Annotated in this window: 53 protein-coding genes and 1 pseudogene; 28 read left to right on the top strand and 26 right to left on the bottom strand. The window is 36.2% G+C overall.

Annotated features, from left to right (window positions below; translation table 11 throughout):
* Window positions 1–196: 196 nt before the first annotated feature.
* The 7 genes from IX38_RS17125 to IX38_RS17095 form a co-directional block, all read right to left on the bottom strand.
* The gene (locus IX38_RS17125) at window positions 197–1,828 is read right to left on the bottom strand and encodes a M1 family metallopeptidase (RefSeq protein WP_034707028.1); all 1,632 of its coding nucleotides are present in this window, start codon (window positions 1,826–1,828) and stop codon (window positions 197–199) included.
* Between the two features lie 81 nt (window positions 1,829–1,909).
* Window positions 1,910–2,305: a hypothetical protein gene (locus IX38_RS17120; protein ID WP_034707025.1), complete on the bottom strand. Its 396-nt coding sequence runs from the start codon at window positions 2,303–2,305 to the stop codon at window positions 1,910–1,912.
* Between the two features lie 13 nt (window positions 2,306–2,318).
* On the bottom strand, window positions 2,319–3,071 hold the full coding sequence (locus IX38_RS17115; RefSeq protein ID WP_034707023.1) for a class I SAM-dependent methyltransferase: 753 nt from the start codon (window positions 3,069–3,071) through the stop codon (window positions 2,319–2,321).
* The gene (locus IX38_RS17110; RefSeq protein WP_034707021.1) at window positions 3,035–3,799 is read right to left on the bottom strand and encodes a DUF2071 domain-containing protein; all 765 of its coding nucleotides are present in this window, start codon (window positions 3,797–3,799) and stop codon (window positions 3,035–3,037) included. The genes IX38_RS17115 and IX38_RS17110 overlap by 37 nt, the downstream gene beginning before the upstream one ends.
* Window positions 3,792–4,178: a DoxX-like family protein gene (locus IX38_RS17105; RefSeq protein WP_034707019.1), complete on the bottom strand. Its 387-nt coding sequence runs from the start codon at window positions 4,176–4,178 to the stop codon at window positions 3,792–3,794. The genes IX38_RS17110 and IX38_RS17105 overlap by 8 nt, the downstream gene beginning before the upstream one ends.
* A 150-nt stretch (window positions 4,179–4,328) precedes the next feature.
* On the bottom strand, window positions 4,329–5,153 hold the full coding sequence (tatC, locus tag IX38_RS17100; protein ID WP_034707018.1) for a twin-arginine translocase subunit TatC: 825 nt from the start codon (window positions 5,151–5,153) through the stop codon (window positions 4,329–4,331).
* Window positions 5,154–5,380: 227 nt separating this feature from the next.
* Entirely contained in the window at window positions 5,381–6,340 is a 960-nt protein-coding gene (locus IX38_RS17095) for a KpsF/GutQ family sugar-phosphate isomerase (protein WP_034707014.1), read from the bottom strand.
* Between the two features lie 158 nt (window positions 6,341–6,498).
* Here IX38_RS17095 and recQ point away from each other — a divergent pair, with 158 nt between their 5' ends.
* The 5 genes from recQ to lpdA all read left to right on the top strand — a co-directional run bounded on the left by recQ (window position 6,499) and on the right by lpdA (window position 12,292).
* On the top strand, window positions 6,499–8,703 hold the full coding sequence (recQ, locus tag IX38_RS17090) for a DNA helicase RecQ (RefSeq protein ID WP_034707013.1): 2,205 nt from the start codon (window positions 6,499–6,501) through the stop codon (window positions 8,701–8,703).
* Window positions 8,704–8,726: 23 nt separating this feature from the next.
* A complete protein-coding gene (locus tag IX38_RS17085; RefSeq protein ID WP_034707009.1) occupies window positions 8,727–9,245 on the top strand; it encodes a hypothetical protein in 519 nt (172 codons plus the stop codon).
* A 10-nt stretch (window positions 9,246–9,255) separates the two neighbouring features.
* Window positions 9,256–10,338: a glycosyltransferase gene (locus tag IX38_RS17080; RefSeq protein WP_034707007.1), complete on the top strand. Its 1,083-nt coding sequence runs from the start codon at window positions 9,256–9,258 to the stop codon at window positions 10,336–10,338.
* Window positions 10,339–10,414: 76 nt separating this feature from the next.
* A complete protein-coding gene (locus IX38_RS17075; protein ID WP_034707004.1) occupies window positions 10,415–10,765 on the top strand; it encodes a hypothetical protein in 351 nt (116 codons plus the stop codon).
* A 123-nt stretch (window positions 10,766–10,888) separates the two neighbouring features.
* Window positions 10,889–12,292, top strand: a complete 1,404-nt coding sequence (lpdA, locus tag IX38_RS17070; protein ID WP_034707003.1) for a dihydrolipoyl dehydrogenase — start codon at window positions 10,889–10,891, stop codon at window positions 12,290–12,292.
* Between the two features lie 147 nt (window positions 12,293–12,439).
* Here lpdA and IX38_RS17065 read toward each other — a convergent pair whose 3' ends face one another.
* The gene (locus tag IX38_RS17065) at window positions 12,440–12,892 is read right to left on the bottom strand and encodes a hypothetical protein (protein ID WP_034707042.1); all 453 of its coding nucleotides are present in this window, start codon (window positions 12,890–12,892) and stop codon (window positions 12,440–12,442) included.
* Between the two features lie 140 nt (window positions 12,893–13,032).
* On the opposite strand from IX38_RS17065, the gene IX38_RS17060 reads away from it, so the two are divergent.
* Window positions 13,033–13,857 carry a CvfB family protein gene (locus IX38_RS17060; RefSeq protein ID WP_034707000.1) on the top strand — a complete coding sequence of 275 codons (825 nt, stop codon included), beginning with the start codon at window positions 13,033–13,035 and terminating at the stop codon, window positions 13,855–13,857.
* A gap of 34 nt (window positions 13,858–13,891) precedes the next feature.
* Here IX38_RS17060 and IX38_RS17055 read toward each other — a convergent pair whose 3' ends face one another.
* Genes IX38_RS17055 through IX38_RS22075 form a run of 4 tightly spaced genes read right to left on the bottom strand, consistent with a single transcriptional unit; the run spans window position 13,892 to window position 19,044 of the window.
* Complete coding sequence (locus tag IX38_RS17055) at window positions 13,892–14,230, bottom strand: DUF4280 domain-containing protein (protein WP_034706997.1); 339 nt, start codon at window positions 14,228–14,230, stop codon at window positions 13,892–13,894.
* A 15-nt stretch (window positions 14,231–14,245) separates the two neighbouring features.
* On the bottom strand, window positions 14,246–15,124 hold the full coding sequence (locus IX38_RS17050; protein ID WP_034706994.1) for a hypothetical protein: 879 nt from the start codon (window positions 15,122–15,124) through the stop codon (window positions 14,246–14,248).
* A gap of 2 nt (window positions 15,125–15,126) precedes the next feature.
* The gene (locus IX38_RS17045; RefSeq protein WP_034706991.1) at window positions 15,127–15,696 is read right to left on the bottom strand and encodes a hypothetical protein; all 570 of its coding nucleotides are present in this window, start codon (window positions 15,694–15,696) and stop codon (window positions 15,127–15,129) included.
* A gap of 18 nt (window positions 15,697–15,714) precedes the next feature.
* Window positions 15,715–19,044 (bottom strand): phage baseplate assembly protein V, encoded by a 3,330-nt coding sequence (locus IX38_RS22075; RefSeq protein ID WP_051884841.1) that lies wholly within the window; start codon window positions 19,042–19,044, stop codon window positions 15,715–15,717.
* A gap of 490 nt (window positions 19,045–19,534) precedes the next feature.
* On the opposite strand from IX38_RS22075, the gene IX38_RS17035 reads away from it, so the two are divergent.
* The 4 genes from IX38_RS17035 (at window position 19,535) to IX38_RS17020 (ending at window position 25,837) form a co-directional block, all read left to right on the top strand.
* Complete coding sequence (locus IX38_RS17035) at window positions 19,535–20,128, top strand: TetR/AcrR family transcriptional regulator (protein WP_034706989.1); 594 nt, start codon at window positions 19,535–19,537, stop codon at window positions 20,126–20,128.
* Window positions 20,129–20,217: 89 nt separating this feature from the next.
* Window positions 20,218–21,570, top strand: a complete 1,353-nt coding sequence (locus IX38_RS17030; RefSeq protein ID WP_034706987.1) for a TolC family protein — start codon at window positions 20,218–20,220, stop codon at window positions 21,568–21,570.
* A 9-nt stretch (window positions 21,571–21,579) separates the two neighbouring features.
* On the top strand, window positions 21,580–22,641 hold the full coding sequence (locus IX38_RS17025; protein ID WP_034706983.1) for an efflux RND transporter periplasmic adaptor subunit: 1,062 nt from the start codon (window positions 21,580–21,582) through the stop codon (window positions 22,639–22,641).
* Window positions 22,642–22,648: 7 nt separating this feature from the next.
* Complete coding sequence (locus IX38_RS17020) at window positions 22,649–25,837, top strand: efflux RND transporter permease subunit (protein ID WP_034706979.1); 3,189 nt, start codon at window positions 22,649–22,651, stop codon at window positions 25,835–25,837.
* Window positions 25,838–26,225: 388 nt separating this feature from the next.
* Here IX38_RS17020 and IX38_RS17015 read toward each other — a convergent pair whose 3' ends face one another.
* The 9 genes from IX38_RS17015 to IX38_RS16970 form a co-directional block, all read right to left on the bottom strand.
* On the bottom strand, window positions 26,226–26,672 hold the full coding sequence (locus tag IX38_RS17015; protein ID WP_034706977.1) for a KTSC domain-containing protein: 447 nt from the start codon (window positions 26,670–26,672) through the stop codon (window positions 26,226–26,228).
* A gap of 281 nt (window positions 26,673–26,953) precedes the next feature.
* Window positions 26,954–27,328 carry a hypothetical protein gene (locus IX38_RS17010; protein ID WP_228377987.1) on the bottom strand — a complete coding sequence of 125 codons (375 nt, stop codon included), beginning with the start codon at window positions 27,326–27,328 and terminating at the stop codon, window positions 26,954–26,956.
* Between the two features lie 351 nt (window positions 27,329–27,679).
* The gene (locus tag IX38_RS17005; protein ID WP_051884839.1) at window positions 27,680–28,759 is read right to left on the bottom strand and encodes a serine hydrolase domain-containing protein; all 1,080 of its coding nucleotides are present in this window, start codon (window positions 28,757–28,759) and stop codon (window positions 27,680–27,682) included.
* 587 nt (window positions 28,760–29,346) lie between these two features.
* Window positions 29,347–29,982, bottom strand: a complete 636-nt coding sequence (locus IX38_RS16995) for a DUF2306 domain-containing protein (protein WP_034706970.1) — start codon at window positions 29,980–29,982, stop codon at window positions 29,347–29,349.
* An 82-nt stretch (window positions 29,983–30,064) separates the two neighbouring features.
* Window positions 30,065–30,646: a GDP-mannose pyrophosphatase NudK gene (gene nudK / locus IX38_RS16990; RefSeq protein ID WP_034706969.1), complete on the bottom strand. Its 582-nt coding sequence runs from the start codon at window positions 30,644–30,646 to the stop codon at window positions 30,065–30,067.
* 28 nt (window positions 30,647–30,674) lie between these two features.
* Entirely contained in the window at window positions 30,675–31,592 is a 918-nt protein-coding gene (locus IX38_RS16985; protein ID WP_034706968.1) for a TIGR01777 family oxidoreductase, read from the bottom strand.
* Between the two features lie 29 nt (window positions 31,593–31,621).
* Window positions 31,622–31,966, bottom strand: coding sequence for a hypothetical protein (locus IX38_RS16980; protein WP_034706967.1), 345 nt, complete (start codon window positions 31,964–31,966; stop codon window positions 31,622–31,624).
* A gap of 5 nt (window positions 31,967–31,971) precedes the next feature.
* Entirely contained in the window at window positions 31,972–32,574 is a 603-nt protein-coding gene (locus tag IX38_RS16975) for an HPP family protein (protein WP_034706966.1), read from the bottom strand.
* The gene (locus IX38_RS16970) at window positions 32,574–33,479 is read right to left on the bottom strand and encodes an arginase family protein (RefSeq protein WP_034706963.1); all 906 of its coding nucleotides are present in this window, start codon (window positions 33,477–33,479) and stop codon (window positions 32,574–32,576) included. Before IX38_RS16970 ends, IX38_RS16975 begins: the two co-directional genes overlap by 1 nt.
* Window positions 33,480–34,075: 596 nt before the next feature.
* Between IX38_RS16970 and IX38_RS22450 the strand changes: the two are divergent.
* From IX38_RS22450 to IX38_RS23500, 8 genes and pseudogenes are all read left to right on the top strand, one after another.
* Window positions 34,076–34,507: pseudogene (locus IX38_RS22450) on the top strand (ankyrin repeat domain-containing protein); the annotation flags it as partial.
* 105 nt (window positions 34,508–34,612) lie between these two features.
* Window positions 34,613–35,485 carry an immunity 49 family protein gene (locus tag IX38_RS16960; protein ID WP_034706961.1) on the top strand — a complete coding sequence of 291 codons (873 nt, stop codon included), beginning with the start codon at window positions 34,613–34,615 and terminating at the stop codon, window positions 35,483–35,485.
* Window positions 35,486–35,754: 269 nt separating this feature from the next.
* Window positions 35,755–36,315 carry a hypothetical protein gene (locus IX38_RS16955; protein ID WP_034706960.1) on the top strand — a complete coding sequence of 187 codons (561 nt, stop codon included), beginning with the start codon at window positions 35,755–35,757 and terminating at the stop codon, window positions 36,313–36,315.
* A gap of 119 nt (window positions 36,316–36,434) precedes the next feature.
* Window positions 36,435–37,007: a hypothetical protein gene (locus tag IX38_RS16950; RefSeq protein WP_034706958.1), complete on the top strand. Its 573-nt coding sequence runs from the start codon at window positions 36,435–36,437 to the stop codon at window positions 37,005–37,007.
* 53 nt (window positions 37,008–37,060) lie between these two features.
* Window positions 37,061–37,633 carry a hypothetical protein gene (locus IX38_RS16945; RefSeq protein WP_034706957.1) on the top strand — a complete coding sequence of 191 codons (573 nt, stop codon included), beginning with the start codon at window positions 37,061–37,063 and terminating at the stop codon, window positions 37,631–37,633.
* 82 nt (window positions 37,634–37,715) lie between these two features.
* Window positions 37,716–38,357: a hypothetical protein gene (locus tag IX38_RS16940; protein ID WP_034706956.1), complete on the top strand. Its 642-nt coding sequence runs from the start codon at window positions 37,716–37,718 to the stop codon at window positions 38,355–38,357.
* 424 nt (window positions 38,358–38,781) lie between these two features.
* A complete protein-coding gene (locus IX38_RS16935) occupies window positions 38,782–39,516 on the top strand; it encodes a hypothetical protein (protein WP_034706955.1) in 735 nt (244 codons plus the stop codon).
* Between the two features lie 27 nt (window positions 39,517–39,543).
* Window positions 39,544–39,690, top strand: a complete 147-nt coding sequence (locus IX38_RS23500) for an Imm49 family immunity protein (RefSeq protein ID WP_084680310.1) — start codon at window positions 39,544–39,546, stop codon at window positions 39,688–39,690.
* Window positions 39,691–39,714: 24 nt separating this feature from the next.
* On the opposite strand, the gene IX38_RS16930 is transcribed toward IX38_RS23500, so the two are convergent.
* Window positions 39,715–39,912: a hypothetical protein gene (locus IX38_RS16930; RefSeq protein ID WP_131368698.1), complete on the bottom strand. Its 198-nt coding sequence runs from the start codon at window positions 39,910–39,912 to the stop codon at window positions 39,715–39,717.
* Between the two features lie 186 nt (window positions 39,913–40,098).
* Between IX38_RS16930 and IX38_RS16925 the strand changes: the two genes are divergently transcribed.
* Window positions 40,099–40,815, top strand: a complete 717-nt coding sequence (locus tag IX38_RS16925) for a hypothetical protein (protein ID WP_034706953.1) — start codon at window positions 40,099–40,101, stop codon at window positions 40,813–40,815.
* A 195-nt stretch (window positions 40,816–41,010) separates the two neighbouring features.
* Here the strand turns inward: IX38_RS16925 and IX38_RS16920 are convergent, their stop codons facing one another.
* Entirely contained in the window at window positions 41,011–41,367 is a 357-nt protein-coding gene (locus tag IX38_RS16920; RefSeq protein ID WP_034706952.1) for a hypothetical protein, read from the bottom strand.
* Window positions 41,368–41,722: 355 nt separating this feature from the next.
* Here IX38_RS16920 and IX38_RS16915 point away from each other — a divergent pair, with 355 nt between their 5' ends.
* From IX38_RS16915 to IX38_RS16880, 8 genes are all read left to right on the top strand, one after another.
* The gene (locus tag IX38_RS16915; protein WP_034706951.1) at window positions 41,723–42,055 is read left to right on the top strand and encodes a single-stranded DNA-binding protein; all 333 of its coding nucleotides are present in this window, start codon (window positions 41,723–41,725) and stop codon (window positions 42,053–42,055) included.
* Window positions 42,056–42,069: 14 nt separating this feature from the next.
* Window positions 42,070–42,525, top strand: a complete 456-nt coding sequence (locus IX38_RS16910; protein WP_228377986.1) for an HRDC domain-containing protein — start codon at window positions 42,070–42,072, stop codon at window positions 42,523–42,525.
* A 120-nt stretch (window positions 42,526–42,645) separates the two neighbouring features.
* Window positions 42,646–43,995: a histidine--tRNA ligase gene (hisS, locus tag IX38_RS16905; RefSeq protein ID WP_034707033.1), complete on the top strand. Its 1,350-nt coding sequence runs from the start codon at window positions 42,646–42,648 to the stop codon at window positions 43,993–43,995.
* Between the two features lie 202 nt (window positions 43,996–44,197).
* Window positions 44,198–44,734, top strand: a complete 537-nt coding sequence (locus IX38_RS16900; protein WP_034706950.1) for a PH domain-containing protein — start codon at window positions 44,198–44,200, stop codon at window positions 44,732–44,734.
* Window positions 44,735–44,824: 90 nt separating this feature from the next.
* The gene (locus IX38_RS16895) at window positions 44,825–45,730 is read left to right on the top strand and encodes a PH domain-containing protein (protein WP_084680308.1); all 906 of its coding nucleotides are present in this window, start codon (window positions 44,825–44,827) and stop codon (window positions 45,728–45,730) included.
* 14 nt (window positions 45,731–45,744) lie between these two features.
* Window positions 45,745–46,587 carry a PH domain-containing protein gene (locus IX38_RS16890; protein ID WP_034706947.1) on the top strand — a complete coding sequence of 281 codons (843 nt, stop codon included), beginning with the start codon at window positions 45,745–45,747 and terminating at the stop codon, window positions 46,585–46,587.
* A gap of 17 nt (window positions 46,588–46,604) precedes the next feature.
* Complete coding sequence (locus tag IX38_RS16885) at window positions 46,605–47,249, top strand: GNAT family N-acetyltransferase (protein WP_034706946.1); 645 nt, start codon at window positions 46,605–46,607, stop codon at window positions 47,247–47,249.
* Between the two features lie 105 nt (window positions 47,250–47,354).
* Window positions 47,355–48,146, top strand: coding sequence for a class I SAM-dependent methyltransferase (locus IX38_RS16880; protein WP_034706944.1), 792 nt, complete (start codon window positions 47,355–47,357; stop codon window positions 48,144–48,146).
* Between the two features lie 142 nt (window positions 48,147–48,288).
* Here IX38_RS16880 and IX38_RS16875 read toward each other — a convergent pair whose 3' ends face one another.
* The 3 genes from IX38_RS16875 to IX38_RS16865 form a co-directional block, all read right to left on the bottom strand.
* Window positions 48,289–48,525, bottom strand: coding sequence for a YtxH domain-containing protein (locus IX38_RS16875; protein WP_034706941.1), 237 nt, complete (start codon window positions 48,523–48,525; stop codon window positions 48,289–48,291).
* 98 nt (window positions 48,526–48,623) lie between these two features.
* Window positions 48,624–49,466 carry an isoaspartyl peptidase/L-asparaginase gene (locus IX38_RS16870; protein WP_034706940.1) on the bottom strand — a complete coding sequence of 281 codons (843 nt, stop codon included), beginning with the start codon at window positions 49,464–49,466 and terminating at the stop codon, window positions 48,624–48,626.
* Between the two features lie 97 nt (window positions 49,467–49,563).
* On the bottom strand, window positions 49,564–50,454 hold the full coding sequence (locus IX38_RS16865) for a cyanophycinase (protein WP_373426874.1): 891 nt from the start codon (window positions 50,452–50,454) through the stop codon (window positions 49,564–49,566).
* 198 nt (window positions 50,455–50,652) lie between these two features.
* Here IX38_RS16865 and cphA point away from each other — a divergent pair.
* Window positions 50,653–52,403: cyanophycin synthetase (cphA, locus tag IX38_RS16860; protein ID WP_034706939.1), on the top strand; the 1,751-nt coding region annotated here is incomplete at its 3' end.

Below are 52,403 nucleotides of genomic sequence, written 5' to 3'. Positions count from 1 at the left end.
CGCCTGAAAACATCCATACAATTTAAAACTTTGCGCCTTTGCGATTTTCCAACAAAAAAATTAAACAGCTTTTTCAATGAGTAGAAGGTGATACCATTAATCGAACTGGCTGTAAATTTGCAAAATACACTATGTGAAATAGTCAGGAAGGCAAAAGGCAAATCCGCTGTTTTACGAATTTGCCTTTTTCTTTATTTTACTGAACCTGGTTATAATTGATATAATAGTTCTTATTAAATTCCACTGGTGTGCTCTTTTTAAGTTTGACCGTCTGCCAGTTTTCGGTAGGATTGATGGTCTGGTCACCGTTAATGATTACAGGAAGTTTTAAATCCTTAACCACATCTGTGTACCGGAATTTTAAAGAGTTTCCGTTTTGTGAATACTCAAGGTTAGGGATTTTTACTGTTCTTAAATATTGATTGAAGATACCTGAAAGATCAATTCCTGATTTAGAAGACATATAATCTTCGATCTGTTTTGTGGTAACAGTCTGGTGATAAAAATCTTTGTTCAGCCCTCTTAAAATCTGCCTGAATTTCTCATCATTATTAATGATCTGTCTTATCGTGTGGAGCATATTGGCCCCTTTCGGGTACATATCACCGCTGCCTTCATTTCTGACCCCGTATTTTCCGATAATCGGAACATCATTTTGGATCCTGTTACGGACACCTATGGCATAGATGTCCGCCGATTTTTTATCCATATATTTTTCTACGAAAAGAACTTCGGAATACATGGTGAAACTCTCATGGATCCACATATCCGCCTGGTCTTTTGCCGTAATATTGTTGGCAAACCACTCGTGGCCGCTTTCATGGATAATAATATAGTCCCATTTAAGCCCCACACCGGTTTCAGAAAGATCCATGCCACGATAGCCGTTCTGGTAATTGTTTCCGTAAGCTACATTGCTTTGGTGTTCCATGCCCAGATAAGGAGCATCCACCAGCTTGTAGGAATCTTCATAGAAAGGGTATGGCCCGAACCAGTATTCAAATGCAGAAAGCATCGGCTTTACCTGCTGAAACTGTTTCTTTGCCTTTTCAAGGTTGTAGTCCAGTACCCAGTAATCCAGGTCAAGCTTTCCTTTCTCTCCATCAAAAGTATCTTTAAAATTGACATATTTCCCGATATTCGGAATGATAGAATAAGCATTGATCGGGTTTTTCACTTCCCAGGTATAAGCTGTTTTGCTGCCTTCCGTTTTTTTGCTGGTCAGTCTTCCGTTTCCAACGCCTACAAGATCGTTAGGGGTAATGATCTTCATAACGATACCGTTTTCCGGCTCATCACTCCAGATATCCTTTGTCGGAAGCCATATGGAGGCTCCGATTCCCTCATCGGCAACGCTCATCCAGGGATTTCCTTTTTCATCTTTAGTGAAAACCCAGCCTCCGTCCCAGGGTGCATTTTTTGCAATCAGAGGTTTTCCGGAATAGGTTACATCAATGGTATATTTTTCTCCTTTTCTGAACTTCTTTTTTGCGGTTACGAAAATAAAATCGCCATCCTGCTTATAGCCGGCAACAGGAAAGTTACCTTCAACTTTGTCTGCTTTCATCGGTTTCTGCAAATCGATCTGGAAAACAGGATCAGTAATATCCCGGGTAATCTCAAAGCTGATCTTATTATATCCTTTAATGCTTTTCTGGTCGAAATCCGGCTCTACGGAAAGATCATATTTTCTGACATCCCAAAAATCCCTGAACCGGGTATCAGAACCCTTCAGGGTATCCTGTTTTGTGTAAATTTTATCTTTTTCAAAGAACTGCCCGAAAACCAGCCCCGAAGCAAATAAAAGTGTATATGTCAGCTTTTTCATTTAAAATCAAATTAAATTCTATCAAAAATAGAAAAATTAATACCAAAAAATTCGATTTAAATACAAATAATTTTATCCTGCTTACTGGAAGTATATGATCCAAAACAAAACACTTATGTATATCCAGAATAAGGAAAAAATAATATGGGTAACCGTTTCAAAAGCTTTTCCTTTCCATAATTCCGACGAATATCCGAAAAACTGAATGAACAGCCGGGTGGTCCAGAAGACAGCTAATCCAAGGGCTATTTTTTTACCAAGACCAGGTTCTGTTAACTCATGGGGAGACGTTACACAGAGCAAGCCCATAAGAAATACCGTTAAGGCAATAAAGAGGGTATGAACCCTCATCATTTCCCGGTTTATCAGGCTCAATGACCGAAGCTCTTTTTCCCAGTTAAAATATTTAGGAAAAATAATATGTATAAATGCTAAAGCAATCAGAAGCATTCCGGTTATTTGTAATTGAAGTTCCATATGGATTCAATGATTAAGGAGTATAAATGAAAATTGACATGAAAGGTGTAAATTTCACCTCTTTGCAAGATGTAAAACCTGCATTTTTAAAAGCATTTTTCCATACATCTTTTGAAAAGAAGTGGGTAAAACCCACAGAAAAAGCTAAAAAATTGGGGAAATCTCTAAGGTGCTCCACCATGATTATTTTTCCATCGGGTTTGCATAAACGGCGGCATTCCTTCAGGAACAGGATTTTTTCTTCATGCACCCTTATTTCGTGTACAGCAGAAAGCAGGAAAATAATATCAGCAGATTGATCATTTAATGGGATTGAGTTTGACTGTATCTGTTGGGTGTCAGGATATACAATACTCACTTTCCTGGCTCTTACTATAGCGGGTTCCGTATGTCGTTTCGCGTCATAAAAATCAAAAACTTTTAAATCGGCCTGTGGAAATTTGTCTTTAATAATGTAGCTCGTTTCATCAAATCCGGCATTGATATTTAAAATCTGCTGTATTTTTGATTCATCAATGGAACATTTGTTCAGCCATTGAAAATTATAATATCCCGAAAAATCATAAACATAAGCTGAAACAATTAATGGCATTATAAGTCCATAAAGAAATGCAGCCATGATGAGCCAGTACAGAAGATCTGGCCATTCAAATAGTTGATGACTGATCGTAATTAAAGCTAAGATCCCTATTCCTACGATGTAAAAATGCCGGTTAAAGCTTAAGATATTCAGGACACCCTGAAATTTTCTTCTTGTTGTTTCCATGGTTCAATTTTTCCTTTTTTCCAGTAGTATGGAATATTTTTGATGATAAATGCATTGGCTAAAACAGGATTTTCAAGTTTCAGCGTATCTAAAAATCCGAAATTATAGTCGAGAATCTCTACCGGTGCAGGAATCCAGTTCTGTCTTACTCCTTCAATGATAAGAACTTCCCGGGTTTCTTTATTGTAAGTAAAAGTAAAAGGCAAAGGTCCCGCAAATCTTCTTGCTTCTTTCCAGTCTGCAAAGGGAGAATCTGCAGGTAAAGGAATATTTTGCTCTCTATTGCTGATAATGACTTTAAATTTGGACTTAACAGACTGTATTTCTTTTACGTTTTCTTTTTCAGTCTGATGAATGTCTGTGGTAGAATAATTATAATGAGTGAATAAATTACCCATAAATTCCATTTTCTTTTTATCTGTTTCAGATTTAAGAATATACAGCCCACGCAATTTTTTTCCGTTATTGTTTCTGTACCTTACAAATACCCGGTAGCCGATCAGAAAAAAATCGTTTCCCATAAACTTTGGAAACCCTTTTGGACGTAAGTCTTTTGTCTGAACCATTGCCGCTGCTACAAAAGCCCACCGGTCCCGGAAGGTATCAAGCTCCAGACAGTCCGGGATAAGATGTTGTAATTGTTCTTTGGGAACGGCAAATGTCAAAACAATTGAACTTTCAAAAAAAGCTTCGACGGCAAACGGATGGTTTTTTAAAAAGTTAAGCATGATGATTTAATTTTTTTGGATTCACATGAAACTCATTAAAATAAATAAGTAAAATAAAGAGAAAGGCAAATAATGAATTGAATCTGCCCCAAAGCAATAAATCCGGAGTCAGTATAAATTCAAGCATATTCATGGCCGCAATGATTGTGATTTGTACAATTGCATTGAGTCTGGAATTATTTCCCGTTAAGATCCATAGAGCCATTATCATTTCTGAACATCCAATCAGAATGGTAAGCAGTCTTGAATAATGATCATTTAAAATTCTTGCAACAATTTCTTCATGGCGCGGAACAAAGTTCAATACTTTACAGACAAGGCCGTTGATAATCCAGACCAGGGCAATACAGTAATTTAATATGTTGTGGATATTTTTCATTGAATCAGGAATTGGGTTGATTAATTTCTATTCAAAGATAAAAATATTTTTGAACTTTCAGTAATTATTGAAAATAAAATCTCAAAAAAAACAACTCTTTTGGTATAAAGAGCTGTTTAATAATATTTTATATTTTTAATTTAACCTGTACTATCGAATAGTTGGCAAATTTCCTGAGTTTTTCTGTACTTTTTTATAAGTAAAAGAGCACATGATGATACTGAACTCATAAAGGATAAGCAGTGGAAAAGCCGCCATTATCATACTTAAAACATCTGCAGGTGTAATGATTGCTGCAACGACCATGATCAGAACAATAGCATGACGGCGATATGTTTTCATAAACATAGGTGTAAGGATTCCGATGCTCGTAAGGAAATAGATAAGGATAGGAAACAGGAAAATAACGCCCATCCCTAAAATTACCTGCAAAAACAGCGTAGTATAATCACTTAAGTCATACAGCGGAATGATAATATCGGAGATCTTAAAAATAACCCCGAAATTCACAGCGAACGGAAGAATTAAGAAGTAACCGCATAAAACGCCTGTCATAAACAGGATCCACACTGCATTGATAATAAAAATAGAGTTCTTTCTTTCTTTAGGATGAAGAGCCGGACCTATAAATCTCCATAGCTCCCACACGATATACGGAAAAGCACCTACCATACCTCCGAAAACAGAAACAGCCATCATCACGTTGAACTGCTGGTAAAGCCGTTGTACACGAACCGGAAAGTCTTTCGGAAGGTGAATACTGTCTTCCCCTAAAAGCATTCTTGAAAAATGGTTGACTATCCTGAAAGTTGGAAAATCATTTCTGGTCGGCCCAAAAAAGATATGGTCCATGATCCAGTTGATATTGAATCCTACAGCCACAGCAACAATTACAATAGCGATAATTGAGCGGACAAGGTGGCCTCTTAATTCTCCAATATGTCCCCAAAAGGACATTTCTTTTTTTTCGTCCATATACTAAAGTCTCTCTAAAATAGCCAGCCTGTAAAAGGCAAGCCGTTTAAGTGTGCAAAATTATGAAATAATAACCAGTATTCAGAATTATTGATAGTGATTTTATTTAAGCTTATAAAAGGAAGTAGTCCCATGTTTGGTTTTCAGAAAAAGCAGACGGTATTTTTGCGGATACCGCCTGATGATGTATCGTAATCGCGATCAGTGAAAAATGGTTTTAAATAGAATTAATTGATCCCTTCATCAAGCAATGTATGAAGATCTATAATTCCGGAATAGGTTCCGTTTTCTGTCACAATGAGCTGGCCGATATTATTTTCCTTCAGGATTTTCATAGCCTCTTTTGCCAGGGTATCCCTTTCAATGGTTTTAGGGTTGGCAGACATGATGTCTTTTGCCTGGATTTTAGTGATATCATCACCTTTCATCAGCATTCTTCTCAGATCCCCGTCAGTGATCACGCCAATAATCTTTTCGTCGCGGGTTACCACTGTTATTCCATGGCTTGATGCACTTATTGAAATAATAACGTCTCTTACCGGGGCATTTTCCTCAATCTGAGGTTTCTGAGGGGATAAAAACTGGTCTACTTTTGAAACAAGGTTCTTTCCTAAACTTCCTCCCGGATGGAATTTGGCAAAATCATTCTCTCTGAAATCATTCAACTCCATCAGGGCAACAGCCAGAGCGTCTCCAAGGGCCATCTGGAGGGTTGTGGAACTTGTCGGGGCCAGTTTGTTCGGGCAGGCTTCCACATCTACGTGGGTGTCCAGTACAATTTCGGAAAATTCAGCAAGTTTACTGTTTTTATTTCCCGTCATCCCGATCAGCGCAGAAGAATAATCCTTTAAATAAGGAACAAGATTGGCTATTTCAGGTGAATTTCCGGAATTTGAGATGCATAAAACCACATCCTGCTTCTGGATCACACCCAGATCTCCGTGGATGGCTTCAGAAGCATGAAGGAATTGTGACGGGGTACCTGTAGAATTTAGAGTGGCAACAATTTTATTGCCTACGTGGGCAGATTTCCCGATTCCCACAACGATTAATTTCCCCTTTGCCGAATGAATAATCTCCACTGCTCGGGCAAAATCTTCATCAATTCTGTTCTTTAATTTTTCAAGTTCTGAAATTTCTATCTCTAAAGTACTCTTGGCAATTGAAATAATATCGGTTCTTTCCATTTTTTAATTTTAAAGCATACAAAAAATCCATTAAAAAACGTTATATTTAAAAAAGAATATTTAATATAAGTTTTATTTTTTATAAATTCGTTCGCTTTTATTTTAAGCAGAATTTTTATAACTTTGGGTTGGATGCAAATTTAGCAATAGAAAATTAGATGAACGCAAAAAAAGCCAATTTATCAGGCGAGTTGAAAAAGTATTTCGGGTTTTCTACATTTAAAGGCCAGCAGGAACAAATTATAGAAAACCTACTTAGTGGGAAGGATATATTTGTCTTAATGCCGACAGGAGGTGGTAAATCATTATGCTACCAGCTTCCGGCACTTATTTCAGAAGGTACGGCAATAGTAGTTTCGCCCTTAATAGCGTTAATGAAAAATCAGGTAGATGCGGTAAACGGTCTTTCATCTGATGAAGGCGTAGCGCACGTTTTAAATTCATCATTAAATAAGACACAGACCAAGCAGGTTTTCGACGATATCAAGGGTGGTAAGACCAAGCTTTTGTATGTCGCTCCGGAATCGTTGATCAAAGAGGATTATCTGGATTTCCTTAGAGAAGTTAAGATTTCTTTCGTGGCCATTGATGAAGCACACTGTATTTCAGAATGGGGACACGATTTCAGACCGGAATATAGAAACCTGAAATCAATTATCGACAGGATTGCTGAAGTTCCGGTCATTGCTCTCACCGCTACTGCAACACCAAAAGTTCAGGATGACATTCAGAAAACTTTAGGCATGAGTGATGCGTTGGTTTTTAAAGAAAGCTTCAACCGTCCGAACCTATATTACGAAGTACGTCCGAAAGTGAATGTAGATAAGGAGATCGTAAGATTTATCAATCAGCATAAAGGAAAATCGGGGATTATTTACTGTTTAAGCAGGAGAAAAGTGGAAGAGTTTGCCCAGCTGCTGCAGGTGAACGGGATCAATGCGCTTCCGTACCACGCCGGCCTTGACCAGAAAGTAAGGGTAGCCAATCAGGATAAATTTCTGATGGAGGAAGTAGATGTTATTGTGGCCACCATTGCATTCGGAATGGGAATTGACAAGCCGGATGTGCGTTTTGTGATCCATTATGATTTTCCTAAATCCCTGGAAAGCTATTATCAGGAAACCGGAAGAGCGGGAAGAGACGGCGGTGAAGGCCACTGTATCGCGTTTTATGATCCTAAGGATATTGAGAAACTGGAAAAATTCCTTGCACAGAAAGCCGTTTCCGAAAGAGAAATCGGATTACAGCTTCTGAATGAAGTGGTAGGCTACGCCGAAACTTCAATGAGCAGGAGACAGTATATTCTTTATTATTTCGGAGAAAATTTTGATCCGGTGAAGGGTGATGGAGCCAATATGTGTGACAATTCCTCTAACCCTCCGAAATTAAAAGAGGCAACAGCAGATCTGAAAAAAGTTTTAACCCTGATTAAAGATACTGGTGAAAAATTCAAATCTAAAGATTTGATCTCAGTGATTGTCGGAAAAGAAAATGCCGTTACAAAATCATATAAACTGGAACAGACCTCTCATTTCGGTTTCGGAAAAGAGGGAAATGACAACTACTGGAAAACCATTTTAAGACAGGCTACGGTTCAGGGATTTCTGCAGAAAGATATTGAAACCTACGGCGTTTTGAAAATGTCTGATAAAGCAAGAAACTTCCTGGATAAACAGTCTGAAGAACCGTTCCTGATTGCCGAAGACAGGGAGTTTGACCTTTCCCAGACGAAAGCAGAAAGTGAGCAGGTACAAATGCAGGCCAGTACAGGTCTGGATCAGAATCTCTTTGGTCAGTTAAAAGATCTGAGAAAAAAAGTAGCTAAAAAATATGGAATTCCGCCTTATACGGTTTTCATGGATCCAAGCTTAGAGGATATGACGGTTCAATATCCTGTTTCATTGGATGAGATCGCGAAAATATATGGGGTAGGAGAAGGAAAAGCCAAAAAATACGGTAAAGAATTCGCAGATTTTATTAAAACGTACGTTGAGGAAAACAATATAGAACGTACTCAGGATATGGTACTGAAACAGGTGGCCAACAAATCCAGCCACAAAGTTTTCATTATCCAGAGTACCGACAAAAAGATCGACCTGGAAGATATTGCAAGAGCTAAGAATCTTTCGATGAATGAGCTTTTAAAAGAAATGGAAAGCATCGTTTATCAGGGAACCAAGCTGAATATTGACTATTATATAGAAGATAATTTCGATGAAGATATCGTAGACGGCTTCATGGAATTCATGACCGAGTCTGAAAGTGACAGCATGAAAGTGCTTCTCGATGAATTTGGGGATGAACTTTCTGATGAGGAAGTAAGAATGCTGAGGATAAAATTCATCAGTGATGTAGCCAACTAAGAATGGATTTACACAATAACGAAATGATTTTAAAAGAAATTCTTCCAAAGAAGAGTTTCTTTTTTAATATGACCGAAAAAATAAGAATCTTGTTTTCATTTTTTTATTTGGGAATATCTACGGTTCTTCTTATCAATATGACGTCCTTCTTTTTCTTTTTTGCAATTGTATTTTTTGGAGCAGGACTCTATTTTGCTTTTTTTAGATGGGTTTTACGGTATTTTGATTTGAGAGATAATTATTATCTCATTACTAATGAAAGAATTATTGTTGCTGAAAAGTTGACTAAAGAGATTGTCAAGGAAAAAAAGCTTACAGAAATAGATCAGGTCAATATTGAAATGAATAATAAATTTTTTGGGAATATTATTTTTGGCGAACCAGAAACTATTTTTGGAAAAAATGAAGAACTTTTTTCTTTTAAGAGGAGTGGGATGAATTTTGCTGAAGATGAGTATGCCTTTATAAGTGTTGAAAATATCAGCGAAATTATTCCCATCTTTGAAAATTTAAAATTAAAGGTTAACAAAACTTTTTACTAATTTTACACTGATGAAAAAGATTTCTGTCATATTTATTCTGCCGGATCTGGAAACCGGTGGTGCAGAAAGGATTGTTACCACCATTGCCAATCATCTTTCCAGAGACCGGTTTGAACCCAAAATCCTATTGCTTCGCAAACAGGGCGGATATCTTAATTTCCTTAAAAAAGATGTCGAAATCATAGACATCAATACAGAAAGGATCAGGCATTCCCTCAAACCAATTTTGGGTGAAATCTACCGCAGAAAGCCTGATATTGTATTTTCAGGTTTCGGAGAGGTAAATGCTTATCTGGCACTGTTTATCAAACTGTTTCCAAAAACTAAATTTATTGCCAGGGAAACCAATGTGGTCACACAGCATGTAACCCGGAAAGAGATTAAATTTTTCTATAATTTTTACAATAACTATCAGAGGATCATTGCACAGAGCGATGATATGATGCATGATCTTGTAGATAATTTCAATATTAAGAAAAAGAAAATCGTTAAAATAAACAATCCTGTCGATTTTGATTTTATCAATGAAAAGCTGGAAGCCTCTGTAAGACCGGAATGTTTTAAGTACAATTACAAAAATGTAGTGGCAATAGGAAATCTTTCTTCCAGAAAAGGGTTTGACAATCTTCTGAAAGTTTTTTCCAGGCTTAAAAACGAGAATATTCTGCTTCATATCCTGGGCGACGGTAAAGATAAAGACGTATTGCTCCAGATGAAAGATTTTCTTGGGTTAAAAAATGTCATTTTTCATGGCAGGCATGATAATCCTTACCAGTTTTTAAAATATGCAGACCTCTTCATTCTCTCTTCACGGTACGAAGGTTTCCCGAATGTTCTTTTGGAAGCAGGGGCCTGTGGAACTTATTCTTTGGCCAATAACTGTCCCGGAGGTATTAATGAGATCATTCAGCATCAGGTGAACGGGGAAGTTTCCAATATAGAAAATTATGAAGATTTTTCCCAAACAGTAATGAAAGTCCTGCAAGGGAATTATAACCGTGATGCGATAAAAAATTCAATCAGATCAAGGTTTTCAAAGGATATCATTCTCGATAAATATGAAAAGGTTCTGATTGATCTGATGAAAAAATAATTGCCGGATTTGCGTTATGGATTCATATTTTTTACATTTGATCCTCATTAATTTTATTTAAAATCAATATTCATCAATGAATAAAATCCCCAAAATCGGATGTGCTTGTGAAAAACCGACTTCGGACTATACTGAATACAGAAGTTCTGAATTAGGCATAGACCATACTAACGGAAGATATGCAGAAGTAACGATTCAGCAGTGCAAACTTTGTCAAAGAATATGGATTCATTATTTTGTTGAATCTGAACATTATTCCAAATCGGGAAGATGGTACAAAGGAATCGTTTCAAAAAAAGACCGCTCACAAATAACCCCTGAAAATGCCGTAGAATTTCTGGAAAGCCTTGAATGGTATGTTTACGGAGGTTCGTTTTTTGAAAGTACCGGGGCAATAGGTAGCGGAAAAGTCAGAGCAGACTTATAACCGTTTTGGGAGAATTGAGAATTTTCCCTTTCAAAATTGATAAAACTCACTTTGGTGCTTGGTAATTTATATGTAAATTTGTAAGAATTAAAGAGATAATAACAAACAAATTCATATAATAACATGAGTCAATTCGATGTTACCGTAATCGGTTCTGGTCCTGGAGGTTATGTAGCAGCTATCCGTGCAGCACAGTTAGGTTTCAAAACAGCAATTATTGAAAAATATTCAACTTTAGGCGGAACTTGTCTTAACGTTGGATGTATTCCGTCAAAAGCGCTTTTAGACAGCTCTGAACATTTCGAAAACGCGAAGCACAACTTTGCCGGCCACGGAATCATCATTAATGAGCCACAGGCTGATATCGCAAGAATGATCGAGCGTAAGAATGAAGTGGTAAAACAGAATACAGATGGGATCAACTACCTGATGAACAAAAACAAAATCACTGTTTTTGAAGGATTGGGAAGCTTCGAATCTGCTACTCAGATTAAAGTAACGAAAAACGACGGTTCTTCTGAAACCATCGAATCCAAATATACCATTATCGCAACCGGTTCCAAGCCGTCTTCTTTACCTTTTATCTCAATCGATAAAGAAAGAGTGATCACTTCTACAGAAGCTTTAAACCTTAAAGAAATTCCTAAGCACCTTGTCGTAATCGGCGGAGGTGTAATCGGTCTTGAATTAGGTTCTGTATACTTAAGATTGGGAGCTCAGGTAACTGTTGTTGAATTCATGGATAAGATCATCCCTGGAATGGACGGTGCTTTAAGCAAGGAACTGACTAAAGTTCTTAAGAAGCAGGGAATGAAATTTATGCTTTCTACGGCTGTTTCTGCTGTTGAAAGAAACGGAGATACTGTAAAAGTCACTGCCAAAGATAAAAAAGGAGAAGAAGTTACAGTAGAAGGAGATTACTGTTTGGTTTCTGTAGGAAGAAGACCTTACACAGACGGTCTTGCTCTTGAAAAAGCAGGGGTGGAACTTGATGAGAGAGGAAGAGTAAAAACAAACGACCACTTACAGACTAATGTAGCCAACATCTACGCGATCGGTGATGTGATCAAAGGAGCGATGCTTGCTCACAAAGCTGAAGAAGAAGGTGTTTTGGTTGCTGAAATACTGGCAGGCCAGAAACCTCACATCAACTACAATCTGATTCCTGGTGTTGTGTACACCTGGCCTGAAGTTGCCGGAGTTGGTAAAACCGAAGAGCAGTTAAAAGAAGAAGGAGTCGCTTATAAAGTAGGTTCTTTCCCAATGAGAGCATTGGGTAGAAGCCGTGCAAGTGGTGATGTTGATGGTCTTGTGAAGATCATTGCAGATGAAAAAACCGACGAAGTTTTAGGAATGCACATCATCGGGGCCAGAGCTGCCGACCTTATCGCAGAAGGGGTGATTGCTATGGAATTCCGTGCAAGTGCCGAAGATATCGCAAGAAGTTCCCATGCCCACCCAACCTATGCTGAAGCTATTAAAGAAGCAGCACTGGATGCAACAGGGAAGAGACCTATCCATATGTAATTTTTGATTGAAAGATTTAAAAATTCAAATATTTAAAGATTAAAGAGAAGCGTTTTTGCTTCTCTTTTTTTTGTGAAAACAGAAAAAACTGGCTGCCAATTTATAAATTTTTAATAATAGACCTCGATATTAACAGAGATGCTGGTGCTACATCCATCTCAAATGATCATAAAATTTCGAGTTCTTTGCCGGGGCAATATTGAACTGGACTCCAAAAGTAATTCCTTTAAAAAATCTTTCCCTGTGTATGGGAATAGCGTACCCGGTATTGATATAGAAAATATTGATGAAAGAAAATCCTATTCTCGGCTCTATGGAATATGGATTGACGGATACCCCTATAAGCCGCCCTTCAATATTGGTATAATAAATATTAGCCTCGGGAAGAAATTTATCTTTTTGGTTGATAGAGGTGTAAAGCATTGATGCTCCTGCAATCAGAGACTGTTCGCCGGCTGTATTCGTTTTGAATTCTAAACCGGCCTGTAAAACATTTCGTCCTGTATAACGGTAAGCGACGTTAAAGGCTGTTTTGTCCAATATCTGGGCGTGAGCTGTGATGCTGAACAGACAGCAGATCAGTAAAGAATATAATCTCATATCAGGTATTTTGGTTACATCAAATGTACAGGTTTTATCATTAGTTTGAAAGAAGATGAATTCTGTGATTTGCACTAAAATGGCATATGTAGTTTTAAAATCTTCAATTTTATGTACCTTTGTGGCTAATTTTATATTCAATGCAACTCGGAAAAACCCAGACTTTAAAAATTTCAGAAAAAAACCATTCAGGATGGATCCTGGTGGATGAATCAGGCGAAAAAGCTTTTCTGCCAAAGGTTTTCACCAGCGATGATAAGGATATTGATGATGATGTTGAAGTTTTTGTCTATCAGGATGACGGAAAATTAAAAGCGACCACTGAAATCCCATTGGCCGAAGTGGGAGAATATGCCGTAATGAGCTGTGTACAGAGCCTTCCGAGCGGTGCATTCATGGACTGGGGAATCATTAAAGATCTTTTTATCCCTTACAAGCAGCAGAAATCCAAAATTATTGAAGGCAAAAGATATCTGGTTCATCTTTATGTAGATGAAATTCTTGATCTGATCACCGGAACTACAAAATTCAAAAGAAACCCTCAATATCAGGATCTTCCTTTTGAAAAAGGTGAAAAAGTAGATCTGATCATGATGAATGAAAGCGAGCTGGGCTGGAATGTGGTAATCAATAAAAAATACATCGGGCTCGTTTATACCTCTGATGTATTCAAAAAACTGTATCCTTTATCGGAAGAAAGCGGTTACATCAAGGCTATCCGTGAAGATGGGAAGATCGATATATCTTTACAGCCTGAAGGTTTTGAGAACGTAGATGAATTCAGGCAGAAAATTCTGGACAAACTGGAAGAGAACTACGGACTTCTTTTTCTGTCGGACAAGTCTACACCCGAGGAGATCAAGGATGAGCTTCAGATGAGCAAAAAGAACTTTAAAAAGGCGCTCGGCGGACTTTATAAAGATAAAATCGTCGATATTTTAGATGACAAAATAAAATTGGTTTAAAAATAAAAAACGGGCAGAATTTTCTGCCCGTTTTTTATACAATTTCGTGTTTTTCTGAATGTCCTTTGTTTTGTACAGAAATTTTTCCTCCCATGGTACATTTACAGGTACTATCCTCTGTAAGAATTTTATAATTATTGATGGTATCTTTTTCTGTGGTTTTCTCCCATTTTATAATTGCAGGGCTGCATTTACTTTTAGTAACAGCACAAACCCCGAAACTTGGGATATTGATTTCGGGTTGTTTGTCTTGTTCTGTGGCAATCAATTTATTTTCAGCTTTGCTAAACGTTTGGCTGGTTACTTTTAATTGGCTTGGTTTTGCGCCTTTGTCGCAAAGTAAAATGGCTTTTTCTGTGAGTTTATGAGGCATAATTTTAAATTTAGATTATCCCCAAAAACCTTTTTTCTTAGGCTTTACATCATTTTCATCTGCAAGAAAACTGCTTTTTTTTGCATCGGTTTTAGGAGTTTCTGTAGATTTTATTAAATCTGCCCGACTTGTTTTGCGCAGATGCTCATTGTATTGTTCCTGTTCGAAGATTTTCCATTCAGCATGAGTGTAATTTTTACCTTCATAAGTTCTATAGCTTTTATTTTCACTCATCTTTGTTTTGCGAATTTCACGTATGCTGTTATTTGATGGAGGAATAGATATGTCATACCTATCATAATATACAGTATTAAATGTTTCATTTCCGTCAGAATCATCAATAATTACACACATTCTTAAACTTGATTCATTTATATTTAAATCAATGTTTTCTAATAACGGTTTATAAAAATATAAATACCAAATATTGCTTTTGTCTGTTTTTTCTCTCCATATAAAAGTTTTATCAGTATATAAATTTTCATCTTGAGATTTATCTTGAAAACCAATTTCAGATTTAAATTTATTTTCTTTTGCTAAGAGAATTGCTTTGTTGAGAATTGCTTCAAAAGTATGTTTAAATCCATTTTCGTGATCAATTGTTTTCACAACTTTACCATTATTATCAAAAAAATATTCAACACCATACTTTTTATTAAGATATTTATCATAACAATATTTGTTTGCTATCACATTATTTGGATGGAAGTTTTTTGTTACGTTAAACCATCCATTAATAGTGTTTATCCATACAATTGATCCTTCTGGGGAATATCCATAGATTTCAATATGTCCATTATTATTTGTTATCGTCTTTGATATTGATTTTGAGAGGTCAACATCTCCTAATTTTCGAATATCAAAATATTCAATTTTATCATTTACAGCTATCATGACTAATAAATTGTTTTTGTTAGAGATATTATTTCCTCGCCCTTTGAGTCAATTTTCCAATTTTTATTTTTTAATATATGATACTTTGTTTTTTTTCTATTCTTCATTTTCCAATCTGTAAGAATAGTTGTAATGATAATATGGTTCTTATCAACTTTTTCTTGTATAATGAGAAGTAGGGGGACAGATGTTATTATCTTTTTTGCTTTTTCATTTTCAATATCTGTTCTAATATTTCCTTTTAATACAAAAACTGGCGCATAGGGTTCAGACCATAAAACATTTTTATTCTTAGTCAGGATAGAAATATATTTTTTTTCAATTCTCTTTTTGTCAAAAAAATAATTTCCAAATAGTTCATTATTATTATTGATTTCTTCAACATCCTGTCCATCGACATATACGAAACCATATTTATTATAAGACTGAATTAATACCGAATCTTTAATATTTATATCCTCTTTAATTTTATCTAGTATTGGTAAGAAATCACTCTTACTTACCTGTGCTTTACAAGAAATCATCTGTATAGAAATAAGTATTATGACTAAAAAATAAATAATTTTTTTCATGTTGTTGTTTTATAAAAATTAACTTCCTCCTGTTGCAGGAGCAGGGGTTGAGGTTGGAACTGGAGTACCCGATGGAGTTGGAGTGCTGGCTGGTGTTGCTGGGGGTGTTACAACGATATCTTGTACTAAAGAATGGGATCGTAAAATTTCCCATTGCCATTTCCATAATGAGTAAGGGGTTATGTTAGCCAAATGTCCATAATCCATAATGTTTTCAGTCGCTTTAAATTTATATAAAAATCTTGCTGAAGAGCTTGAAGCTGTTCCAAATGTATGTCCTAAACCTAAAGAATGACAACATTCATGTGCAACGTCACGAACTGTACCTCCAACATACATAATACACCTTCCTCCGCCAAGAGGACTGCCAATTCCTCCAACGGATAGTCTGTCAGCAGTTATAAATGCTTTTTCATTAACAAAATATACCCTTAAATAATTTTCATATTTAAAACTACCATCAGTGTTCTTGCCGATTGGTCTATTTCTAAATTCATCATCTAAATATTCCGATAAAGTAAGTCCATTTACATTACCACTAACATTTATTTCGTTAACATTCATCAAAGTGTTACTTTGTATCAAAGTATTTGGATTACTTGTCCCTCTCAAATGTCTTATGTCTAAATCAACTTCTTGAAAATTTGGAGTGATGTTAGCTTGTTTTAATGCGTTTGTTAATTCAACCCTTCCATTTGAACTTCCTGTTTTTACTCCATTTCCAAAATCTCCCCAAACCTTGACCAAGACCACATCAATTTTTTTTGAAGAATTAGAATAAACATGTAAAAAACCTGCTTCTTGCTGATCTGATATTATCCTAATAGTTTTAGAAGTTCCAGCAGGAATATCTTTTATACACTTTATAGTTATACCATCTACTATAGAAAATCTTTTTTCAGCTCTAACTGCCAATCGAGTATAATGCATATTATCTTTAGGAGAACTTTCTGCCGTAGGGTTAGCAGAACCCGCTCCAGCAGATGTTTGAATTGTAAAATATTCGTGTTCATAAGCAACAAAAACATTTTGTGGTAATTTTTTTTTATCTTGAATAAAAACATCTAAGGAAACTCTGACATCAACATTCTTCTTCAGCAAAAGCCAAGATGGAAGTGCTTCTACAGGTTTACCTTTTACTTTATACCAAGGAATCAAACTAGCAATACCATATTCATTCTTGAGGCTGTTTATCATTGTTGAGTTCATTGAAAATTTTGCATCAGGGTTACTAGAAGGATATTTGTCATATTGTCCAACTAATGTGTCATAAAATTTATCTCCAGCCCATTTAGATCCATAAACTTTTTTTGTATCTGCAACTCTATACCAATCAAAACCATAGTTTTTACCATTCCAATTATTCATTGGTCTAAATGAAGCAAATAATGTTGAAGTTATGGTAACTTGTGTCATGGATAATTCTGATGCGGTATTACTTAACTTGGTTCCAGATTCTCCCCTTACTTCAATATTACCTTTTGAATTAATAATGGCAGATTGATTAGAATGAACTAAAAGATTTTCAAAACCTGCCAACTGTGTATCTTTTGACTCTACTTTAAAATCTTTTTCTGAATTTATTAATGCAGAAGTAGATAGTAACTTATAATATTCACTTATTTGGTGTAAAACAGGTGTAGTAAATATAGTTTGTTTGAAAATATTAAACAGTGCAATATCTACTACATTAAAGGTCATATTTTGTCCGACCTGAACATTAAAATTTTGTCCTACATTGATCGTCAGATTTTTTGGAACATTTAGTACCGTATTACCTTTGCCATCTTGCTGTATGAAGTTTCCATCCGGTGTTGATTGCTTCCAGCTTCCTTCCGCATCGTTAAATATCTGCTCAATTCCGCTTCTCGTTTTTACCGCCTTTATATCATTTCCGGCAGTATAATAACCGCTTGCTTCATTTCCATTATAAGTAGCTCCTAATACAAAAGGTTTTTCGGCATTGTTGCTTTCAAAACCAACCAAGACCTCATCGCCAACTTCGGGAATTTTGTAATTTCCGCGTCCCGCTCCGGCGTAATCTGTGAGTGTTTTTATCCACGGTGTTTTTTGATTTTTTGCCATTTGCCATGGAAACTGTACTCTTATTCTTCCTGCTCCTAAAGGATCGTTATTATCTATAACCCTACCTGTTTGTATCTCACCGAAAGGTACTGCATCATTATCTTGATAAGGAGGATTGAACAAATCTGGGATACCGATAAACTCATTATAGTAAGTATCACCATTGTAATAATGCTTTATTTCGATGATTCGGTACGTTTCCATTGCTTTAGAATTGATGTCCGAAATTTTTGCACGACCGCCTATTTTCAGTTCAGGATCTTTGCTTTTTCCTTTTACCAAAATGAGGTTTTCTCTGTTTTCGCGTTCCTTTCTTACCGCTTCCTGCAGTTCGCTTCCATTTCTTCCGCTTATTCCTGTATGATTAAAGTGCATTTGCGGTTTCTTCCTGAAAATCTTTTTTGAAGAATTGATAAGGATTGCCTGAAAAGGGTTTTCTTTATACTGCGATTGACTTTGCGAAGAGTCTTTGGTCATTTGTTCACCCGAAACAGCATCATAAGAAATGTAACCAAAATCCTGTGGTTTTATATTCAACTCAAATTCTACATCAATCAAATCAACGCCTTCATTCAATTTTACAATGGGCTGCACCTTATTTCCGAAAACTAAATCTTCACCATTGTAGTAAAAATATTCTCCGTACAGCACGGATAATCTTTTGATAAACTGATAATCTGTTTCTTTGTATTGTACGGTATATGGAATGTTGTATTTTGTATTGAGAGTTTCTGATTTTACTTTGGCTTCCTGCGGATAGGGTGAGCAGATTTCAGAAATAATCTGGGCTAAAGTTTTATCTTCAAAACTTTGGCAGTCTTTACCACTTTCCAAAAAAATGCTTGGGGCAAAGCCTGTGATAATCAAATTTCCATATCCGCCTCCTTCATTTTTCTTGTTAGTGACTTTACCTATAATTCCTCTAAAAGACTGTTTTGAGCTTCCGTATCTCCAAAAATCAATAGTAATATTTTTACCGCTAAGATTTTTTGAGTTTTCCATTACATAGCCTTCGAAGCTGTCAAAATTATCATCGGGCGTGGTAATCTCAAAAGTATCGTGGTGGTTGGTGTTTTGAATGATTTCTACGGCAAAGCTGCCTTTAAAATCTTTGCCGTCTATGGAAATAAAGCAATACACCATCGGGCTTTTGCTCTCTTTCGCGAAATCAAGATACGTTTTATCGGAAAAGTGTTTTTTTAAATCGTCGGGATGGTTTAAACGTCCGTTTGTCCCGAAAGAAGGAAATTCTTTGTTTTTCATCTTAATGCTTGTGTTTGTGTTTGTGTTTTCAAATATAATTATTTATTTCATTCATTGTTGTTTTATCACACCAACTTCTGAAATAAAAAGAGGGTGTGAATTACTGTCATCCTTATCTTACTGGTATAACCCAATTTGCAGTCATATTTTCTTTTTGATTTAATATTACCAGTATTTAAGACAAGAAAATGAACTGCTTAAAAGTAATGTTGAAAAGCGGTGCGCACATACGTAAATACTTTGCGAATACAAGTTAACAGTATAATAAAAAGCCTTTGCACACATAAAAAAATTGCGTCTCAAAAAGGATAAAAGTAATTTCCGCTTAGATGAATGCATTCTGCACATATAAGATTGCTTTATTCACAATTAACTATCCTTAGTTGATAATATATGATGCAAATCATAATAATTTCTATTAATTATTTTGTTTAACAATTTTGTCAAAACAGATGATTGGTTTATATTTGCACAAAATTGTTTAACAAAAATGTCAAAACAAGAAAAAAAAGATCAAACACAGGAATTAATAAAGGAAACCGCAAAGAATTTATTCTTTGTGAAAGGGAAATTTAACGCTACTACGCAGGAAATTGCAGACGAAGCGGGAGTCAACAGAACACTTATCAATTATTATTTCCGTTCAAGAGACAATTTGATTCAGATCATTTTTGATGAAGCACACAGGGTGGAAAAAGAAAAATCTGAAATCATCATGAATTCTGATCTTCCTTTTAAAGTTAAAATAGCTGAGTTCATCGAAGGGAGCCTGTCTACAAGCCTTCAGTATCCTTATCTTGAAACTTATATTGTTTCACAGATCAATAAAGGAATCTGTCACACAAGAGATGTGGAGGAAGATAATTTGAAAAAACTTTACAAAGACATTGAAAAAGAAATGGAATTGGGAAATATCGAAAAAATGGCACCGATTCAGTTTCTTTTAAATATGATTTCACTTTTAGTATTTCCGAGTGCTGTCCGTCCTTTACTTTTAGAAAATCTCATGATTACTGATACTGAATTTGACCAAATTATTTCCGAAAGAAAGGACATCATTTTAAATATGTTATTTAAAAATTAAAAAATGTTAAAGTATTTTAAGAAATGATTCGTCATTTATAGATATAAAGAGAATAATATACATTAAAAAAATAAACGAAGTATAAAATTATGAAAAGAAAACGTATAACTGCTAGGAAGCTAAAAATTGGGATAGCTGCAGCATTTATGATTTTCGGCTTTTCATCGGTATCTGCCCAGCAGCAGGTTTCTTTACAGGAAGCCATCAAGCAGGCACTGCAAAACAAAGCAGAAGCTAAAAAAGCAGCCTTGCAGATCAAAAAAGCCGAATATAAAATTGATGAAGCCAGAGCAGGTGCATTACCACAGATAAGTGCCACGGCAGGATTAACTTATAATCCTGTTATTCAAGAGTCTTTGCTTGAATTTGGTGGAGAAAGAATCAGAGCTCAGCTGGGACAACCCTGGAGTTCTACCGCTTCCGTACAGCTTCAGCAGGCTTTATTTGACCAGAGAGTTTTTACAGGTCTTAAAGCCGCAAAATCTACAAGAGAATTTTACGTTTTGAACGCTCAGCTGACGAACGAACAGATCATTGAAAATGTAGCAACAGCTTACTATCAGGTATTTGTACAGGTAGAAAATTTAAAGACAGTAGAAGCGAGCTATGCCAATACCGAAAGAGTAAGAAACGTTATTAAAAGTTTGGTAGATAATGGCCTGGCAAAAGCCATTGACCTGGATCGTACGAATGTTCAATTAACGAATATCGGTTCAAGCAAACAGCAGCTAATCAATTCCGTTGAACTTTCAAAAAACGCTCTGAAGTTTTATATGGGAGTTCCGATCGGCACTGAAATCGAGCTTGAAGAAAAAACAATCGAGCCCAAACCGGAATTGATCGCAAGTACTTTAAATCTTGATAACCGTACGGAAATCAAAGTTTTGAATAAGAACAGAGAACTTCTTGTGTTTAACAAGAAAGCTACGGAAGCCTATCTTTATCCTACTGTGAGCCTTACAGCAAACTATGGTTGGTCTGGTATGGGTAAAAAATTCCCTTTAACCAACGGTCTTAATAACGGAGTTCTTTGGAGCGACTATTCTGCGATAGGTTTGAACATTAATGTCCCTATTTTTACGGGTGGTGCTACAAAAGCTAAAATTCAGCAGGCAGAAATTGATATTCAGGATCTTGACCAGGATATTCAGAATACACAGCTGACTTTGGATCTTGATCATAAAAATGCCATTGCCAATATGGAAAATGCCATTATCAATATTCAGAGCATGAAAGATAACGTTGATCTTGCGGAAAGAGTTCAGAAAAATACACAGTCAAATTATCAGTACGGTTTAGCAACACTTACGGAAGTGCTGGATTCTGAAAATGCTTTGACGCAGGCAAAACAGAACTATTCAAACGCGCTGCTGGATTACAAACAGGCTGAGATTAAATTAATAAAAGCTAAAGGGGAACTGAACACACTACAAAACTTATAATAAACTAAAATGAAAAAAACTTTAATATATATCATCGTAGCAGCGGTCTTAGTCGGTTTAGCGGCTTACAAGATTGCGGATAACAAGGAGAAACAGACGAAAGAAGTTAAAGAAGTGGCCAAACAGGTTGATAAGATCAACGTGAATGTTGTAACGGTTGCAAGAGAAAACATCAATACCGATTATTCAGCTAACGGAACTTTTATTCCAAAACAGGAAATGAACCAGTCTTCCGAAATCGCAGGACGTATCGTGAATGTTTTGGTAAAAGAAGGGTCAAAAGTGGGTGCGGGCCAGGTTTTGGCAACCATTAAAAGAGATGCAATCGAGGTTGATATTTCTCAGGCTCAAAACAACTTGCAGAATGCCATTATTGATAACCAGCGTTACGAAAATGCCTATAAAACAGGAGGTGTTACAAAACAGCAGCTGGATAATTCAAGATTACAGCTGAAAAATGCACAGGTTGCAGTAAGAGCCCAAGGCGTAAGAGTAAATGATACAAGCATTCGTGCAGGGATCAGCGGAACGATCAATAAAAAAATGGTTGAGCCGGGAACTGTAGTTTCAATCGGAACTTCGATGTTTGAAATCGTTAATATCAACAGTCTTAAACTTTCTGTATTGGTAGACGAAAGCCAGGTGGGAAGAATTGCACTGGGCCAGGAAGTACCAATTAATGTTAATGTTTTACCGGAAGATTCTTTCAGCGGCAGAATTACATTTATTGCGCCTAAAAGTGATGCCTCTTTAAATTTCCCTGTTGAAATTGAAGTTCAGAACAGAGGAAACCTAAAAGCAGGGATGTACGCAACGGCTTTATTTAAAACCAATCATGGTGCTGAAACTCAGAATATGCTGACTGTTCCTGCACAAGCTTTTGTGAACGGAGTAAGTTCAGGGCAATTATTTATCGTAAGCAACGGAACGGCTAAACTGATCAAAGTACAGACCGGAAAAGTATACGGAGACAAAGTTCAGATCTTAAGCGGACTGAATGGTGGTGAACAGGTAATTACCAGCGGACAGATCAACCTTGATAACGGTTCGAAAATCAATATCGTAAAGTAAGCAGAAGATGAAGTTAGCAGAAATATCCATTAAACGACCGTCCCTTGTTATCGTATTGTTTACGATACTTACGCTGGGTGGTTTATTAAGTTACTCCATGATGGGGTACGAGTTGATTCCGAAGTTTGAAACCAATATGGTAACCATTTCTACGGTATATCCGGGAGCTTCGCCTGCTGAGGTGGAAACTTCGGTAACCCGGAAAATTGAAGATGCCGTGGGTTCCCTGGAAAACGTAAAAAAAGTAGAATCTTCATCTTACGAAAGTTTATCGGTGATTATGGTTCAGCTGAATACCGGTGCCGATGTAAACTATGCTTTGAATGATGCACAGAGAAAGGTAAATGCTATTCTGGCAGACCTTCCGGACGATGCAGATCCGCCATCACTGCAAAAATTCTCACTGGATGATCTTCCGATCATGACGTTGAGTATTTCCAGTGATAAATTGAATAATAAAGATCTTTACGACCTTTTAGATAAAAAAATAGAGCCTATTTTTTCCCGTGTAAACGGTGTAGCCCAGGTTGACCTTGTAGGTGGGCAGGAGAGAGAGATTCAGGTAAGCCTGGATGAAAAGAAAATGCAGGGATATGGTATTGCCATCGCAGATGTACAGCAGTCCATTCTTTCCTCCAACCTGGATTTCCCGACGGGAGCTCTGAAGACCAGAACTTCAAGATCCACGATCAGGCTTTCCGGAAAGTATAAAAGTGTAGATGAGATGAATAACCTTGTGGTTTCCAATAAAGATGGAGCCCAGGTTCGTCTGTCTGATATTGCAACCGTTTTCGATACCCAGAAAGATGTGGAGAAAGTGGCAAGGTACAATCAGAATTCAACGATTTTACTGCAGGTTAAAAAACAATCTGATGCCAATGCGGTTTCCGTTTCAGAAGCCATTCAGAAAACCATTGCTAATGTTCAGAGCAACTATAAAACTCAGGGGATTAAAATCAATATTGTAGATGATACAACAGACTTTACGCTTGAAGCTGCGGACCATGTAATTTTCGATTTATTCTTAGCGATTATCCTGGTAGCAGTAGTAATGTTACTGTTCCTTCATAACATCAGAAACGCATTTATCGTAATGGTTTCTATTCCGATGTCATTGATTGCAACGGTAATCGGAATGTATCTGATGGGGTATACCTTAAACCTGATGAGTTTACTTGGACTTTCATTGGTTGTGGGTATTCTTGTGGATGATGCGATTGTGGTTTTGGAGAACGTTTACCGTCACATGGAGATGGGGAAAAGCAGAATCCGTGCAGCCTACGATGGTGCTTCGGAAATTGGGTTTACGGTAACGGCCATTACCCTGGTAATCGTGGTGGTATTCTTACCGATCGCGATGAGTTCAGGGTTGGTTGCTGATATCCTGGCGCAGTTCTGTGTCACGGTGGTTATTGCGACATTATTTTCATTATTGGCTTCATTTACCATCATTCCCTGGTTATCTTCAAGATATGGTAAACTGGTGCATCTGACGGGTAAAAATCCTTTTGAGAAATTTATCCTTTGGTTTGAAAAGCAATTGGAGAAATTCACGCACTGGATCACAGGAATCCTGGAATGGGCTTTAAAAACAACACTAAGAAGAGTCATGACAGTGGTTATAACGTTCATTATCCTGATTTCTTCATTCATGTTGGTGGCTTTCGGGTTTATCGGTGGTGAATTCTTCCCTAAAATGGATAGAGGACAGTTCCTTGTTCAGATGGAATTACCAAAAGATGCTTCCGTAGAAAAAACCAATCAGGTTACTTTAGCGGTTGAAAAGTATCTTAGAAATGATAAAGATGTAGTTGATATGATTACAACAGTTGGCCAGCAGTCATCAGGTTTTGGTGGAGCACAGGCTACATTGTATCAGTCAGAAATCCAAGTTATTTTGGTTGATAAATCTGAACGTAATGAAAGTACAGATATCAAGTCTGCAAAAATCAAGAGAGCTTTAGAAGAAAAATTCACAGGAGTTGAATTTAAAACAGCACCGATCGGGTTAATGGGAGCAGATAATGCACCAATTGAAATGGTGGTAACGGCTCAGGATAACGAAACAGCCAATAAAGAAGCAAATAGGATTCTTGAATTGCTTAAAAAAGTACCAGGTTCTGTAGATGCAGAATTATCAACCGACTCTGGAAGCCCTGAAGTACAGGTAAATATCGACAGAGATAAAATGGCTTCTTTAGGCTTAAATCTTTCAAGTGTAGGACAAACAATGCAGACGGCATTCAGTGGAAATACAGACGGAAAATTCAGAGCCGGAGAGTACGAGTATGATATCAACATCCGTTTTGGTGATGCCAACAGACAGTCGATTGATGATGTGAGAAACTTAATGTTTACAAATCCGGCAGGTGAACAAATCAGACTGAGTCAGTTTGCTGATGTAAAAATGGGTTCAGGACCAAGTTTATTGGAACGTAGAGATAAAGCGCCTTCTGTAAAGGTAAAATCTAAAGTAGTAGGTCGTCCTGTAGGAGATGTTGCCAACGAATGGGCCGCTCAGTTTATGGACAACGAAAAGACCAAACCTGCAGGTGTAAGCTATATATGGAGTGGTGATATGGAAAACCAGACTGAAGGTTTCGGTACGTTAGGAATCGCTTTATTAGCGGCTATCGTATTGGTTTACCTGGTAATGGTTTCATTGTATGACTCATTTGTATATCCGTTCGTGGTATTATTCTCCATTCCTCTGGCATTGATCGGGGTAATGGTTATTCTCGCCATCACCGGAAACTCATTAAACATCTTTACGATGCTGGGGATGATCATGCTGATTGGTTTGGTAGCGAAGAACGCGATTATGATTGTCGACTTTGCGAATATGAGAAAAGCAGCAGGTGCCAATACACATGATGCTTTGATTCAGGCCAACCACGCACGTCTTCGTCCGATCCTGATGACAACAATTGCGATGATCTTCGGTATGATCCCGATTGCGATTGCAAAAGGAGCAGGAGCAGAGATGAACAACGGATTGGCTTGGGTAATTATTGGTGGTTTGACATCATCATTATTCCTGACGCTGATCATTGTACCGGTAGTTTATTCATTATTTGATTCAATTCTAAGAAGAATGGGCAAAGGTGAAAAAGTAGACTACGAAGCTGAAATGAAGGCTGAATATGAACACAAAGAACTAAGTGAAGACGGTTACACACCGAAACACATAGATTAATATAACAACCTTAATTAACCGAAAAAGCGTATCAGAAATGATGCGCTTTTTTTGTGTTTAAAATTGGCGATTAAAAATTGATGGCTGAGGTTCTCGAAGTCATCAATTTTAAGAATAAACTTATGAAAAAGTTGCATGTTGTTGGTTAATCGCAAAGGCGCAAGTTTATAATTAAAACATTGTATTTAAGGCGCAAGGATTTTATCTACGATAAAATTTAAACTGCAAAACTTGCTGAAAATCTTTGATTTTCTTGCGCCTGAAAACATCCATACAGTTTAAAACTTTGCGCTTTTGCGATTAACCAACAGAAAGTAATGTTTTAAAACTCAATAAAAAAGGCTTCCAGAATGAACTGAAAGCCTTTGCTTATTTTTTTATGCTGAAATTAATCTGCCATTACCTCACCAGACTTTCTGTAGACGAAGTTTCCATAAATATGTCTTCTTGCAAAACGGCTTGGCGAATCAGAATTGACCATTTTTATATATGTATTTCTCGGAACACCGATATATTCATACATTTTTCCGTTCAAATGCTGAACTTTTAAGACTGCTTTTTCAAGATAAAAATCCTGAATATTAGATTTTGTGATCGTTTCAGTATATTCTTCTTTATATTTTTCCTGCGTTTCCTCGTTGATGCTCACTAAAAAGTGATAGGCTTCAATCACCGACTTGCTTTTTTCTTCTGCTTCCAGCTTTCCGGCCTCATCATTAGCAAATTTATCAGGATGCGAATCTTTCATCGTATTTCTGTAAATTGTCTTTAGCTCTTTTAAAGTAACGCTTTTATCAACCCCAAGAAGTTTTCTGTGTTCACCAACTCTTTTCATATGTATGATCCTTATTTCGGGGTGCAAAATTAAGCTTTTAATTTGTAAAAATCATAACTTATTCATTATTAATTTATTTGATGCCTGGAAAATGCTTCTTTATCAAATAATTTTTCTTTTTAAATAGATAGATAGTCGATAGCTAAAAATAACGGCTTATAGCAGTTTTTGATGTATTTTTATTTAAGATGTCAAAATCCCAGTGGATATGAAAATTCGTAAACAATTTTGTTTTTATCAACTTAAAATAAGTTGATCAGTACAGAATGTATTTTATCTTATTAATCAGGATTACCTAAGTTTTTAAGTTCATTAATATCTTCTATATCTTTTTTTCTTCCACTTGATTTTTTATCTTCGATGAGGTCATCAAAGCTTATAAAGTAAATATTTACACCATCCAATTGTATAGCCTCTTTTTTCAAACTTGCTACTGGATAGGTTATTTTGGAACGGGTTTTAGGCAGAAAATCTAATGTGAAATCAGGCAATTCTAACTTAAAAAAAGATTTTTTTGGATCCGGAATTTTCTCTTCCCTGTATTTTGTAACATCTCTTCCAAGACTTTCAATGACATTAATTAACCTGAAATAATTTTCATAGGTTGGATTGTACCAAATATCAATATCCGGTTTTTCCGAAATTGTGCCATCCATATTTGTAGAGGGTCTGTAATAACCATGATAAGCAACGGCTGTTCCACCTATTACCATATACTGCACGGAATGTTTTTCTAAAAGCCCACAGACAGACAGCAGACTTATTTTGAAATTATCATCCATATAGGTCAATTACTTTTATTAGGAGATTTTTGAATAGATTTAATGAATTTTTCGAATTTCTTATGTTTTTTATCCACAGTTTCTTTATCCAATGTACCATGTTCATTGGATTTCAATTCTTTAAAAGAGGAATATTTTATAACGGTTTTCATTTTGGATAAAATAACTATTTTAGTTGTTGTTACTAAATTACAAAATATATTATAGATTGTAAAAGTTTTATTTTTACTTCATTTCAATCTCCACAACTTTCTTCCCATAGTCTCCCAGATATTCCGTTATGAGTTTTTCATATACTTTATATCCGTCGTCCACATTCGTGAAAATCACGATACCATCCTTCGTTTTAGGAATGATGAAGAAAATGGTTTGTACTCCCTGGTCTGCCCCGCCATGAGACAGAGCGGTATTTCCATCACCCAAATCGTAGATTTCAAATCCCAGGCCAAATGATTTGCCTTTTTTAGTAACCACCTGGCCCGTTTTCATTTCGTTAAAAACCTTTTCGGAAAGTCCGTCACTATTCATTACACTAATCAAAAAACGACTGTAATCTGATACGGTGGTCATGAGATCATCTGCAGCATTGGGTGTTGTTGATTTTACCGTCTCATACTTGTTTCCATCTTTGTCATACCCTTCTGAAAATCTTGTTGCATCTTTCTTTTCATTCCAGATGTAGGATGTATCCTTCATTTTTAAAGGAAAAAAAATAAGTTCTCCGGCAAGTTGATTGATTGTTTTCCCGAATTTATTTTCCAGAGCTTTCCTAAGATATTCAAGACCTTCTCCCGAATACTGGTACTTTGTTCCCGGATCAAACTGAAAATTTAGTCTTTTATCAGCATTCATCCATCTCCAGTTGGGAAAACCTGTCTGGTGGCTTAAGATGATTCGTGTTGTCACCTTCTTGTATCTTGTATCTTCGCGAATGTCGGGATCTATCCAGAATTTGTCAAGGGGTTCATCCAGATTCCATTTCCCAATACTTACCAGTTTTAAAGCAACGATTGCTGTAACGGGCTTGGTAAGTGAAGCTACATTAAATATCGTATTATTGGGGGCTGTAGTTCCGTGCTGTAATTTTCCATAGACTTTTGCTCTTTCAAGTTTTCCGTTTTTAATAATACCCAGTCCTACATTCGGGATTTTATGGTCCTTCATCCATTGTTCAAAGGCTTTATCATGGTCTGTTATAGAAACTTGATTTGATTGCTGTTTAGTGATCTCAGACTTTTTTTCATTCTGGGCAGATAAATTGGAAGTGATAATAAACAGGCTTATGATGAGGATAGATTTTCTCATTACAATGGTTTGGGGATTAGTACATGGCCTAAATTACGGTAATTTTCCTGCTCGTGTGAAATTTTATTTGCATTTAAAACAATTATTAGAAACACAGTTTCTCTCCTCATTTTTATAAATGAATTTGTTTAAAGTTCTTTGTTGGAAAATCGCAAAGGCGTAAAGTTTTTAAACTGTATGGACGTTTTCAGGCGTAGGAAAATCAAAGATTTTCGGCAAGTTCTACAGTTGAAATTTTATCGTAGATAAAATCCTTGCGCCTTAAATACAATGTTTTAATTATAAACTTGCGTCTTTGTGACAGGCCAACTATATAAGATATAAGCTTAAACAGATTTAATATCTATAAGACTATTGTTCTTTTATTTAAAAATAATAGTTTTGATAAAAATTATTATTTATGGACTGGGCTCTTCTTTTTTTAGTTTTTACTTTAATGATCTTAGCTGGAATAGCATATCTTATAATGCGGTTTTTTAACCGATGGACAGCAAAATCCCAACACAAAACGGCATTAAATGGGGTAATATTCATTGCGTCATATGCATTGTTGCTGTTTATTTCATTTGTTATTTTCATTATGAATGTCAGCTTTGAGAGATGATATCAGCTGATCTTCTGATCATGAAAAATGCTGCCGAAAGATTAATGATCAGCGAAATCCAGACGTTCAATCCGTAAAACAGTTCATAATCGTGTAGGTTTTCCATATAGAACAGGTTCTTTATGATCCTGAAAGTGATGGCTGTGGTAGTCACTGCATAGCTTAAAATCATATATTTTCTGTGTTCGGGAATATTTCCTTTTTTAATAAAAACAATGCCCGAAACAGTAAAATAAGCCCAAAGAATATCCTGTACCAGAAATCCGGTAATACCCATCATTCCTCCGTTTGAAAATAATCCCAATACAAAACATGCCGGAACATTGATGATCAGGATATTGTACACATACATTCTGCCTATCCAACGATGCAGTTTCCGGTTTTCTCTCAAAAACCGGCTTGAAAACTGGGTAAGTCCGGCCAACAGGCAAAGCGTGATCGAAAAAATATGAATGTAGAAAAACGCCATCCAATAGGGATTGCTGACCACTTTCTGTTTAAACAAAAGGAATCCTATATCTTTATCAAAACCCGTATATTGGGAAATGGTTTTCAGCATCAGAATACTGAAAATCAAAATTGCCGGAATGGCAGCTATCCTGACGATCTTGATTATCATCCTATTGGTATATTTTAATGAATGATCATTATAAACCCTAAATGAGTAAAGCTATTGCGGGTAATAGTTTTTTCATCTTAGTTTATAAAATATTTTTGATGCGCAGGTATTGTAGCAGCATAATGGTTTTTGCGTCCATAATTTCTCCGGAGTCTACCATTGCAAGCGCATCAATAAAAGGCAGCTCCAGAACTTCAATGTTCTCTCCTTCCTCTTCCAGCCCGCCGCCGTCTGCTGTCTTCATTTCAGGAGAATATTCAGCTGTGAAAAAATGAAGGATCTCCGTTACGGAACCGGGTGACATATAAGCTTCGAAGACTTTCTCCACCTTTGATATTTTGTATCCGGTTTCCTCTTCCGTTTCTCTTTTGATGCACTCTTCAGGATTGTCATCATCCAGTAAGCCCGCACACGCTTCTATGAGCATTCCTGTTGAATTTCCATTGATGAAGGTAGGTAGCCTGAACTGCCTGGTTAAGATGACCGTGCCCGAAACCTTATTGTAGAGCAGGATAACCGCCCCGTTTCCTCTGTCGTAAGCTTCTCTGCTCTGGGTTTCTGTGGTTCCGTCTTTTTTGGTGATTGTATAGGTAACCTTGTTTAAGGTATACCAGTTATCGGATAAAATTTCTGTTTTAATAATGTTGATGTCGGGAGTATGCATATAATAGTTGAATCTTTTGAATGATAATTTATTTTGCCTGATGATGAATTAATAAATTTTCCAGGGCTTTTTTTAAATCAGGAAATCTAAACTGAAAGCCCGTGTCCTGGATTTTTTGTGATGAAGCTCTTGAACCTTCCAGTAAGGCATCTGCCAGTTCTCCAAATATCAGTTTCAGCACAAACGAAGGAACATTGGGTATAAATAGCGGTTTTTTAAGAACTTCAGCGATCTTTTTCGTTAAATTTTCATTGCTCGTATGCTGAGGGGAAACAGCATTGTAAGCGCCATCCATATTCTGGTTTTTCAGAGCGGCTTCATAGATCGAGCAGATATCATCAATATGGATCCATGGCATATATTGCTTTCCGCTTCCCAAAGCAGACCCGATGCCGTATTTTATTGTAGGAACCATCTTCTTCAGCGCACCGTCTTCCTTGGAAAGAACAACGGCAGTTCTTATTTTAACAACTCTTTCAGCCAGATTCTGTTCTTTGAAATCATCTGCCGATCTCTCCCATAAAACCACAACCTCACTTAGAAAATCATTTCCGGGAAGATCTTTTTCAGTATATATTTTTTCAGTCGTTATGGTCCCGTAATAATTGATTCCTGATGCGGAAATGAAGGATTTAAGCTTTATTTTTTTCTTTTTTAAGGTTTTTAAAAGAAGTCCGGCAGAATCTACACGACTGGATATGAGTTCCTTTTTTCTTTCCTTCGTCCAGCGTTTTTCTGAAATATTGGCTCCGGCCAGGTGAATAATGTGGGAAACATTATCTAATGCAGACTCATCTATCGTTCCTTTACTGATGTCCCATTCAAAATCATTGTCATGCTTTTTTTTCCGGGTCAGGAATCTTACGGTGTATTCATTTTCTATTTTTTTTGCGAGCTTCCGTGCGATCATGCCGCCTGCGCCGGTTATAATGACGATTTCTTTCATAGTATAATATTTAAGGATGGTATAAGAGGTTATATCTGGCTTTTTACAATCAGGACAAAATCATCTTCCAGAAGTTTATAGCCGTAGTCATAAATAAACCTGTATTCGGAGCCGTTCCTATAAACTTTCAGATTAGTGAAGTAATCGAAATCAAAACCCAAGCCATCCATCCGGGATTTTGCAATTTTTGCTTTGCCGTCCGTATTCAGCTCAAGAAGGATGCGGTAATTTTTACGGAGCTTATTATTAACGTTCCGCATCAGATTGGTAGAATCTTTATTCTGCTTATTATTATAGGCATTCCGGCAGGCATCATTGCAGAATTTTTTATCAGCCCTCCCGATAATTTTTTCGCCACATTCAAGACAGTTCATACTTTTTATTTTTTCATTTTGTGTATATGTTCGTGTTTTTTCCTTAATAACCGTTTAAATCTCACATGGGAAGGATAGCTTCTGTTCGCAGTTATATTGTTGAATAAAAGAGCAGCCAGTAAAAGAATGATGCAGCCCGATAAAACAGGGGAAAGAACATACCAGTATCCCAGTTCCGGAATTTTCCCCGTAGAGCTCACTGCAATAAGTGCTGTAGCCCCGCCGGGCGGATGGAGGGTTTTCGTATACTGCATCAGCACGATAGAAAAAGCTACAGCCAGCGGTGCGGAAAGCCAGATGATATCAGGAACGATCTTATAAACGGTAACCCCTACCAGTGCCGAAATAACATGTCCGCCCACCAGGTTTCTGGGCTGGGCAAGAGGGCTCTGAATGGCTCCGTAGATCAGAACACTTGATGCACCGAACGAACCGATGAGGAATATGTTTTCAGTTGCAGCTAAAGTATGGGACTGGATGAATGCAATGATTCCAATTCCGACAAATGCGCCCAGGAAGGACCAGAAATGCTCTTTATAGTCAACAAGCGTTTCTTTATAGATTACATATTTTGAAACTCTGAACGTTCTTCTAATGGTCTTCCTCATTAATCTTCTTTATTTTTTATTATTTCAATCAAATTTTTCACAACTGGTTCCGTGTATGTCCCGTTTTCATCATAATCAGGATCCAGAACAGTGATTTCTATTCCAAAGCACAGGGGAGAGCGGACCAAAGGTTTTAGCATTTCCTTTAGATTGTCATAGTCGATTCCGTCTTCCGTTCTGCTGTCTACGGCAGGCATAAGCTGATCGTTCAGCACATCCACATCCAGATGAATGAAAAATCCGTCCAATGCTTTGCTGTTGACCATTTTTAGAAAATCATCAGCCGTTTTTCCGAAACCGTTTTTTCTAAGCCGGTACAGATCAAAATAATGGATATCGGAATTGATGATTTGCTGTACATATTCATCATCATCCGTTTCCGCATTTCCTGCGCAGTAGATGTTCTCTTCCCGAAAATAAGGTTTAAGCCCCTGAATATCGGTTAATTTTTCATGTCCCATCCCGGTAATAATAGCGAGATCCATTCCTGCAGCAGCAGTTGTTTCGGAAAGATGAGCCGGAATAAAATCAGTATGCCCGTCAAGATAAAATAATCCGAAATTCCCAAGCTTTCTTAAGGCCAGAGCAGTTCCTATCAGAATACTGCAGTCGCCTCCAAGCATAAGGCTGAAGGTGTTTTCCTGATGGTTTTTTGAGATGAAATCTGCTTGTTTCCGGGCATAATCAATAATGGCCTCCGCATTTAAAACACCTGATTCCTGATCAGGTTTCATCGAATAATCCGGAGCTTCCAGTCTGAAAATATTTTTAGGATTGATTTCCTTATGAAAATCAAATTTTCTGAGCCAGTCCGGGAGTTTTCTGACGCCGGGTTCAGTTTCATGCTCCTTTTTCTTCAGCCCCAGATTGAGAGGAAACTCAAAAATATTGATATCCCTTTTCATACATGATGTTTCCTCAAAGATACGGAATTATCCGTTTGAAAACGGATAGTCCCGATCAGAAATAGGGTAAATGTTTTCAATTTTTCCCTGCTATATCCAAAAAACATTCTAACATAGAACGCTTTTTTTTAATTTGTTTTATATCTTATCACTAAATGTGAAACATTACCCTCCATCATCATACATCTATAATATACATCCAAACCATATGTTTTACGAAATAAAAATCCTTTGTAACCTAACGTTCCCGTTATTTTTTTGCTAAAAGTTAGTTTTATTTACTGGCATTGTATAATTTTTTTAATTTTGTTTGTTGGAAAAGCCGGCACGAGCAGCACGCTCGCGCCAGCGTGGGGAATTGCTACCCAAGTTCCGTTTTCCTGTATTTCGGAGCATTCAACTTTTTATTACATTTATCTTGCAGAACGCACTCAGTCCTTTTCCGCAACGATATTTTAGCTGCAAGGCGTTAGTGGCCATTTTGACAAAGCCTGGAAAACACCTATTGCGGGTTATATAGGATTTCATAAATTGCACATCTGATAATCACTCATTATCTTTAATCTAATTGTTAAAAGTCAAAGGATTTAGCGGACTTTTTAAAATCTCAAAAAATAGATTTATCTCAAAAGAATGAATTTGGAAGTACGCCACTTCATATTGCATGTAACAGTATCGATGCCATTAATGTTGAAATTGTTAAACTACTTTTAAATTATCCATCAGATATTAATGCAAGGGGAATAGATGAATGTACTCCGTTATATTATGCAGTTGGGAAGAATGATATTAATGTAGTTGAAATTTTGATTGATAAGGGAGCTGATGTAACCATTGCCGACAAAGATGGTAATACACCATTAATGGCTGCTGCTGATATGTTCGATGATGACGATACCATAATAAAATTATTATTAAAAAATGGAGATGATCCATATCAGAAAAATAATTTTGGAGTCTCTGTTTACAAAACATTAGAAATGCCGAGAAACGAATCAATAAAACATTTATTCCCATCGGAAAAATAACCTTTTAAATATTAAAGAGGAAGAGCTAAAAAGTTTTCTAACATAAAATTTTAACTAAATTGGTGAAGAATTTACGATTAAAGAATTTGATATAACAAATAAAATATGGAAAAAATTGACTTGCATAAAATAGATGCACCTGAAGTCATTAATTGGAACTTTGTAAGAAGACAAAAACGTTATCCAGATAATTTAAAAGATGCAAAAGAAATCTTTAGTTTTTTGTTTTTTGTTTACAGAGATTTTTCAGAATTTTTACAAATGTCTGTTTTGGAGAAACCTGAATTATCCCAACAAAAATACTGGTTTACCTATGGACTCAACTGCATTAGTGAGTTTTGTCGTTTAGTTCATTTTCCAAATGAAGTAAAAGAAGCGCAAATAGATGAGAATGGTTCTTTCTCTATTAAAGTAGAAGAAACCAACCAGCATATCAATATTTTGAAAGCACTTTTTATGGCAACCATTGCAAGAGACGAAGAAAAGCAAAAGGTTATAGCTAGCAGCCCACTTTACTTATGGGAAATGAAAGAAGAAAATCTTGACAAAGGTAATTTCGTAACATGTTTTTTATTGTTAATTAAAGAATATTATACAAGCAAAACATTTAATGAAGGACTTTTTGAAAAAGCTCAACTATATATAGTATCAAATAAATCTGAAATTGGACCTGACGTTAATAAGAAGTTTTGGATCTATTACATGAATGAATTTTTAAAAGCTTTCAAATCATTAGCTGATGACAATGAAGCGGAGTTCAACCAGAATTTGATTAAAGCCATCAAGGCACACAAAGAAGTCTGGAGCCAAAAGAAAGCTTTAAATCGTGGAGGTACACCTTTGTGCAGAGAAAATGAAGGTTTCCTTTCCTGGGGATGTACGGCTTTAGCTGCCATGGCTTATGACAAAGGCTGGAAGCTTGAGGTTGAGTCAGATTATATACCGGGCTTTATGGTTGATGGCAGTATAAATATGTAATCCGAGAAGATTCCCAATCCCCGATAGCTCGGATATGCAATCCGTACTTATAAATGTCCATCTTTACCAATGCTATTCCGCTGCAACTAAAATTATTATAGTTCATTACTAGACCGCTCATCCCGCCTGCACGGATTGCAAGTCCGCGCTATCGGGATGTCTGATGCTTATACGTTTATAGATGGTAAGACAGAAGGAAGACCATTACATGTAGAAACAGCACATGCCGACACATGGTTAAATGATTTATTTAAAAAATAGAACAGGGAATGAAAAAAATAGTAGAATTTTTAAAGCTTTTATTTGAAAAAGAGCAGGAAGCAATTTTTTTAGAATATCAAAAAGATAAAATTGAAGAATATAATATTTTTATAGAAGAACAGATAAATATACATTTTGAAAATCCCTATGAAAAAAGTCTTGGAAGAACTATACCTTTCAATTTAATTGGGAAAATACATAATCCTGCTTCTGACAGATTTTATAAATCAAAAGAGAATGCTTCATATCCAACCCAACGTAATCTTTATAAGATAAGTCATTATCAAAATGGAACTTATGGAGATTTATGGGCTTGTTATATATCTGTTGATAATCCAGGAACAGGACAAACAAAAATATTACATTCGTGTTTTATAGTTGCATTAATAGATGAAGACTTAAAGATTGTTGCTCAATTTAATCCAGATAGAGATACAGGAAAATGGGCTTTTGTAGGAGGAGATAGAGAATTAAAAATGTATAAACTAGGCAAATTGCTTTCTATCGAACGATATTTAGTACCAGTAAATGATGATTGGGGTATAGAGCAGTATAATAAAGATATTTGATAGAAGACTCCAGGAAGTGATTTACAATGTATTCCTTATAACAATAGCAAAGAAGAAATTGATTTCGCAACATTTGAAATAAAAGAAGCAGACTTATTGTTTGGAACAAAATAAAAAATATGAAAGAAATTAAAGAATTCGTTGAAAAGGACATTGAAGCAGAATTTAATTGTAATAAGGCTAAAACAGATGTAACTATTACAGATAATGAATACGAAAATTTAAAGCATAAGGTACATAGTTATTTTCATTCTGTAATCCCTGACTCTTATGGTCGAGGTATGAGTCAAGAAGAATTGTTGAATGACGAGGAGATTTATCAAGACTTATATAGAAAAAATGTAATTAATGCAACTCCCCGCACCTTATTTCAAATCAAGCAATACCAAAATCCTAAAGTAGGAGAAGGATTAGCGAGATGGTTACTTAATGATGAGCTTTTTGCTTGCTATACAAGTTACACAGAAGACACTGGAAGAGAATTAGGCTATAACAAACTGTTTTATGTAGCTCAAACAAACGAAGGGCTGAAGATAATATATGATCTAACCTTTGGTGTTAAAGAGCCAGAATGGCGCCACTCACACGATTTAAAAATAAATCAGGTAAAGGATCCCGGCAAACTGATAGATGTTCAAAAATATCAGGCTCCGGAGGAAGCTAATAGTTTGGCAGATTATAATGCAGAGTAAAAAAAAATAATTAAAAGGAGCGGATTTATTATACAGAATAAAATAATTATAGTATGGAAGAAATTAAAAATTTTATTGAATCTTTTATTAAAGAAGAATATGCCTGCAATAAAGCAAATTATGATTTTTCTATTTCTGATGGTGAATACGAGGAAATGAGATTAAAAGTAGAAAGTTATTTTCATAATGTGAATAGTGATGAATATTGGAGAGGATTAGAGGAAGAGGATGTACAGGATTTGGATATTAAAATGAAAGATTTATATTCTAAAAATGTAGAAAGAGCAATCCCCCGCACCTTATTTCAAATCAAGCAATCCCAAAATCCTAAAGTAGGAGAAGGATTAGCGAGATGGTTAGTTAATGATGAGCTTTTTGCTTGCTATACAAGTTACACAGAAGACACTGGAAGAGAATTAGGCTATAACAAACTGTTTTATGTAGCTCAAACAAACGAAGGGCTGAAAATAATTTATGATTTAACTTTTGGTGTTAAAGAGCCAGAATGGCGCCACTCGCACGATTTAAAAATAAATCAGGTAAAAGATGCCGGAAAACTTATAGCTGTTGAAAAATACCAAGCTCCGGAGGAAGCTAATAGTTTAGCTGATTATAATGCGGAATAAAACAATTGATAATTAAAGCGAAACTTCTACCAATATATTAAATAGAGCAGAAGTAATAATTTAATAACATTTTAAAATAACCATGGAATTTAAAATCACCGAGCAGTTTAAAAATCTAGAAACAAGTACTAAATCAGATTATTTAGAAGATGTAACAATTAAATCTAATATTTTAGAAACTGATGAAGAAGAAGCTAGTTTTGTGATTAATAAATTTACTAAAATAGGCTATGAAAAAGTATCTGAAAGGTATGTAGATGTTTTAAATATAGATAAATATCATTTTCATGCCTGGCTTGAAGTAGGTGATTTCGCCTCTCAAATAGAATTTAATATAGAAAATCTTTATCCAGGATTATCTCTTTTAGATTATGATGCTAAGCTATGGTTTAAAGGTCAAAAACCTGAAGAAATAGCTCTTTGGAAGACATTTCGAATTTTAGATACTCGCCCGGAGATTGGTGATGATAAATTGGCTGTTTTCAGTATTCAAGATGGGATAGCTCCGCCTAATGAGCCTGTTATTTATTATATTAATAGAGCGCTAGCTTATAAAACTAATCTGACATTTAATGGATATTTTGAAGCTGTTTTAGATATGCTGGGCATAGCCGATTGGCAGTATCTTTTTACTGAAGTGTCATTAAAAGATTTAAAAGCAGACGGTGCATATCAAAATTTAAAACAATCATTGGAAGCGCTGCAAAAAAGCTTTTCCGGATAAAGACTACAGCCGCTATTTTAAACTTTTGGAAGAAAGATAAAAACAAACAATAAGCGGAATTGCTACCCGACGGCGCGGATATGAAATCGGTGCCTATAAAGTAAATCGATTTTGACTGTGGTCACGGATTGCAAATCCGCGCTATCGGGGGTTTGCAATAGTGGGGAAAACTGCAAAGTTCAATTGTTGTTCTTCAATTTAACTTTTGTACAAAATTGAAGGTTTGTGCTTCGGAATGCCCGCCATCGCCAAGCCGAGCGGTCATCATGCGTCAGCCAAACAATTTCAACTCATAAATCAATAATTCGATGTAAAACTAAAAATATGATTATATCTGTAACAAAAGAAAATTAAAATTAAAATTAAAATTAAAAGAAAATTTAATACTATTAGCAAAGGCTTTTAATTAAAAACAAAACAACAAATGAAAAAAACAGCTGCATTACTTTTACTCCTTTCCGTATTGCTTTCCTGCAACGGACAAGATGCTAAAATTACCAAAGTTGCCTACGTTCAGAAATTAGAATATGGACTTAAAGGAGCCGTAAAAGAAGTAACCAGTTACATATACAGAGTAGAAAACGAGAAAATACCTGTAAATAATGGTAACTACATAGGTAAAATTACCATGACGCTCGATAGTTTAGGCAACGTCATGACAATACATAAATTGTGGGATTTTGACAGAAATCCTAGTACCAAAATTGATAATGCGGAGTTTACGAGCCATTTTTTTGGCAAAGGAAAAGACATATCCTTTAAAGAAACATCGCGTTATTCAGACGGAGATCTTAAGGAAATTGAACACAAGTACGTTTGGTCCGATGATTATAACTATACAATTATCACACAAGATGACAACGCCCATTCAACACTTATTACATTAGATAAAGAGTACCAATTAAGTAAAAGTATTTTTAAAGGAGATAATATGCAATCAGTAGAAGAATGGGAAACGATCTCCAAAAACAACAAAATACAGGAAATTAAAACCAAAATCACTCAAAACTTGGAGGGCAAAACAACCGTGACTTATCAAATACAAGCAGTACAGGAATATGACAAATATGGAAATCCAACGGTCCTGTATGGATACCAGAACCTTAGCAAAGAAAAAGTAGAAAACGTTATATACAAAGAATATAAATATTATGAATAATGAAAATTATTCCCTCATACAGAGCGAATCTATTTTTTAAACAAGGAAAGTAATCCTTTATGCAGAGAAAATGAAGGTTTCCTTTCCTGGGGCTGTACAGTTTTAGCTGCCATGGCTCATGACAAAGGCTGGAAGCTTGAAGTTGAGTCAGATTATATACCGGGCTTTTCCTAATTTATTTCCAGATGTAGATTTAACCTATTTCAAAGAAAGATGTGATGCATTGGAAAAAGCGTTAAGTTCATAAGCATCATCGTTTATTCTACCCAGAAGTTTTTCCCAGCCAACCCAACCACAAAGATCCGGGATAATTTTGAAGTAAGATAAATAAACTGCAAGAATAAAAAACACTCGTGCAACTTGTCCGCTGTGGCGGATGAAACGTTGCTCAAGCATTAAAATCATTAAACAATGAAAGAAATAAAATGGATATTTTCGAAACATAGATCCAATTGATGAAAGAATCGAAAAATATTATTTGGATAAAGGTTATTTCTCAAAAAATTGATAAGTTTGAAACCTATATGACCAAGTGCATATTTTAAAGGCAAAATTAAGATTACCTAATTTAGAACTTAGACCATGATAACAGACAAGTACTTACAATGTTTAAAGGAGTTGCAAAATAATCCAAATATTGAAATTGGAAAGTATTCTAGTGATACTAATTATTATGATTGTGAACCGCCATCTGAAAGGTTTTTGGAAAGAAGAAAGAAAGAACTAGAAGAAGAGAATATTATAATTTCAGATAAAGACATGGAATATTTTAATCTGTCTAGCATTATTGTTAATTGGGACGATATATTAAAAGAACCTACTGATATTAAAGTTTTAAGAGGAGGTTTTGTAATAAACGACATTACAGATCCATTAATTTATCCAACAGATTATTTTAAAAATACGATAAATATAAAAAATGATGGAGACTATTCTCAACAATTAGGCTGGTTTGAACGCTTACCTATGGGAGTTGATGATAGTATGAGAGGATGTTTTATAAAAGAGGAAGGTAATTTCCCACCACCAATAGTTTTTTGTAATGCAGGAGGAGGATGGTATGTAAAAATAGACTTTGATTATTATAAATACATGGAGCTTTTATTTGAAAATTATGGTTTCAAAGGATGGCAATATTTTTATATTGATATTGTAAAAGAAATTCCTCGATTAGATCAGGTTTTAGATGATATGCGGGTAGCAGTTAAAACATTACCATTGTTATTTCCTGACAAAGATTGGTCATACCATCAAAAAAGATATCAAGATGTTTTAGAAAAGTTAGAAAGAACAGAATAATTTTACTAGACTAAACAATAATTATTAGCGAAATTTCAAGTGAAGTTTCGCTTTTTTATGTTCAATATTTTAAATATTGAAACTCAGGTGCCGCACCAAACCTTTCGTACGGCATTTTATTTTCTAGCATTTTCTCAAATTTTTTATCTTTTGCATAAGCTAAACTTCAATGTTGAACATTATTAGTGCTATGTATTATCCGAGATCATCGGGCAGTCCTCGTCCATTTATATAATCACTAAGTTCTTCATCTGGAAAATTTGTTGTCCAGTAAAATTTCAAAGATCCATTATCTTGTTTTTGCCAACAGATTGTACAATCAAATGCTTGGGAAGTAGGAAACACTATTTCACAATCCAAAAAAAAATATCCATCCTTCTCATAAATCTCCTGATCTGCTGCCCCAATAAGCATTGTGAAAGCTTTATGATCAAAAAATCCGTCAATTCCTGCTTTTATATTGAATTGATTAATTAACTCATCACACATTAAAGGAATATTATCTTCTAAATTGTAAATTTTAAAAAAGATAAAACCATTGTACATTTTCATACTTAAAATTTTTATAATTACAAATTTGCAAAAAAAAATCACTTATATAGAAAGAAATCCTTTTGCAACAGATAGATCTTAATGTTTTTCAGGTGTATTAATTTTATTTTATTGAATGTTTTTATTATATGATATTTTTTAATTTAAAGTTGGAATTAATGTTTTTTTTTATCAAAAAAGAGACTTCTATACTGAAATTTTTTAATTTCAATATCCATTTACAAACGAATACAAACGTATTTAAATAGTTTATAACCGACTAAGGTGCTGTAGTGTAACAATCTTTGCAACAGAGATTTGAGAAAGACAGTGATCGTCTCTTATCTGAATTATTAATCTTAAAAATTTTAAAGCTATGTCACTAAGAAACAAAGTAACATTAATTGGTTACACAGGAAAAGAAGTTGAAACAGTAAACTTCGAAAGCGGAAGCATAAAAGCAAGCGTGTCTCTAGCCACCAGCGATCATTACACCAATGCAAAAGGTGAAAAAGTGGAAGAAACACAATGGCACAATTTGATTGCCTTTGGAAAAACGGCTGAAATCCTTCAGAAATATGTGCCCAAAGGAAAAGAAATTGCAATTGAAGGAAAGCTTACCTATAGATCGTATGATGATAAAGATGGCATTAAACGCTATATAACAGAGATCAGAATAGATGAGATCCTGCTTTTGGGAGGTAAATAATTCTAAAAACAAAGATGATGAAAGTAAAGGTTTTTAAAATCAGTCTTCACAAAGAATTTCTCCATAGAGATCAAAAATTGCTGGATGATTTTCTTGAAATGAACGAAATTATAAAAGTGGAAACCGCTTTTGTAAATGATGAATGTTACTGGTCCGTAATCCTGTATTTTGAAGAGCTGAGAGTAGCTAAAAATACAGTGAAAGAGCCAAAGACAGTGAAATACTCTGCAGATAATGATGTTTTAAGCTCCGATGAAGAAAAAATTCTGGATGCCCTGAAATGCTGGAGATCTGAGAAGGCCAGAGAACAGAATCTCCCCAGCTATTTTATCGCGAGCAATAAAGAACTGATGTCTGTGGCCAAGTACAAGCCTGTGAAAAAGGAAGAGCTTCTTGAGATCAAAGGTTTCGGAAAACACAAGATTGAAAACTATGGGGAAGAGATTTTAGAAATCCTTGAAAGCGTCTGATTTTCGGATTTAGTGATGATAATGCATCAAAGCTGGGGAAGATTTCTTCCTCAGTTTTTATCTTTCGGAAAAGTCCTTTCAATTCCTTATTTTTGCATTCATCAAAATGACATACAGCAAATGAAGCCAAGTTTAGCAAAGGGAACGAGAGATTTTACAGCACAGGAAGTTTCGAGAAGAAAATATATCATCAATATTTTACAGAATAATTTTGAATTGTTTGGCTTTCAGCCATTAGAAACTCCAAGTTTTGAAAATCTTTCCACATTAACAGGAAAGTACGGAGAAGAAGGTGACCGACTGATCTTTAAGATTTTAAATTCAGGAGAATATGCTTCAAAAGTAAATCAGGAAGACTGGGATAATAAAAACCATCAGAAACTGATTTCACAAATTTCAGATAAAGCCCTCCGCTACGACCTTACCGTACCTTTTGCAAGGTTCGTGGCTATGAATCATGGAAAGCTGACATTTCCTTACAAACGTTACCAGATCCAGCCCGTATGGAGAGCAGACCGACCGCAAAAAGGCAGATTCAGAGAGTTCTACCAGTGTGACGCCGATGTAGTAGGAAGCGAAAGCTTATTGCAGGAAGTGGATTTGGTTCAGCTGTACCTGAAATCATTCTCCGATCTGAAAATTCCTGTTACCATCCACATGAACAACAGGAAAATTCTTTCCGGCCTGGCTGAATATGCGGGTATCACGGATAAACTGATCGAATTTACTGTAGCTTTGGATAAGCTTGACAAAATAGGAAAAGAAGGAGTTGTTAAAGAATTACTGGAAAGAGAAATTTCCCAGGAATCTATCGATAAGCTGGAATTCTTATTCAATCAGTCAGATGATGCACTGGAAAACCTTCTTCAGCTTAAGGAGAAGTTTGCAGACAGTGAAATCGGTCTGAAAGGAGTGGAAGAATTAGAATTTGTTCTTACTCAATCTCTGAATCTTGGGGTAGATATGCAGAATCTTGTGTTCAATATTACCTTAGCCAGAGGTTTAGATTATTACACCGGAGCTATTTTCGAGGTGAAAGCGGATGAGGTGGCCATGGGATCAATCGGCGGCGGCGGAAGATATGACAACCTTACTGAAGTTTTTGGAGTGAAGAACATTCCTGGAATTGGGATTTCTTTTGGTCTGGACAGGGTGTATCTGGTGATGGAAGAACTGAATCTTTTCCCTGAAGAAGCTTCAACTCAGGTAGAATATCTGTTTGCTAATTTCGGGGGAGAAGGAACGCTAGAAGCTTTGAAACTGATCATGCAGCTGAGAGAAAAAGGAATCTCTGCCGAGTTTTACCCTGAAAATTCAAAACTGAACAAGCAGTTTACGTATGCTGAAAAGAAAGGCATTAAAAACCTTGTTTTCTTAGGAGAGGAGGAGATCAAAAACGGAACAGTTACTTTTAAAGACCTTACTGCCGGAGAGCAGAAAACAGTTTCTTTGGAAGAATTTTTAGGATAATATCCGGACAATATAAAATTCAAAAGCATTATCATCAATTGATAATGCTTTTTTTGTATTTAATACCGAGTTTTCTTTTTGTAAGAAATGTCATAATAAAAATTGTATTTCAAAATAATTAGGTATAAATAATGGTCTTATGTCTTTCCGTATTTTAGAAAAAAATTAAATTTGTAATATCTACCATTTATAAAAACAACTAATGAGTGAAAAATCAAGACTTGACCAAATAAAAGATGAGCTGGAAATATTGGATATCAATCCTACCATTTTTGCCAGAAAAGAAATTCATGCATTACCGGATGTGCTTTCGGAGAATGAAAAAATAGTGTACCTTATCGAGGGAAGAAATAAGCTCACCAACCACCATATCATCTTAGTGGCAACCGAAAGAAGATTGATTTTTGTGGATAAAGAATTCATGTATGGGCTGAAAGTAGAAGATTTTTCTTACGATAAAGTAAGTTCAATACAATATGAAAAATCGTTAATGCTGGCTTCCATAGATATTCATATCTCAGATAATATTCTCGAGATTGATAACGTTGGAAAATATTATGCAGAATTATTTTGTGAAAAAGTAAGAGATTTTATGGCCCGCCCAAAAGAGTATTTTCAAAGTAAATCTGAACCCACCGTTTTAGATCAGCTGGAACAGTTGGGAAGACTCAGAGACAGCGGAGTTTTATCAGAAGAAGAATTTGAATCACAAAAGAAAAAACTGATGGAAAGATTGTAATACTATCTTGCATTTTAAATACAAATTTGTAATTTGGATTAATACAAACACTGCTTAGCATTAATCTTGAACTTATAAACATAAAACCAGATGAATACTGAATGTTCTTTATGCGGAACCCCGCTAACATCCATGGACACCCTTTTGGGAGAAAATAAACTTTCCGACGGAGGGATTCTCTGTAATAAATGCCTGAATAAAGCCACAAATATCAATAAAGATCTTGTATCGGATCTTGGAAATTATAGCACTGTCCAGATAAGAAGTATGGTGCAGAACGGAGATACGGAGCAGGAGATGGCTATCGAAACACTGGAATTTGAAACCATACAGATTGCCCAGCCCAGAATTGTAGAAACTCCATCCCAAAGCATTCAGTTTACTTATACAGCAGACGAACCTTCCAGGCTGGATGAAATTAAAGACCAAATCGTAGCAACCGATGCAAAACTCAGCCTTTTTGTAGACGCTGAAGTGAATGAACTGGGCAATATTCTTGATAAAGATGAAAAGCTTATTGCGATTGCAGAAGGAAAATATCTTTATAACGATCTGGCAGGCATTGTTGTGGCAACAGGAAAAAGAATAATTTTCGTTGATAAGAAGCTTCTTGGAGGTGTTTTTGAAAATGAATTTCCATTTCACAAGATTACTTCGGTACAGCATGATACAGGTCTGATGTCTTCTACGCTTAAAGTACATACACCCGGCTTTACAGCAGAATTTAAGCTGTACATAAAGAGTGCGGCAAAAAACTTTTCTGATGCCGTACAAGCCTATATCGGCCGCTCCGAAGATCAGATCAGATTACAGCAAATGCATACAAAACAACAGCAGGCAGTACAGCCGCTCCAGCAACAACAAAATTCTGAACCAAAAGAAACTCCTGCGGTGATTTTTGAACAGCTTGAAAAACTGGGGAAACTTCGTGAAATTGGTGTTCTGACAGAAGAAGAATTTGCAGAACAGAAGAAAAAGCTTCTGGCTAAACTTTAAAAAATACAACAAAGATGAGCAATACCTGCGCATTATGCAGTGCCGAACTGACTTCTATAGATACTCTTTTGGGAGAGAACAAGCTTTCAGATGGAGGTAGTCTGTGCAATAAATGTCTGGATAAAGTGAGTAGCATCCATCAGGAACTCCTTTATAACCTCAATACATTTAGCATCAATGATATTAAGAGTCTTATACAGAATGGAAAAGTAGAACCCCGGGCAGATATCATAACCCAGCCATCCGAAGAAAGAGATGTATTTATTGCTGAAAATGCCGGACCGGATTCAATGTCTCGTGAGCTTTATAAAAGAAGGCTGAAAGAAATAAGATACGAGCTGGAACAGGTAACTGCCAACCTCTCCATGTTTACCAAAGGAGAGATTAAGGAGCTGCCCCGTATACTTAACGAAAATGAAAGAATTATTGCGGCAACAGATGCCCAGCTTTCGAAAACCCTGGATGCGGGAATACTGCTTGTAACGCCCGATAGAATGATTTCGGTGTCAAAAGGTATGTTCTCAGATGTGATCGTAAAGAAATATCCGAACGAGACCATCAACGAGGTAAGTATAGTAAATAATCCGCTATCTCCGGTTATTAAGCTGCATACGGCAGATAAAATTGAAGAATTTGAATGCTTTTGCGACAAGGCAGATGCAGAAAGGTTTTACAGCTTTATTGACAAGATTTATAACAAGGAAAAACCTCGGAAGCAGGCAGCCCGATCCAAAGAAATTTCTTCAGAGGTTATTTTTGAACAGTTGGAAAAATTGGGAAAGCTGAGGGAAAACGGGATTTTGACTGATGAAGAATTTGCTGACCAGAAAAAGAAACTTTTGGATCAGCTTTTATAAATAAAAACAAAACGATCATGGAAACCAAAGTGTCTCACGGTATTGTAGAAAAATGGCTTAAAGCATGGTCGTTATCCAGAAAACTTCTGCTTCCGGTAAAATATAAATCCGGTTTTAAAGTAGAGGTAGGAGAGAAAAAACAAAAAATGAGATATGTTTTTTCTGAACTCAATGATGATTTTACAGAACTCTCAAAACAAATTGATGAGCCCTGGGTTTATCTCAAAACCTGCGCTTCTTCAGATGAAGTGAAAAATAAGGTGTCTGAAAAATGGATCATACAGCCCCCGGGATATATGATGTGCTGTGCCGGACCAATGAAAAACTCTGATGCAAATCTGTGTGAAGGCTATCGGATCGGGTATGAAAAATATAATTCTACAACAGTAATCAAAATTATTGCTGAAAATGGTGAACAGGCCTCTATTGGCCGTATTGTATTCGTAGATGATCTGGCTGTTTATGACAGAATTATAACAGAGGAAAATCACCAAAGAAAAGGGCTCGCTACTTTTTTGATGCGTGAACTTGAAAAAACGGCATTGTCAAATGGAATCTCTAATCATTTTCTGGTGGCGACAGAGCAGGGAAGAGGACTTTACGAATCAATAGGATGGAAGGTTTACAGTCCCTACACATCTATCGTTATCCCTGGTATTTGATTTTTTCAGATAACAGTTGCAAAGACCTGCCAAAGCTAAAAACGGTCCGTATAAATCCCTGTAAAGATTTAAAAGCATTCGTTATATTAGTCTAAACAATAATCAATGGAAAATTATTTAGAAATCAATAGAAATTCCTGGAATGCCAAAGTAGATCCGCACCTTAAATCGGATTTCTATTTTGTGGATGAGTTCTTAAAAGGAAGAAGCTCACTCAATTCAATAGAGTTGGAACTTCTGGGCGATGTTAAAGATAAAAATATCCTGCATCTGCAGTGTCATTTTGGTCAGGATTCTATTTCCCTGTCAAGAATGGGAGCTCATGTTACGGGAATAGATCTGTCGGATAAAGCCATTGAATCTGCAAAAGAACTTGCTCAGCAATGCGGTACAGATACAAAATTCATCTGTTCGGATGTATACAGCCTTCCGGAGATTCTCGATCAAAAATTTGATATTGTTTATACAAGCTACGGCGTGGTAGGCTGGCTTCCTGATCTGGATAAGTGGGCTGGGGTAATCAGCCACTTTCTGAAGCCGGACGGGAGATTTATTATGGCAGAATTTCATCCGGCAGTCTGGATGTTCGATGATGATTTTACAAAAGTTACCTACAATTATTTTAATGAAAAACCTATCGTAGAAACTTATGAGGGAACATATGCGGACAAGTCTGCAGATATTGTTAAGGAATATGTAATGTGGAATCATTCTTTAGCTGAAGTTCTGCAGAATCTGATAAGTCATCATATAGGACTGGAGATCTTCCGGGAATTCGACTGGTCACCGTATCCGTGCTTCAATCAGGTGGAAGAATTTGAAAAAGGAAAATGGAGAATTGTACCATTCGGGAATAAATTGCCATTGGTATATGCTCTGAAAGGGAGAAAGAAATAAATCTTATTATTTAACCTGAATTCGGGATTTTAAAGCTTCTCTGGAATTCAGAATATTTAAAATCAAGATATAATAAAAAGTCATCATAATCCTGAGATTACGATGACTTTTCATATATGAATGTTAAAAAACTAATCTGCTTTTAGCTTAAAGAATCTTCAGCTTTTGTTTTAGCTTCGTCTACTTTGCTCTGAACCTGTGAGGCAACATCATTGGCTTTATTCTTTACATCATTTCCCCACTTGTTTAAATTGTCCTTTGCTGCATTGATTTTATCCTTTACAGCCTGCTTTTCTTCAGGAGTGGAATTCTTATATTTCCAATATGCTAAAGCTCCTACACCCAGTAAGGCTAATAGCCCTTTTGTCTTATTTCCCATGATTTTATTTTTTAATGATTTTATATTAAAACTTGTTACTGGTAAACATGTAAAATGCGTGCCAAAAAATTAAATGGGATAATAAAAAAATGTTAAAATTATTGAAATACCTGAAAATTTTCTCCATCGAAACTGGCAAAGACCATAGCAGGATAAGAATCCTGATGATACATATTTCCGTCTTTATCAATGGCAATAGCTCCTGCAAAGCCATCTATGGTTTTAAGTTCCTCAAACGTCTTATTAAAAGCCTGTTCCAGACTCATCCCGTCAGTGGTTCTCGTTACAATCTTTGCAGCAGTAGCATTGCTTACAATATCTTCTCCTACGCCCGTACAGCTTACCGCGCAAACGGAATTGGCATAATTTCCGGCCACTGTTGCAGAATCTGAAATTCTTCCCGGGATCTCAAAGCCTTTTCCGCCGGTGGAAGTGGCTACAGCCAGCTTTCCATCCTGATCAAGAGCGACACAGCCTACCGTTCCTTTTCCGCCATTGCCAAGCTTCGCTTCATATTCACTCCTTCTCTGAGGAATCTCAGTGGAGAAATTCCCGAAACCATGTTCAGAGGCATACATTTTGGCGCCTTTTCCACCCAGAACCCTGTCATCCTCTTTGATCAGCTCTTTTGCCACAAAAATGGGATTCTTTACATCCTGAAGATTAATTACACCACTTAATTTCTGTGTCTGTCCGTCCATAATTGCTGCGCTCATGCGGATCACGCCGTCGCTTTGTATCTGGGAACCGATACCGGCATTGTACAACGGATCATCTTCCAGAAGAGAAACGGCATAAGCTGCCGTATCAAAAGCAGAATGCGTCTGAAGATATTCAAAAGCCTTTTGGGCTATCAGCTGTAAAGAATTTTGTTTAGCCGTCTTCACTTCATGACTTTGATCGCTTTCAGAGAAAAAACCGCCGTGGATTATTATTTTCATAAGATTATAGGTGTCAATTGTGGAAAATCAATTGTCAGTTTTAAAGTTAAGCATAAAATTATAGTTGGTGAAACTCTTATTCACCATTGGCTACTTTTTATTTATCCTGTGGTATAGGGTTGAACTGTGAATTCTCAATCGTAAGTTTCTTTGTGGTAAGGTCGTAGTGATCGTTCATAGACATGACATGTACCGTAAGATTATCAATTGAAATAGGTTCACCCAGATTGATATTCGTAAGATTGGTATCCTTTATAAATCTCCCGTCCACAAGAATCACCAGACCCGAACCTACTGCGGTCATGATATCATTATGGATAAAAAGCCCCGTATCTTCACCAAGCCCTATCCCCAAGGTTCTAGGGTTGTTCACAACAGCCTGGAAAAGACGTCCGATTCTGCCACGCTGTACAAAATGGGTATCAATAATTACATTATCTATAAGGCCCAGCCCCTGTGTCGTTTTAATCTCTCCTTTTAAAAGAGATTCAGAGCTGCTTCCCTGGTAGATCATATTTTCAGAAGCCGCAGCCGCACCGGCAGAAGTCCCTGAATAGATGAAATCCTGTTCCTGATATTTCAGTAAAATAGTATCGTGAAATCTTGTTCCGCCAAGAATAGAAGTCAGCCTAAGCTGATCTCCGCCTGTGAACATCACTACATCTGCTGCATTGGCCCTGGCAGCCATAGCATCAGAATTCGCCTCTTCACGGTTGTGGATGTCCAGGATATTTACATTTTTAGCGCCAAGAAATTCAAAAGCTTTTTTGTATTCTGTGCCTACAATTTGTGGGATCTGGGAGGCTGTGGTTACAATTTCGATGACAGAATTTTCCTTAAGTTTCGATTCATTAATGATCTTTCTTAAGATGCCTCTTTCAAAGAAGTTAAGGTTTTTTTCAATATTCTGGTCGAAATCAGTTTCTGCAAAACTTCCCTTGTTTACAGCTCCTCCGATAATAATTAATTTTCCAACGGGTCTCATCATAGTGTGCAAATTTAAAAAATATTTAACATTTGGCGAAATTCATGCCACATTTTAATGATTTTTAATGTTTTAGAATTGTTAATTTATTTTAATTCTTTTTTAAGAAATCTTTAATTGTGGTATAGTTTGGTTTAGGGTTTTACATTATCTTTGATTTTTGAAGGAGTTATTGTTAACTGATAAAAATGCAAATAGATTATGAAAATTGAGAAGATACAGGCACTGAGAGGCCCAAATATCTGGAGTATCAGAAGAAAGAAGCTGATACAGATGAGATTGGATCTTGAAGAAATGGAAAATTATCCTACGAACAAAATCGACGGTTTCAGAGAAAGAATTGAAAAGTTAATCCCGTCTCTGTTAACACACAGATGTTCAGAAGGAGAAGAGGGCGGATTTTTCCACAGGATAGAAACCGGAACGTGGATGGGGCACGTCATAGAGCATATAGCGTTGGAAATACAGACGCTGGCAGGTATGGATGTAGGTTTCGGAAGAACCCGTGAAACAAAATCACCGGGGGTATACAATGTTGTTTTTAACTATATTGAAGAAAATGCAGGTATTTATGCTGCTGAAGAAGCGGTAAATATAGCACAGGCCTTAATCGACAATAAAGAATATGATATTAATGCCTGTATACAGAAACTGAAGGAAATCAGGGAGCGTGTCCGTCTTGGGCCTTCTACGGGAAGTATCGTGGAAGAAGCTGTTTCCAGAAAGATCCCATGGATCAGGTTGGGTACAAATTCTTTGGTGCAGCTTGGCTATGGTGTGAACCAGCAGCGTTTTCAGGCTACCATTACAGGGAAAACAAGCTCAATTGCAGTAGATATTGCATGCAATAAAGAACTTACCAAAAAGATGCTTCACGATGCGGCCATCCCGGTTCCTGTTGGAGATCTGGTAATAGATGAAGAAAGCCTGAGTGCAGTCATCAAAAAAATAGGCTATCCTATCGTACTGAAACCTTTGGACGGAAACCACGGTAAAGGTTCTTCCATTAATGTAAACGATTGGGAAGCTGCAAAAACAGGACTGGAACATGCTCAGAAATATTCTAAAAAAGTAATAGTAGAAAAATATATTACCGGTTATGATTTCAGGGTTTTGGTCATTAATAATAAAATGGTTGCGGCAGCCAGAAGAGTGCCAGCCCATGTTATTGGTGATGGCGAACTGAGTCTTCAGGAACTGATAGACAAAGAAAACAGGGATCCCAGAAGAGGCTACGGTCATGAAAATGTCCTTACTGAAATAGAAGTCGACAAAGATACATCGGAGCTTCTTGAAAAGCTTCAGTATACCCTTGAAACGGTTCCTCAGAAAGGGGAAATCGTTTATTTGAAATCTACGGCCAATCTTTCTACAGGCGGTACATCCATCGACGTTACCGATATGGTACATCCGGAGAATATCACCATGGCTGAAAGAGTGTCCAAAATTATTGGTCTGGATGTCTGCGGTATTGATATTATGGCCGAGAACCTTACACAGCCCTTAAAAGAAAGCGGAGCCGCGATTATAGAAGTAAATGCAGCACCGGGATTCAGAATGCACCTGGCACCAAGCGAGGGGCTTCCGAGAAATGTGGCAGCTCCGGTGGTAGATATGCTGTATCCTCAGGGAAAACCATTCACCATTCCAATTATTGCAGTAACGGGAACAAACGGAAAAACAACGACAACAAGACTGATCTCCCATATTGTAAAAAGCAACGGTTACAGGGTAGGTTTCACCACTTCTGACGGTATTTATATACAGAATACGATGCTTTCAAAAGGCGATACCACAGGACCGCTTTCTGCTGAGTTTGTTTTAAAGGATCCTACTGTGGAATTTGCCGTTCTGGAAACAGCCAGAGGAGGAATCCTGCGTTCAGGTTTAGGCTATTCGCAGTGCGATATCGGGGTTCTGACCAATATCGAGGAAGATCATTTGGGACTGAA

Origin of the sequence: Chryseobacterium luteum, assembly GCF_000737785.1 — a bacterium.
In the GTDB taxonomy this organism is placed as follows: domain Bacteria; phylum Bacteroidota; class Bacteroidia; order Flavobacteriales; family Weeksellaceae; genus Chryseobacterium; species Chryseobacterium luteum.
This window is presented reverse-complemented; position numbering and strand designations above follow the sequence as displayed.

Excerpts from the sequence above, each read along its gene's own strand:
- IX38_RS16940 (WP_034706956.1), top strand. The coding sequence starts at position 37,716 with ATGGAATTTAAAATCACCGAGCAGTTTAAAAATCTAGAAACAAGTACT.
- IX38_RS17060 (WP_034707000.1), top strand. The coding sequence starts at position 13,033 with ATGCAACTCGGAAAAACCCAGACTTTAAAAATTTCAGAAAAAAACCAT.
- IX38_RS16925 (WP_034706953.1), top strand. The coding sequence starts at position 40,099 with ATGATAACAGACAAGTACTTACAATGTTTAAAGGAGTTGCAAAATAAT.
- IX38_RS16930 (WP_131368698.1), bottom strand. The coding sequence starts at position 39,912 with ATGCTTGAGCAACGTTTCATCCGCCACAGCGGACAAGTTGCACGAGTG.
- IX38_RS16890 (WP_034706947.1), top strand. The coding sequence starts at position 45,745 with ATGAGCAATACCTGCGCATTATGCAGTGCCGAACTGACTTCTATAGAT.
- IX38_RS17015 (WP_034706977.1), bottom strand. The coding sequence starts at position 26,672 with ATGAAAAGAGTTGGTGAACACAGAAAACTTCTTGGGGTTGATAAAAGC.
- IX38_RS17125 (WP_034707028.1), bottom strand. The coding sequence starts at position 1,828 with ATGAAAAAGCTGACATATACACTTTTATTTGCTTCGGGGCTGGTTTTC.
- IX38_RS17080 (WP_034707007.1), top strand. The coding sequence starts at position 9,256 with ATGAAAAAGATTTCTGTCATATTTATTCTGCCGGATCTGGAAACCGGT.
- IX38_RS16900 (WP_034706950.1), top strand. The coding sequence starts at position 44,198 with ATGAGTGAAAAATCAAGACTTGACCAAATAAAAGATGAGCTGGAAATA.
- IX38_RS17020 (WP_034706979.1), top strand. The coding sequence starts at position 22,649 with ATGAAGTTAGCAGAAATATCCATTAAACGACCGTCCCTTGTTATCGTA.
- IX38_RS16980 (WP_034706967.1), bottom strand. The coding sequence starts at position 31,966 with ATGAACTGTCTTGAATGTGGCGAAAAAATTATCGGGAGGGCTGATAAA.
- IX38_RS16945 (WP_034706957.1), top strand. The coding sequence starts at position 37,061 with ATGGAAGAAATTAAAAATTTTATTGAATCTTTTATTAAAGAAGAATAT.
- IX38_RS16935 (WP_034706955.1), top strand. The coding sequence starts at position 38,782 with ATGAAAAAAACAGCTGCATTACTTTTACTCCTTTCCGTATTGCTTTCC.
- IX38_RS16960 (WP_034706961.1), top strand. The coding sequence starts at position 34,613 with ATGGAAAAAATTGACTTGCATAAAATAGATGCACCTGAAGTCATTAAT.
- IX38_RS16985 (WP_034706968.1), bottom strand. The coding sequence starts at position 31,592 with ATGAAAGAAATCGTCATTATAACCGGCGCAGGCGGCATGATCGCACGG.
- nudK (WP_034706969.1), bottom strand. The coding sequence starts at position 30,646 with ATGCATACTCCCGACATCAACATTATTAAAACAGAAATTTTATCCGAT.
- IX38_RS17065 (WP_034707042.1), bottom strand. The coding sequence starts at position 12,892 with ATGAGATTATATTCTTTACTGATCTGCTGTCTGTTCAGCATCACAGCT.
- IX38_RS16915 (WP_034706951.1), top strand. The coding sequence starts at position 41,723 with ATGTCACTAAGAAACAAAGTAACATTAATTGGTTACACAGGAAAAGAA.
- IX38_RS16955 (WP_034706960.1), top strand. The coding sequence starts at position 35,755 with ATGAAAAAAATAGTAGAATTTTTAAAGCTTTTATTTGAAAAAGAGCAG.
- IX38_RS17035 (WP_034706989.1), top strand. The coding sequence starts at position 19,535 with ATGTCAAAACAAGAAAAAAAAGATCAAACACAGGAATTAATAAAGGAA.
- hisS (WP_034707033.1), top strand. The coding sequence starts at position 42,646 with ATGAAGCCAAGTTTAGCAAAGGGAACGAGAGATTTTACAGCACAGGAA.
- IX38_RS16975 (WP_034706966.1), bottom strand. The coding sequence starts at position 32,574 with ATGAGGAAGACCATTAGAAGAACGTTCAGAGTTTCAAAATATGTAATC.
- IX38_RS17030 (WP_034706987.1), top strand. The coding sequence starts at position 20,218 with ATGAAAAGAAAACGTATAACTGCTAGGAAGCTAAAAATTGGGATAGCT.
- IX38_RS16885 (WP_034706946.1), top strand. The coding sequence starts at position 46,605 with ATGGAAACCAAAGTGTCTCACGGTATTGTAGAAAAATGGCTTAAAGCA.
- IX38_RS17010 (WP_228377987.1), bottom strand. The coding sequence starts at position 27,328 with ATGGATGGCACAATTTCGGAAAAACCGGATATTGATATTTGGTACAAT.
- IX38_RS16920 (WP_034706952.1), bottom strand. The coding sequence starts at position 41,367 with ATGAAAATGTACAATGGTTTTATCTTTTTTAAAATTTACAATTTAGAA.
- IX38_RS17025 (WP_034706983.1), top strand. The coding sequence starts at position 21,580 with ATGAAAAAAACTTTAATATATATCATCGTAGCAGCGGTCTTAGTCGGT.
- IX38_RS16970 (WP_034706963.1), bottom strand. The coding sequence starts at position 33,479 with ATGAAAAGGGATATCAATATTTTTGAGTTTCCTCTCAATCTGGGGCTG.
- IX38_RS17110 (WP_034707021.1), bottom strand. The coding sequence starts at position 3,799 with ATGCTTAACTTTTTAAAAAACCATCCGTTTGCCGTCGAAGCTTTTTTT.
- IX38_RS16910 (WP_228377986.1), top strand. The coding sequence starts at position 42,070 with ATGATGAAAGTAAAGGTTTTTAAAATCAGTCTTCACAAAGAATTTCTC.
- IX38_RS17085 (WP_034707009.1), top strand. The coding sequence starts at position 8,727 with ATGATTTTAAAAGAAATTCTTCCAAAGAAGAGTTTCTTTTTTAATATG.
- IX38_RS17055 (WP_034706997.1), bottom strand. The coding sequence starts at position 14,230 with ATGCCTCATAAACTCACAGAAAAAGCCATTTTACTTTGCGACAAAGGC.
- tatC (WP_034707018.1), bottom strand. The coding sequence starts at position 5,153 with ATGGACGAAAAAAAAGAAATGTCCTTTTGGGGACATATTGGAGAATTA.
- IX38_RS16865 (WP_373426874.1), bottom strand. The coding sequence starts at position 50,454 with ATGATGAGACCCGTTGGAAAATTAATTATTATCGGAGGAGCTGTAAAC.
- IX38_RS17120 (WP_034707025.1), bottom strand. The coding sequence starts at position 2,305 with ATGGAACTTCAATTACAAATAACCGGAATGCTTCTGATTGCTTTAGCA.
- IX38_RS17005 (WP_051884839.1), bottom strand. The coding sequence starts at position 28,759 with ATGAGAAAATCTATCCTCATCATAAGCCTGTTTATTATCACTTCCAAT.
- IX38_RS22075 (WP_051884841.1), bottom strand. The coding sequence starts at position 19,044 with ATGAAAAACAAAGAATTTCCTTCTTTCGGGACAAACGGACGTTTAAAC.
- lpdA (WP_034707003.1), top strand. The coding sequence starts at position 10,889 with ATGAGTCAATTCGATGTTACCGTAATCGGTTCTGGTCCTGGAGGTTAT.
- IX38_RS16875 (WP_034706941.1), bottom strand. The coding sequence starts at position 48,525 with ATGGGAAATAAGACAAAAGGGCTATTAGCCTTACTGGGTGTAGGAGCT.
- IX38_RS17045 (WP_034706991.1), bottom strand. The coding sequence starts at position 15,696 with ATGAAAAAAATTATTTATTTTTTAGTCATAATACTTATTTCTATACAG.
- IX38_RS16880 (WP_034706944.1), top strand. The coding sequence starts at position 47,355 with ATGGAAAATTATTTAGAAATCAATAGAAATTCCTGGAATGCCAAAGTA.
- IX38_RS16870 (WP_034706940.1), bottom strand. The coding sequence starts at position 49,466 with ATGAAAATAATAATCCACGGCGGTTTTTTCTCTGAAAGCGATCAAAGT.
- recQ (WP_034707013.1), top strand. The coding sequence starts at position 6,499 with ATGAACGCAAAAAAAGCCAATTTATCAGGCGAGTTGAAAAAGTATTTC.
- IX38_RS17075 (WP_034707004.1), top strand. The coding sequence starts at position 10,415 with ATGAATAAAATCCCCAAAATCGGATGTGCTTGTGAAAAACCGACTTCG.
- IX38_RS16995 (WP_034706970.1), bottom strand. The coding sequence starts at position 29,982 with ATGATAATCAAGATCGTCAGGATAGCTGCCATTCCGGCAATTTTGATT.
- IX38_RS17095 (WP_034707014.1), bottom strand. The coding sequence starts at position 6,340 with ATGGAAAGAACCGATATTATTTCAATTGCCAAGAGTACTTTAGAGATA.
- IX38_RS16895 (WP_084680308.1), top strand. The coding sequence starts at position 44,825 with ATGAATACTGAATGTTCTTTATGCGGAACCCCGCTAACATCCATGGAC.
- IX38_RS16950 (WP_034706958.1), top strand. The coding sequence starts at position 36,435 with ATGAAAGAAATTAAAGAATTCGTTGAAAAGGACATTGAAGCAGAATTT.
- IX38_RS17050 (WP_034706994.1), bottom strand. The coding sequence starts at position 15,124 with ATGATAGCTGTAAATGATAAAATTGAATATTTTGATATTCGAAAATTA.
- IX38_RS17115 (WP_034707023.1), bottom strand. The coding sequence starts at position 3,071 with ATGGAAACAACAAGAAGAAAATTTCAGGGTGTCCTGAATATCTTAAGC.
- IX38_RS17105 (WP_034707019.1), bottom strand. The coding sequence starts at position 4,178 with ATGAAAAATATCCACAACATATTAAATTACTGTATTGCCCTGGTCTGG.